The organism is Dyadobacter jiangsuensis (assembly GCF_003014695.1).
Classification (GTDB): domain Bacteria; phylum Bacteroidota; class Bacteroidia; order Cytophagales; family Spirosomataceae; genus Dyadobacter; species Dyadobacter jiangsuensis.
This window is the reverse complement of sequence record NZ_PYAS01000008.1, coordinates 1-57,671: the sequence shown is the minus strand read 5'-3', so window position 1 is coordinate 57,671 and position 57,671 is coordinate 1. Positions and strand designations below refer to the sequence as shown.

The following is a 57,671-nucleotide window of genomic DNA, read 5'->3' as shown; positions in this document are numbered from 1 at the left end:
CGCATTTGTGGCCTATGAGCAGATGAGCTACAACGACAACCTGTTTTGGGCGCAGCGCCTTGGCTACGATTCGCCGCTGATCGATCAACTTTTTGCGGGAAGCACCAACCGGGCAAACTGGAATAACGATGGTACCGCTACGGAGTCGGGTCGCCAGAACTTTTTCGGACGCCTCAGCTATGACTTTAAGGAAAAATACCTCTTCGGTTTCAGTGCGAGGTACGACGGCTCGCCGATCTTCCCGAAAGAAACCCGGTTTGGATTTTTTCCACAAGTATCGGCGGGCTGGGTAATCAGTAATGAAGCGTTCATTCCGAAGAATATCATCAGCAACCTGAAACTGAGAGCATCGTGGGGTCGCCTGGGTAACGACCGCGTTAGTCCGTTCCAGTATGTTGCCGCCTATGGTTATGACGCGGGCTGGGTAGTGAATGGGGTAGATGCGCGCGGAATCGCCGTGAAGTCGACCCCGAACCCCAATATCACCTGGGAAGTAAGTGAAAAGACTGATTTGGGTTTGGAGGCGGCATTTCTGGATAATCGCTTGACGTTCGAAGCCGACATTTTCAAAAACAAAACCTCCAATATCCTTGGCAGACGACAAGCCTCGATTCCCAGCTACACAGGGTTGATCCTGCCGGACGAGAACATCGGTAAGATGAACAGCCAGGGTATCGAATTGCAGGCGGGTTACCGTCATAACTTCTCGAACTTCACGCTGCGCATCAACGGAAATATTTCTTATAACAAAAACAAGATCATCTATTTCGACGAAACTCCTCAGGCTGAGCCCTACCAAAAGCTCGAAGGGCAGCCGTTCGGTTCTCAGCTGATGTACAAGGCCATTGGTATTTACCGCACGCAGCAGGAGCTGGACAATAGCGTGAAATATCCCGGGGCGACATTGGGCGGGCTCATTTTCGCGGATTTGAACAATGACGGTAAAATCGACAGTAACGACCGTTACATGTTCAACACCACCAGTAATACAGCCAAGGACCCCGTTACAGGATTGGATGTTACGACCATCTTCCCAAGTACACAATATGGTGTAAGCATAGGGTTGAATTACAGAGACTTCGATCTGACGATGTTGCTGCAAGGGCAAAGTGGCGCCAAATTCCGTTTGAGTACGGGATTCAACTCGGGTGCGGGTGGTAATGGTCTGGAATACGTGGCACTGAACAGCTATTCCAAAGAGAATGTAAACGCGGAGCTTCCGATGATCGCTCCTACGGGCGTCGCAGCCTCGGAGGCCGACTTCTATTACCACAAGGCAACGTGGATGCGCATGAAAAACATGCAGCTGGGCTATACGCTTCCAAAAAGCCTGCTCTCGAAAGCAAGGGTTACCGCTTTGCGGATTTATGTTTCCGGTGATAATGCATTCATGCTGTTCAATTCGCTTAAAAAGTACGGGAATGGTGACCCTGAATTCCTGAGCGGAAACGGCGGCGCATACCCTAATATGAAGACCCTGAGCTTCGGCCTCAATCTTACTTTCTAATTCAGATAACCTATGAAATATTTAGTTATAAAAAATCAGGTGATGAAGCGGGCGTTCACGATGTCGGTCATCGGCATCATTGCCGCGGCTACTTCCTGTAATGTGCTCGACAAGAAGCCGCTGGATGCGATATCGGATGAGGCGGTGTTTAATGACGCGGTTTTTCTTCAAAACTATGTGTACAACATCTATAACGGCATTAAACCGCCCTGGGCGCCCGGTACCGGCGGTTACGATGCGCTGACGGACATAGCGGTGAACCAGCCCGAAACCCACGAGAGGTCGACGGGCATCCGTAACTATATCGAAGGGAATATGACGGCCGACAATGTTTCGGATCTAGCCGCCATGCAGGATGCTACGCCGCTTTGGAATTATGAATACGGCTTTATCAGAAAGGCGAATGTGTTTTTTGAGAATATCGAGAAATCGAGTATAACGGCCGATAAACTGGATCCTATGAAGGGGGAGGTGCATTTTCTCCGTGCCTGGATGTACTTGGAATTGATGCGCACATTTGGCGGGGTGCCCATCATTACGAATAGTTTTCAGCTGAACTCGGAGGGGTTCGATGTGCCCCGGAATACGTTCGACGAATGTGCGAAGTTTGTGCTGGACGAGGCGGATAAGGCGATCGGATTTCTGGATGGCGTGCCGGTGAATACCGGGAAAATCAGCAAAGCGGCTGCATTGGCACTCAAAGCCAGAGTTCTGCTTTTCCTGGCGAGCCCGCTCAATAACCCGTCCAACGACATGGCCAAATGGAAAGCCGCTGAAACGGCTACAAAGGCTGTCCTGGACCTGGGATTTACGCTGCACCCGGAGTATGCAGCGCTGTTTAAAAAGCCTTTGAAAACTGATGAGACGATTTTTGGGAAGTCGTTCACGCCTGCTACCCGGATACCCGGCTGGGGTTACAACTACGACTACTGGCCAAGCGGTTTCGACGCGCAGCAGCGGATCGTACCGACGCAGAACTTTGTCAATATGTTCCAGATGACCAACGGTGAGTATCCCTACCTGGCAGATGGCGTGACCGTGAATGCGGCTTCGGGTTACGACCCACAGAAGCCTGAGAAAAACCGGGATCCGAGGTTTTATGACGCGGTGATTTACCCCGGAGCTGGTCCGCTGAATATCGTCGACGGCTCGAAAAGTACCGAGCGCCTGTACGAATACTGGGAGGATGCTAACCCTAACGCCGACAATGCTCCCCCCTATATCAATCCGAATAAGGTAGATCCGAAAAATGGCCAGAACCTGTTCGATTTCGGCCGCGATTCGAAAACGTACTGGGTAAAAGGCCTCACGCCCTTTCACTGGCGGGTACAAACGGGTTACACATTCAAAAAGACTGACGACTTTGCGGGACCGCGTGCGAGCTTCGATTATGACTACAACCAGGTGGTGGTGTTCATGAGATTGACGGAGTTTTACCTGAACTATGCCGAAATCCAGATGGCATTGGGCAACGAGGCTGTTGCAAAGGAATATATCAATAAGGTAAGAAAGCGGGCGTCGGTGAATATGCCCGATGTTAAAGCTGCCGGCGCAGAGTTGGTACGGGTGTATCGCAACGAAAGGGCGATCGAGCTGCATTTGGAGGATTCCCGCTTTTTCGACCTCATGCGGTGGAAGGCGGCCCCCGGAAATGTGGATATAGCGGTGCGAGGGCTCACCAAAGTGACCATGGACTGGACAGGCACCAAGCCGGGGGATGCCCTGGGGAAACTATCCTATACCTACGGCGTAATTCCCGAAGCCGAGGTGCGGAAGCCTTGGAAGGGCGATCATTACTACTTATTCCCGATCCCGAATACGGAAATCCGGAAAAGCAATGGCGCGCTTAAACAGAATCCTGGCTACTGATCCGGCATCAGTTCTCATAGAGTGAATTAGTAAATAGTTGAGGTATTTTGGACCAATGGCGGGATATACCCGCCATTGGTTTTTTATAGCTGATTGTCCTGAAACGTCTGTCCACGGCTATGGGGGCGGGGTTCGTCAGCCGGCTGGTATGAGGGGCGGGAGGTATGTATAAAATGTATTTTAATATGTATATACATATCATACATATTGGCTAGATTTCGACGAGAAATTTCTGATTTTATTCGAGTTTGTAGAACTAAAATACAAAATGGTATTTGAAATATATTTTATAATAAACTTATAATCAATATATTATATTAAATATGTGTCATTTTTGTATGTTGATTTAGTGCAACTTTTTTGACTGTTAGTGATATGTTTGTATATTTGAACATATATTACAAAGTCCCTTATGAACGCGCCAAATATAAGCCTGGGGTTGGATGTCGGAGGAAGTCATGTTACGGCCGGTGTCGTGGATATGTCCTTCGTCGGAGATCCGTCGCTGTCGTTGGTGCGTAAGGAAATGGATAGCTTTGGTACTGCTTCCGAGATTGTGGCTGCAATCGGCGATTGTATCCGGCAGGCGCTTGCGGGCCGGGGGCCGGTTGCCGGAATAGGGATTGCATTTCCCGGGCCTTTCAACTATTCCAAAGGGATTTGTACGGTCCTTCACGTAGGCGGGAAATTCGAGCGAATGTTCGGGCTTCACCTCGGGCAGGCACTCAAAGACGCTACCGGCATGCCCGATACCGCATTCCGGTTTTTTAACGATGCGCATTGCTTTGCCGTAGGCGCCTATATGCGGAATGGCCTGAAAAGTAAACGAACCGTTTTGCTCACACTCGGGTCGGGCTTTGGGTCGTCGTTCATGGAGGACGGCGAGTTGATGACACACCATGCTGCCTTACCCCGATTGGGTGCATTCTACAATGAGCCGTTCAGGGAAGCCATTGCCGATGACTATTTTTCAACGCGCTGGTTTCATACTGCCTACCAGCGGGCCACCGGGCAGGCTATTAAAGATGTCCGCGAGCTGGCGGAAATGAATTCGGAAGTTTCAAAAAGCATATTTGATGAGTTTGGTGCTAACCTGGGCGAATTTTTGCTTCCCTGGCTGAAAAATTTCGGCTGCGATGAGCTGGTGATCGGCGGGAACATCGCCAGGGCTGGTCATTTGTTTTTCAATGCATTAGAAAGTCAGTTGAAATCGCTTGATAGTAATGTGCGTGTGATTTTCTGTGATGATACCGAAGCCTGTATCCTGACCGGCGCGGCCTGTCTGGCCGAACGGGAAGCAGAGGGTTTCGATCATATTAACGAGGCTCCGACCTCCTATGATACCAGTTATTGGGTCGGACAATTGCTTCATGAAAAAACAGTGGCGATCGACGGTCTCGAAGTTCGTGCCTGGGAAGCCGTCCGACGGAAGCTGCATGCGGCGCTCACGTCAGCTGGACGCAGTGTTTTTTGGTACGACATAGATGCCTGTCTTAAAACCCCGGCCTCGGATGAAAGCCCTGCCGGAAATTCATCGAACGGATTTCAGGCATTCGATGATCACAAAATGAGGGTGTTGCGCCCCGATCCCTCTGCGGATTTGTGCATAGTTTACGGCGCCGGAGCAGCCTTGTGTGGTTGGGAGGGGAAACAGGTGAACCTCGATGCTGCCCTTGAAACGAAACCCGTTTGCTGACCGAAAGCTGGTCATAGAAGAAAGCCCTAAATCCAAGAACACCTTGCAAACACAACACGTAAAACACTTTACCTTTCTCATTACGCTCATTGCGGCGTTGGGGGGCTTTCTGTTCGGGTTTGATATGGCCGTTGTGAGCGGGATCATCGAGCCCGTCAGAACACAATATGGCTTGTCGGCGGCGGAAGAGGGATTGTTTGTTTCGTTTGCCTTGCTCGGCTGCATTATTGGGGTGGCATTCTCGGGCTACCTGGCCGATAAAATAGGCCGGAAGAAAGTCCTGTTTGTGGCGGCCCTGCTCTTTTTAGTAAGCGCGATAGGGTTTTCATTTTCAAATACTTATACTATTCTCATTATATTCCGCATCATAGCCGGGGCGGGTGTGGGCGTGGCCTCCAATGTGTCGCCGCTTTACATTTCGGAAATAGCACCGGCATCCAAGCGTGGCGGCCTTGTTACATTCTACCAACTGGCGATCACGATCGGCGTGCTGGCCGCTTACATCAGTAACTTGTTCCTGCACAGGTACTCGCTCGCTCATGCGGGCGCGGGAAGCGGCGTTTCGCACTGGCTGTTTGTAGAGGAGGTATGGCGCGGGATGTTCTTCGTGAGCGTGATCCCGGCGGCAGTGTTTTGCATGTTGCTCGTGACGGTGCCCGAAAGCCCGCGCTGGCTCGCCAAGCACGACAGAAATGAAGAAGCACTCGGGATACTGGTCAAAATAAGCGGGGAAGACCATGCCCGCACGGAGTTCGCAGCGATCAAGGAAGCGTTCACGCAAAAAGAGGGAGGCGCAAAAGAGTTGATGCAATATCCTTTGCGCGGATTGCTGGTGATGACCATGGTCCTGACCGCCCTTTCGCAGTTCAGCGGTATCAATGGCGTGGTATTTTACGGCCCGACGATCCTCCGGTCCGCAGGTATCGTGATCGGCGACGTACTGCTGTACCAGGTTATGCTCGGCCTGGCCAGCATGGTATTCACGCTGATAGCGATCTGGAAGGTGGATACGCTCGGGCGGAGATCGTTGTACCTGATCGGCTCTGCCGGCGCGGCGGTATCGCTTGCATTGACGGGCCTGTGCTTCGCTTACGGCATCAATGGCTGGGGGATGTTGGTGTGTATCATGCTGTTCCTGCTGTTTTTTGCCTTCTCGCTGGGGCCATTGAAGTTTGTCATCGCTACGGAAGTATTTCCAAATCATATACGGGGAACCGCATTATCTATCTGCATTATGACGATGTGGGTGTCGGACTGGATCGTAAACCTGCTTTTTCCGCTCATGCGCGACGGGCTGGGAGTAGCTAATACATTTTTCGTTTTCTCCTTCTTCTGCGTCTGCTCCTACGTGTACGCGAAGCGGAACCTGTTTGAAACGAAAGGAAAGCGGCTGGAAGAAATAGAGCAGTTCCTGAGTTCGGAGACTGTGAAAGGCGAAGTAAAGATTGGTTGATTGTGTAAATAATTGCAAATGAAAAAGAAGTTCTTGTATCTGGGGGTACTATCCGGCGCCGTTGCTTTTCTGGCGGTTTCTTGTTTCAAAAAGAACGGCGTGTTACAATCTCAGTCGGGTAGTGAAGCTGTGAGTTACAATTTCGACATCCGGCCTATTTTGTCTGATAAATGTTTTGCGTGCCACGGACCTGATTCTAAAAAACGGGAGGCAGGGCTCCGGCTTGACATTGCCGAAAGTGCCTATGCGAAGCTGAAAGACGGAAAGGGTGTGGCGATTTTCCCCGGCAAGCCGGAGCAGTCGGAAGTGTACCGAAGGATTACTTCGCCCGATCCGTCGTACCAAATGCCGACGCCGGAGTCGCACCTGGGCTTGCTGAATGAAGGTGAAATAGGGTTGGTGAAGAAATGGATCGAGGAAGGTGCCAAGTACGAGCGGCATTGGGCGTTCACTACTCCGGTCTTGCCCGCTGTTCCCGAAGTTTCCAAGGAAGATTGGCCTAAAAACGAAATCGACAACTTCGTCCTGCGTAAAATGGAGGGTGCCGGATTGGCACCTAATGACGAAGCAGCTAAAAGCCATTTGCTAAAAAGGGTCGCACTGGACCTTACGGGCCTGCCGCCGACCGTGGAAATGCAAAAGCAGTTTGAAGCGGATAACAGCGACAAGGCTTATGAAAAAATAGTGGACCAGTTGCTCGCACAGAAAACCTACGGCGAGAAAATGGCCGTGCACTGGCTGGACGTAGCGCGTTATGCCGATTCGTACGGTTACCAGGACGACGAAGTACGTACGCAATGGCCGTGGCGCGACTGGCTGATCAACGCATTCAACAAGAACATGAAATACGACCAGTTCCTGATGTGGCAGATCGCGGGCGACATGCTGCCCAATGCCAACAAGGAGCAGATACTGGCCACCGCGTTTTTCAGGAACCATAAATATACCGAAGAGGGCGGCGTGATCCCGGAAGAATACCGGATCGAATACAATATCGACAAAACGAAAACTTTCAGTACCGGGGTGCTGGGCCTCACCGTCGAATGCGCACAATGCCACGACCACAAGTATGACCCTATTTCGCAGGAAGATTACTACCGGATGTTCGCATTTTTCAACAATTCCAAAGAGTCCGGATTTGAAGGGGATATTTCGCAGACAAAACCGGCGAAGAATCCGATCATGACCATTTCGGATGATGAAGCGAAGACATTGCTTTCGTTCATCAACCGGCCGGACACGAGCCGCCTGATGGTGTCGGTACTGGGCGACCTGGACACGCTCCGGCCTACGCACATCCTCAACCGCGGCTCATACGACGCGCCGGGCAGGGTGGTTACCGCCTCGGCGTTACCGGCGGTAATGCGTTTTGACACGATCAAATTGCCGCAAAACCGGTTGGGATTAGCTAAATGGACGACCAGCAAGAGCAATCCGCTCACTGCCCGGGTATTCATTAATCAGATATGGCAGGAGTTTTTCGGAAGAGGTATCGTGAAAAGTACGGGTGATTTTGGTATGCAGGGCGACCTGCCCACGAACCCGGCATTGCTGGATTGGCTGGCCGTGGATTTTATGAACCATGGCTGGGATATCAAAAGGCTCGTCAAGCAGATCGTGACTTCGGCTACCTACCGCCAATCGGCCAAGGTTACCGACGAAAAGCTGAAAGCCGACCCGGAAAATATTTACCTCTCGCGCGGCCCGCGCTACCGCCTGCCAGCGGAGCTCGTACGTGATATGGTACTATCAACCAGCGGTTTGCTGAATCCCAAGATCGGAGGCCCAAGCGTGAAACCTTACCAGCCGAAAGGCTTGTGGGAGGCGGCTACGTCAGGACGCGGTACCCTTCGCACCTACCAGCAGGATAAGGGCGATGCATTGTACCGCAGGGGGATGTACACATTCATCAAACTGACAGTGCCGCCGCCGTCGATGATCATTTTCGATGCCAGCAACCGCGACCATTGCGAGGTGAAACGTTCCAAAACCAATACACCTCTGCAAGCGCTGGTGATGCTGAATGACCCTACGGTGCTTGAAGCCTCACGTGTATTGGCTGAACGCCTGGTAGCGAAATCGACAGATATTGAAAGCAATATCCGTTCGTCGTTCCAGACGATCGTCTGCCGCCAGCCGACGGATAAAGAAGTAGAGTTGCTCAAAAAGTATTACAGTGAAGAGGCTTCCATGTTCTCGAAACAAAAAGACAATGCGGCGAAAGTCCTGAATGTGGGTGAATTCCCGCATGAAGCGAAGGCCGACAAGGTGCGTGCGGCTGCATTGATGCGGGTGATCAACACGCTGTACAACATGGAAGAGACGATTACAAAAAGCTAAAACCGAGATATCATGGAAAAGCCAATATTTGATTTTGGAATGAATACCACACGCAGGCACTTTCTCTCCAAGCTGAGCCTTGGTGTGGGCAGTGCTGCGCTGGGATCTCTGCTGATCCCGGACCTTTTCAAAGGAGGCGGTGGCGAACCGGATGTGAACGAGCTGATGGCCGGCCTGCCGCATTTCGCCCCGAAAGCCAAGCGGGTAATCTATTTGTTCCAGAATGGCGCCCCCTCGCAGCTCGACCTGTTCGACTACAAGCCGATGCTCAACAAAATGCACGGGCAGGATCTGCCGGAGTCAATCCGGGGAGGGCAGCGCCTGACCGGTATGACCGCCAACCAGGCCAAATTCCCTTTGGCGGGTTCAATTTTCAATTTCAAACAGCACGGCAAGAGCGGTGCCTGGATGAGTGAGCTGCTGCCGCATATGGCCGGCATTGCGGATGATCTTTGTATTATCAAAACTCTTAATACAGAAGCCATTAACCACGACCCGGCGCTGACTTTCTTCCAGACAGGCGCGCAAGTGGGTAACCGTCCGAGCTTCGGTGCATGGCTGAGCTACGGGTTGGGCAGTGAAAACCAGAACCTGCCGGGTTTCTGCGTGTTGCTATCGCGCGGAAAAGGCAATGGGCAGGGAGTTTATTCCAAACTATGGACCAACGGCTTCCTGGATTCGGTGCACCAGGGCGTGCAGTTCAGCAGCGGTGAAAACCCGGTGTTGTATCTCAATGACCCCGATGGGATGGATCGTACCCAGCGCCGCAAAATGCTCGATAACCTGGCCGAACTGAACCAGGGCACATTCAACGACTTCGGTGACCCTGAAATCACGGCCAAAGTACAGCAGTATGAAATGGCGTTCCGGATGCAGACAGCCGTTCCGGAAATCACTGATATGAGCAAGGAACCGGAATCGATCGTGAAAATGTATGGCCCGGAATGCCTCGTGCCCGGTACTTATGCAGCCAACTGCCTGCTGGCGCGGAAACTTTCCGAGCAGGGTGTGCGGTTCGTGCAGCTTTACCACCAGGGATGGGATAGCCACGGTGGGCTGCCGACGGAAATCAAAGGGCAGTGTATGGATGTCGACCAGGCATCGGCCGCATTGGTTACCGATCTTAAACAACGCGGATTGCTGGACGAAACGCTGGTAATATGGGGAGGGGAGTTCGGGCGTACCAACTACTGCCAGGGAACACTCACCAAAGACAACTACGGCCGTGACCACCATCCGAGGGCATTCACCGTGTGGATGGCAGGCGGTGGTGTCAAACCGGGCATTGTATATGGCGAGACCGACGAGTTTGGGTACAATATTGTCAAAGACCCTGTCCACGTACACGATTTTCATGCGACCATTCTCAACCAACTGGGACTGGACCATGAAAAGCTGGTGTACAAGCATCAGGGCCGCCGCTATCGTCTCACGGACGTAGCCGGTAAGTTGGTGAAAGGAATTATTGCGTAAAGTATTAACCTCTGATACAGTGAGTAGAATATTGTCGGATTGGAAAGGGTACGTCTATAACATCGCCTTTTTCCTGAATGGATTGCTCGTATTTCTGTTGTTCTTCGAAAGCCGGTTTGCCGTTCCGCAATGGATGCAGGCTTTGGGAAGAATGCACCCGCTTGTGTTGCACTTTCCATTGGTGGTACTGATTCTGTACAGCCTGTGGGTCATGATTGTGCGGAAGCCGGATTCTCATACCTGGAATGAAGCGCTGGCCGACAGCCTGCTGGTCATTGGTACAGTCACTGCTGCGGTGGCGGCATTTTCAGGGTTTGTGCTCTCGCACGAGGAGGGCTACGAATCGGATACATTATTTTGGCATAAATGGCTGGGTATTGCCATTTCCATTGCCGCGGTTATCTGGTATGGGGCAAGAAAATCCCTGTTACCGTGGACAGCCGGTGCAAAAGTGGTTGCAGGAGCATTCCTGGTACTGCTTTTTGTGGGTGGTCATTTAGGAGGTAACCTTACCCACGGTGAGGACTTTCTGATATCCCCGCTGGGGCCGTCGGGAGAACCGGCGCAGCACGTGGCTTTCGAGGAGGCCAAGGTGTACGAGCATCTGGTGAAGCCAGTGATCGAGCAGAAATGCCTTTCCTGCCATAACGAGGAGAAATCGAAAGGGGGCTTGCAAATGCAGACCCAGGCGCTGCTCACGAAGGGCGGAAAAGGCGGTGTGCTGTGGGACACGACCAAAGTGGATCTTGGCTTGCTGATCAGCCGCCTGCATTTGCCGCTCGATGACAAAAAGCATATGCCTCCGCGTGGTAAAGTACAATTGACGGAAGAGGAAGTGGTGTTACTAGCAGCCTGGGTAAAAGCAGGCTCACGTTTTGACCAACTGGTAAGTTCACTGCCGCCTCAGAACCCCATTTACTCCTATGCTCAGAACGTGCTGGGCGGGGACCGTACCGAGGAGCAGTACACGTTCAGCGCGGCATCGGCCGACGAGGTGCAGAAGCTCAATACCAACTACCGCCTCATCAAGCCATTGTCGGCAGGATCTCCGGCATTGTTTGTCAACTTTTACAACAGGGCGAATTTCAAAAGCCAGGACATCGAAGGCCTGATGCCATTGAAGGATCAGATTGTGTCCATGGATTTGAGCAAAATGCCTGTGAAGGACGAGGATATCAAAGCGCTGGCCAAATTTCCCGAGTTACGCAGGCTAATACTGAACTTTACCGATATTACCGGCGGCAACCTGACCGAGCTGAAAAAGCTGGCCAGTCTGCGTGAGCTTTCATTGAGCGGTACCGGCATTACCATGGCGCATGTCAAATCGCTTGAAGGCTTCCCGGCGCTCAGACGGGTTTACCTGTGGAGTACGGGCATTGGTCCGCAGGAGTTGGAAACGTTGAAAAAGGGGCAGAAAATCGCATTTGAAACCGGTTTCCGAAGCGACACCCTGGTGATGGCGCTCAATCCACCTGTGATCATCAACGAAAAGCAGCTGATCGGCAAGGGAGAAACGGTCGCGATGAAGCACCAGATTGCCGGTACGGTGATCCGTTATACGCTGGATGGTTCCGAGCCCGACAGCACGAGTTCTCCTGTTTATGACAAGCCGATTGCCATCAACGGAAACTTGAAGCTCAAAGCAAGGGCATTCAGAAAAGGATGGTACGGCAGTACGCAGGTGAGCAAGCTGTTTTTCAAAGAAGGCATTCATGTTGACAGCGCGCAGCTGATTACGCCGGTCGATCAGCGGTACCATGCCAAAGGCGCTGCGTCGATCTCCGACGGGAAGGTCGGCGACACCGAACGGGTGAGCGGTACCTGGCTGGGGTATGTCGAGAACGATTTCCAGAGCTATTTGTTCTTCAAAAAACCTGTGAAAGCCAGTGTGGTGACAGTGAGTACATTGCGGAGCTTCGGAAGTTTTATTTTTGAGCCAACGAGGATCGAAGTGTGGGGCGGCGCCGATCCGAAAACCCTGAAATTATTGAAAGTGATCACTCCGGGCGTGCCGGCCAAAGACGTTCCGGGCACGGAGAATATTGTTTATGAGGCCGGTTTTGAGCCTCAGCAATTGAGCTGCATCAAGCTGGTCGCGAAGCCGCTGAACAAGATACCGGCCTGGCATTCGGGCAAAGGCAATAAAGGTTGGCTGTTTGTCGACGAAGTAATCGTAAATTAAGGCTGTTATGGCATAATCATGCTATTTAGTCCATTAGGTTAATCGGTGATGCATAAGCCCGCAGGTCTTTGACTTACGGGCTTTTATTATGAAAAAGGCCCGCAGCTTTTGCCACGGGCCTTTTCCTTAATGTGCCGATCGTTTGAGTGTGCAGAATGGCCTGCTGTTTTTACCGTCAAGGTCGGTTTTGAAGAGCTTCCAGCTATCCTTGTCGAGTTCTTCGAGGTGAAACTGGTTGGCCGGGTCGGCAAGCTGCTTTTTGACCCATCTTGGAAAAGCATTGGCAGCGCGGGCATTTTCCCAGGTTCTGATAGCTTTGAAAATCGCATATTTCTCCGTGCAGGCCTCCACATCCTTCTGGTTGATTTGAAGGCTGTACGTAGAACCAATGCCTACGGAAATGGCTTGTACATGCTCATATTGCGCCACGGTGGAACCCGCCTTAATCGGAAAGTTGCCGCCCATTCCGGACGGGAAGAAATTGGCGTAGGTTACGTCGCGCAGGTCTTTGCCCTGGCTGGTGCTGCTGCCCCATTCGCGTGTATCTATATCGTAGAGGTTTTTGCCGCCGCCCACATTCCAGATACTCTGATAATGCCAGGAGCCCTCCGAAAGTGTCGATCCGGTGAAGCGAATGTACGGCACACCCAGTGCTTTGGCTTTGTCAAACATACGGTGGAAAAAGCGTTTGACGGAGTAGTAGCCGTGCCCGTTGTTGAACAAGAACTCCTGGCCGTCGAAATCGTAGTAAGCCAGGCCGTTGACTTTGCAAACGGTTGCGTAGTACTCGGCGATCTGGTCCTGCAACTGCATATTGGGAATCAGTCCGTCGTAGCCGTAATTGATCGTCACTTGCAGCTTGTAAATGGTATCACCCGCCGCGTGATTGGCAGTTGTCGTATTCCAATAGCCGCGTTTGACGTTCAGCAAACGATAGGGGGCTTCTTTGGAAACGCCCAGGTAATGAATCAGCTCCTTGCCGATCTTGATCATATTCAGGTTCTTGCAATGGCCCTCCCAGCTGGCTATTTCATCGAGGTATTGCGGATCGTTGACGAATATCAGTGTGTCGGAGGTTCCGATACTTTTTGTCAGAATGCGCTTTTGCTGATAGCAAAGGCTGTCGCTCGGGACCGGGCTGGCATCGTGGGTACCGGGAGCGAGCGCCGTGGTAATGGGAGTACGGCCGATGATAATGCCCAGCCGCGCAGCTATTTCGGAAAGTTCCTTATGGGATTTAGCCCCGGCAGCCATTTTCAAAGGTTTCTTCTCAAAATTCTTTCCGTCGATATATCCTCCATTGCCACGGTCGGGGCGGATAAATCCCTGGTCATAAAGGCTGATAGCCTTGAAACCCAGTTGATGCGTGTAAGGCACGATGCTGTCGTACACGCCTCCGCTGGTGAGCACGTCGGGCGTAAATGCGGAAGGATCTTTGACCCATTTACCATTAAAAGTAGGGTAGGGCAAACCTTCGGACAACACGATATTTTGTACCACATCCAGTAATGCGGTACTGTCGGGGCTACCCCAGAAAGCCACCGAGGACCCTACATAGTCGATGCCTGGCAGCGGCTGCACGTCGAGGTGGTTCGGGATGTTGGCTTCCATGTTAGGGATCAGGGAAAAGAATACGGTCCGTTTGGGAGCCCTGTCCCTTGAATTGTAGGCAATGGATATCTGGCCCTGTGGGTCAATTTGCGCCGCATTGCCGTAAAGGATCCGGTAATAGGGTTCCTTATGGGCATAGAACGCTACGTCGCTGATCCCGTCACCGCCGATAGGGAACACCTGGCCTTCGTGCAGGTGGGCGGGAAGCGGGAAGCGCTTTTTGTCAGGAGTGTGGATGATATACTGGAAAGGTGCCGCATCGGCCACAGTTTCGGACAAGCCTCCAAGTGTGTTATCGCTGAGGGCCAGCATTCCGATGGCATAGTTGACGGCCTCGCTCGTATCGCGTGCTACCCCGATGATCTCCCCGAAGAGATTGGTGATGTTGGTATGATAAGCGCCCCACTGTACATTATCGACGCCGTTGCGGGGAGCGAGCGATTGCAACGTTAGTTTGAAGTATTTTTTGTGAGGGATCACCGACACGCTGGCCACCGAGCCATTGGCATAATGTAGCGTGTAGGTCTGTTTGGTTTTATTAAAAATGGCCTTGGTCGGATGGTAGTACTTGTTCTTTTTACTGTCAAACAGCGACAACAACGGCGATGGCTTGTCGGCGGGGCTGAACTCGCGCTGGTGGGTTTTGCCCGTGACGTTTTTCATGCTGGTGATCCATCCCTTGTTGTTGATATGGATTTTAAAATAGCTGGTACTGAAATCGTGCTGGGCATGGGAATAGGACGCCGGCAAAACGGCAATCAGGAGTAAAATAAGTGTTTTGGGAATCTGAAATCGCATAGCTGGTTAATTATGATTAAACACGCATTCTCGAAGGTAAACCTTTATAAAAAAGCGATGATGCCTATTCTTTCAGAGTAAGCATCATCGCCCATAGGACCTACTTTTATTTTTATTCTAATGGATTAAATGTTCCGCCCCATTCCGCATTTTGTTTCAATGCCGAGCTGGCTTCAAGGTTGGTCTGGCTGATCGGGTAAAACCAATGGTTCGTATCAAGATTGAACTTGTATTGCGGATCGCCGTCGAGATTTTCTATGAATACCGCGGTGAATTTCTTGCGCACAGAGGCATCGGAAATGTCGTCGGTCCATTCAATTTTTGCGCCGTCTTTCAACACGAAGTAAATGCCCTGGCGGAAACCGGTTTTATTCACTATATCAAATCGCTTCCACCGGCGCAAGTCACCCCATCTCTTGTTTTCAAAAGCGAACTCCACGAACCGTTCCGCCAAATAGGCTTCGCGGATGCCTGCCTGCGTGGTGGCGGTAATGCCATATTTGCCCGACGTGCCCGGCGTAATGCCTGCCCGCGCACGGATATCCTTCAATACCTGTATGGCTTCTTCCTGTTTGCCCACCTCGTTGGCAGCTTCGCCGTAATGCATCAGCACCTCCGCGAAGCGTATTTCCACCCAGTCGGTGGCGGCGTTGCCGATAACCGTACTGGTAAGCGTATTGTCGAGGCCTTTGATTTGGAAAAAGCCGGATACACCCGCGCCGATCGTGACGGATTTCTGGTCGCTGGCCAGCGATACATATTTAAAGCCGCCCGGAGAACTTGCGTCGGCCGCCTTTCTCCAAGCACTCCAGTACCGGGTACCGGTGGGGAGGTCGGGTGTGGGGTATGGCGTGCCACCGGTGAAAATGGTTGCGTAGAACCGGTCGTCGCGGTTGGTGACAAAGTCCGTTATATACTGCTCATTATAGGCCGGGTCGGCGGCGAGTTTTGCCGCATCGAATTGCATCGGCGAGCCGTCTTTTTTAGGATAGGCGTTCAACAGGGGCAATAACGGCTGGTTCTTGTTCGCGTCACCCTGGGTGAGCGGCTGGGGACGGATGCCCGCCTGGTTGAAGGGGTGATCCGGATACGAAAATTGATTGACCATAATCACCTCTTTATTACGCTCTTGCTTCCAGATCTGGCCGTAAGCTTCGAGCAAGCCTTTCCCTTGGGCTTTCAGGAAGTCGACGGCCGCTTTGTTGGCTTCGTAGGCTTTCTGCCACCGCACCTGGTCGTTCGACGGGTTGAACATCGGACTCGCGTACCAGAGCAGCACTTTCCCTTTGAAGGCCATCGCCGCTCCCTTATCGATTCGCCCGTAGTTGGCATTATCCCATTGATCGGGCAATGCGGCAATGGCTGCGTCGAGGTCGGCGAGAATCTGCGTTACGCATTCGGATGTTTTACTCCTCGGTACGAAGAGGCTCTCCTTGTCGGCAGGGTCCTGTGGTTTCAGGATCAGCGGCACACCTCCGAACGTCGCCACCTTCCCGAAATAATCCCATGCCCGCCAGAAAAGCGCCTGGCCAGCCATTTGCTTTTTCTTTTCCTCGGAAAGTATCGCAGGCGACACATCGGCGATGCGTGCGAGAAAAAAGTTGATCTTATCGATATTGGTATACACCAGGTTCTGGCCGTCGGAAGTCACGCTGATGACTCCACGGAGGTAAGTGCCCATCGAACCGGGCGCGTTCATGCCCTCGTCGCTGCTATTGCCATTGACGGGCCAGGATGGAATCATGTTGCCGTGGATGTCGGACAAAAACGCCGTAATCAGCTTTTCATCGTTCCAGACGTTGTCCGGGTTGATCGCATTCGTATTCTCGTAGTCGAGGTTGGGTTCACATGCCTGCGGTACCATCATGATGGCCGCAAAGAGCAATGAGAACGGGAGGTTTTTTAAATATCTTTTTCGCATGATTAAGCCCTTTTAAATAGATCAGAATGTGACATTGACGCCGAAGTTGAAGTTCCGCATGACCGGGTAAGCGGTGCCTTCGCCGATTTCGGGATCGTAGTACGAAAAGCCCGTGAGGTTAAACAGGTTGGTGCCTGAAAAATAGAGCTTCACGCTTTCCAGTGCCTTGCCGTATAGCGGCTTAGGAATGGTGTAGCCCACTGTGAGGTATTTCAGGCGCATAAAACCCGCGTTTTTGTACCAGAAGTTCGACTCCGCCCCGTAGGTGTTGGACTGGTTGGCTGAGACCCGTTTAGGCAAAGTCGCATTGGGGGTTTCGGGAGTCCAGGCGTCGTCGTACCAGGCAGAATACATCCGGTTCCATTCCACTCCGCCCGCCAGGTCGCGGAACGACTTCTGCTGTTTCAGGCTGCCGTTGAACATCAGGTCCACGCTGAAACCTTTCCAGGAACCACCGAGATTTAGCCCGTATACAATCGGGAAATTGCTGGCCTTGATCACCACGCGGTCGTACGTATCGATGATACCGTCAGGGCTGCCCTGCGGACCGCTCAGGTCCTTGTAGGTCATCATCCCGAGCTCGGGAGCAATGCCGTTGTATGAATATTTAGGATGCTCGCTGTTGAACTTGTCGAGGTCTGCCTGTGTACGGATAATGCGGTCGAACTGGAATCCTCTGATGACGGTCATGGATCTGCCGGTCGGGATGTCGATCGCCAGCGCATTTTGCGCATAATCCTGTGTGACAACCTTGTTCCATCCATACGACGCCGTGAGGCTGCCGTAGTAGCTCAATGCCTTGTCTTTTTTGTTTTCATAACCAATACTCAGGTCGAATCCCTGCGCTTTAATCACCCCGTAGTTTTCTGCCGGTAAGCTCAGGCTGAATGTCGGTGGAATGGAGAGCGTTCTTGGGCCCAGGATATCGTAGGACTTACGTTTCCAGTATTCGATCGTCGCTGTCCAGTTTTTCAGGAAGGATACGTCGGCTGCGGCATTGTAGGTCAGTGCTTTCTCCCAGGTGAGATTCGGGTTCACTACCGAACCATAGGTTATGCCCGTTGCAGTTTTAGGTTCCGTACCAAAGTAAGCAGAAGTACCCTGCTTGTAGGATTCCTGCCAGAGCCAGCTGGTCAGTACCGGGCTGCCGTTCAGCCAGCCTATGGCATCGTTTCCGGTGAGTCCGGCCGATACCCGGAGTTTCAGTTGATCGATGCCGGAAGAGGCCGGAAAGAAAGATTCTTTGGATACCACCCATCCCAACGAACCTGCCGGGAAAAAGCCCCACCTTCTGTCGGGCGCGAAGTTCATCGAACCGTCCTTCCGGAAAGAGAAGGTAGCCAGGTACTTTTCGTCGTAATCGTAATTGAACTGACCGATATAGGAAGCGCGCCCATTCACATAGTCGCTGCTTCCGCCTGCGTAATCGTCCGCACGCGCGCTGCTAGCCGCCCACCATTGGTCGGTCGTGTATACCGGGAAGGTTTCACGGCCGGCATAAATACCACTTCCGCTGGTTTCCGCTTTTTCATATACAAGGATTCCCTGTACGTGGTGAATGTTGTTGAAAGTGTTTTCGTAATTCAGTTGGAGGTCAAGCTGGTAATCCTGGCCCCACGACACGTCGGTCCGGAGGTAGTCCTTTGAAATGTTGGTAGAAGCCTTGGTGCCGATAATGCTTGCGTCGTCGGTATGGACAATATGCTTGTTGGCGCCGTCCCGCTTCATGATGTTCATCTGATAGCTCTTCTGGAAAACCTTTCGGCGGTAGCTGCTGAAATTCTTGCTGAATATGGCTTTGGCGCTGAGTCCCTTGATCACCGGGATGTTGTACGTCGCATTCAGGACGACCTGCGGTCTCAGGAAATTACTCTTGTCGTAGCCGCCGTGCCCGTTGACGGTCCCACCCACGTTGGCGATCCAGCCGTAATCCAGCAGTTTGCCGCTGTCGGTATACACCGGCTGGTCGGGCTGCCATACGAGCAATTTCCTGTAAAGCGACTGAGGCCCTTCCCAGGTAACATTTCCCTGAAGGTTATTGCTGAGGCCCAATCCGACGAAGAATTGCAAGTCCTTGGTAGCGTCGACGGTCGTGTTGAGGCGGATGTTGTATTTGTCGTACGTCAGCGGTTTCAAGAAGCCATTCTGTTTCACGTAAGAAGCGCCAGCGAAGTATTTCACTTTCTCGGTGCCGCCGGAGACATTCAGGTTGTGCTGGGAAGTGGAAGGGTTACGCCATACCGATTCCAGTTGATCGTAGCCCCAGCCATTGTTGATGGTTTTGTAATGGTCAATTTCCTCCTGCGACCAAGCCCAGCCTGCGGGATCGGAATTGCCGTTGATGCGGTTGTACAGTTCGCCCGCCTGCACGGCGCTGGTTAAAGGCACATTTTTGGTGCGGGTGTCGAATCCGGTGTTGAACGAATAGTTGAAAGTCGGAATTCCTGTTTTACCTCTTTTGGTAGTGACAAGGATTACACCACCGGCAGAACGCGATCCGTAGACAGCCGCGGAAGCAGCGTCCTTCAACACGGATATGGTTTCAATTTCGTTCGGGCTCAGGTTATTGAAATCCTCCCAGGTCCTGATAATGCCGTCGATTACGTAAGTTACCGGCTGTGCATTGAGTGAAGAGCCCGTCCGGATACTGATTTGCGGGTTCGTACCGGGTATACCGTTAGGCGTGCCGATGTAAACGCCCGCGAGCTTGCCGGAGAGCAAATTACCCGTAGAGGTGGTAGGGATATTCTGCATTTCTTCGGTCACATTCATCGAAGCCACAGAACCGGTCATCAGCGATCGTTTCTGAGAGCTGTAACCAACGACTACGAGCTCTTCGAGCGCTTTGGTATCGGTTGCCAGGGTTACATCGATGCGTGTTTTATTCCCGACAGTCACTTCCTGCGATAGAAACCCAACGAACGAAAAAACGATCACGGCGTCTTTGTCGTCCGCCTCTACTTTGAACTCGCCGTTCTCGTCGGTGATCGTGCCGCGCTGGGTACCCTTCACCACCACGCTTACGCCCGGCAATCCTGCCCCTTTTTCATCAGATACCTTGCCTTTGAGTACGATTTCGGCTGTCGCGCCCGAGGGTTGCCCGCCCGTGGATGCAAAGAAAGAAAGTTGCCGCAGCGGGCTGTCGGCTGGTTGGTCGGTTGCATTCGATACCGGGGCCTGCTGGGCTTTCCTGTCACCTTTCAATGGTTTGATCACGATGTACCCGCCGGTTTTGGACTTCCGGTATTGCAAGCCGAGCGGTTTCAGGATCCGTGAGAGGGATTTTTCTGGATTGGACTGAAAATCCAACGCGCTTAGCGGCACTTCGTAGCCCTGAACAACGCTGTCGAAATAAAGGATGTCGACCTTGTAATGGGTTTTGAAATCCTGCAACACTGATTTCAGGCTTCTGGTAGATTGCTGGGCCACGAACGCGTGTTGCCGCTGCCCGAGGGCCGCCAGCAACTGCGCATGGCCGGGGGAACCGGCACCCGCGGCCGCCAGCACGAATAGAAGGGATCGTAACGGTCTTTTCATAGAAAATGGGTTTTTAAGCAGAGTAAGAAAAGATTAAGGGGTTGGTTTATGAGTCAGTGGTTTAGTAATCGAGCGTAATGACTTTCCCATCCTCCGAGCGCGAATAGGATAGCCCGGAGTCGTCGGCCAGTATTTCGAAGAGTTCTTCGGCATTCAGCGCTGTGAAAGAGCCGGAGACAGTCTGGGCAGCCAGGGTGGAATCGGGTATTTGGATTTTGAGTCCGAAATTGTCTTCAAACAGATCGCATATCTCGCGCAGGCTTTCATTTTCAAAAACGAAGCGATGCGCTTTCCAGGCTGAGTAGTTGGCCGGGTTGGTTGTTTTCCTGACCGAAGCGTGGCCGGGGGCGTCGAAGGTTACAAGGTCGCCGGGTCTCATCACGATCTGATCGCTTTCCGAGCCTTTCAGGTAATGCAGTTTTACCTTACCCTTGTTCAGCACCACGCGCGAGCGCCGCGGTCGCGCATATACGTTGAACTCCGTACCCAGCACCTCCACTTCAAAATTCTTTTCCGTGTGCACGATGAATTTCTGGTGATTCGCGGTGTGGGTAATGGCGAAATCCGCTTCGCCGGTCATGTACACATCCCGGGTGGTTTTGCCGAAACCGAATCGCGGAACGCGGAGCGTGGAGTTGGCGTTGAGCACGACCTTGCTGCCGTCAGGCAATGTCAGCCGCTCGATCTGACCGAAACCGGTTGTGTAAATCTCATAGCGTAAGTGGTCACGCGTGAGCCAGCCGCCCGCGAGTACCAGCAATGTAACTGCTGCCGCGATGAGCCATGATTTTCCCTGAACGTGTAGTCTTCGCATGGGTTGTGCTGCGGCTGGCTCGTCCCATGTTTTCGCAGGCTGCTCGTCCATGCGTGTGAAATGGCGGTTAATTGCCAGGTCCACGTTGGCATTGTACTGGATGTTCTGATTTTCCCATTCCACCAGCCAGATAAACAGTTGCTCCCTGGCCTGCGAGTCGGTGGTCCAGCGATCGATCAGGTCTTTTTCAAGTGCCGTCGCATTGCCCGAAAAATAGTTGAAAATCAGTTCTTTACTTATTGGATCTTTCATGGTTAATCTTGGCGGATAATGTGTTCCATGCCGTCGGGGGCACGGCTTAGTTAAATAGGGCTAGCAGCGCGAATAGCCATTTGGCTTTGATAATCCTCCGAAGCTCCTGCATCGCCGTGTACATCTGCGACTCCACGGTCCGGTACGACACGCCCAGTTCCGTCGCGATCTCACTGTATTTTTTACCCTCATAGCGGTGCATGAGGTACACCCGGCGCTGCTTTTGCGGCAGGGCGTTGATGGCGTTCTGCACATCGTTGTACAGATCTTCGTATTGGGTGATATGATCGGGTTGCTGTTCCGGCTGAAGTGTTACGTATTCGGCATGTTCGAGAGAGGTATTCCGTTTCATTTCGAGCCGGGCGTAATCGAATGCGCTGTAACGCACCGCCGAAAACAGGTAATTCCGGAACGACGTCTCCACGTTGGCGAAGACCTTGTCCCTGTGGAATTTGTAGAAAACTTCGGATACGATATCCTCAGCAATTTCTTTCGACGAGACATAGCGTACCACGTGGCTGCACAAGGGCCGGTAGTACCATCGGAAAAGCAGCTCGATCCCCGTATTGGTGTCCGATTCAAATGCCTTTTTCAGCAGCATCTCCGATTCGGCAGGAAATTCAGGCCGGCGCGAAAGCCTGTCCGGGCCCTGGCCGGGAGGTGCGGGCTGGCCGGGACCATCCTCGTGATGATCAGACAATTCCAAACTATCCATGGTTAGCGGGTTAAAAAGTACCGACAGCAGGCCGGTTCAGGCGGCCTGTTATAGTAATGTCGTTCTCACCGCCAGAAACACTTAGAAGAAAAATAGATTTTTTATTAAATAATCTACAAATGTACGAATGTCCGAACAAACTTTCATCTCCAAGACGTGCACGGAAGTACGTTTGGAAGTGGGTATTCGTTATTAATAGGCAAGTATTATTTATCCAGTAGTTTAAACTATTGATTATTAATGTGTAGGTGATATTTGGTTACAAGGACATTAGTTCCTAAATTTCGTGACTAGCACCCCAATTAGTTTGTATGGCAACAGAGCTACGATGAGAGCTCAGCGGCAGTTTCTTCAAACTAATACCACATTGACTACCCTCGAGAATCCGGAACGGAAACGGGCCGCGATCACTATTTCCATCTCTATTGATCAAAATATAAATCAAAAGGATCTCAGGATCCCGGTGAAATATGACCAGTATAGACCAACGTTAGTTATGAACAAAAAGGTAGATGTCAGCATCGCATTTTATGGTAAACCCTACCAGGCAATAGTTACCATAAAAACACTGATGAAACACAGTGGTGCCCACATTGATAAAATCTATTTCTCAAGGGAAAGAAAGCAGCCTCACAACGATTACGTCGGAATTTTCAAAGTCATCGACTATTTCAGAAATGACCCCGATGTGCGGTTGGTCGTTCAATACCCTTATCATCATTTGGGGCTGGGCGTGATGGATATCGAGCGGGCCAAAACCGACACGCGATGGCGGCAGAGCATTATGTATCAATATGCCTTGGAAACCACGGATAAGCCGTATCTGTGCATTATGCATAATGATATGCTGTATTCCAAAGATATGATCGGCGATATGCTCAGGGAATTTGACGCCGGTGGCCCCAACTTAGCGGGTGTGGGGTCAATCGGGCAGTGCTGGTCTTGCCCTGCCGGTCCTGCCTGGGCGAATAAATGCAACTCGAATACCTATCAGGAGTATGTTCCGTCCATCGACGAAGCCCTGGAAATAACGGCTGCCTACGCCACTCCCAGGCAAAAACTTCAGAAGGACGTCATTCAGCACGGCAGGGTTCATATGCTGCCGGAATGTCGGTTAAATGAGTATTGCGCGCTGATCGACGTGAACAAGTACCGGCTCGAAACAGTCCCGAACGGGAAAATCGGCTGTTATGGCGGAAACTGGGGTGGCGTCGATACGGCGACGGTCTGGTCTCACGACATGTATAAAAAAGGATATGTGTTCAAGCATTTGTGCCTGGAAGATTATGCGCTCCATGCCCCATTCGACAGGACCGGAAGCGGTACACAGGCTAATACGAGCCGGGATATTTATGAGAACGCCGAAAGAAATGCCAAAGCGTATATCGAACAACATTTCGGAGAGATCAGGCAGACACCTTATGTCGGTATAGCGAATTTCTTCGATTCAGTTAAGAGGAATGTGTGGTTGGCCATCATCCACACGTATGGTTTTTTGAAACGTGTGTTTGGTAAATAGGGTGAGTCGCCTCGGGCAACGTCATGTATCGGGCCAGTGATAGTTCCATACCGTCAAATTTATTAGTTTCAATGCGGAAACAACCCTAACCTAAATACGACCTCCCGTGAATGTACGTCAAATCAAAGCTGGCTTTCATGCCACCAAACTATTTTGCTGTTCTTTACTTTTCATTTTTCTGATTTTATCCTGCAAAAAGAAGGAGGTTGACAAACTGGATAATGTTGAGCAGGTCGAGAAAGACAGCACCTCACTCATTGGAAAGGGAGGGGTTTATTATAACAACGATATTGTGAGTACACCGCCGAAGGAAGTGGTCTATAAATTCATCACGTACAAAGGAAGGGTTGGAGAGCGGATGGATCCCGGACAATACGTATACACGATTGGTGTTTTGGGCTACCGTCCGTGGCTGAGTTTTAGCCTGCGACCAGACAACTACACTACTATGAGAATGGGCCTACCGTCGGAGGAAATGCATCCTGTCAAACAAGTGCGTGAGTATGTTAACGCGTTTGAGTTTTATAGGCCGGTAAATGAAGAGTTTACATTAACATCCACTCTTAAAATAAACGCGCTTAATTTATCAGTATCCCGCTCTACGAAAATTAAAATTGAGGTAGTTGAAAGGAACGTAGATGTGATTCATACGAATTTTGGAATGTCTCGCGAGGAGGTGAAAAAAGTAGAAAAGGATGAATTAAATGTTCCCGATTCGGAGTTCCTGCAAGTCAATCCCGACCTAATCTTAAAAAGCCTTCTGTTTGATCCCCAATTAGGGGCTACAAACTTCCTGGCATTCGCTTTCAAGGATAACAAACTAGTTTCCGTGACGGGGATTAACAAGTATTCGAGCGATCTTTCTGTTTTTGACGACTTAGCGAAATATTTCGGATATGAGTCGACTGTATCCGGTTTGACCCCGGTAAAATGGCAAAAAAATGGATTGCAGTTTACCGTTCAGATGAAAGAGGTTAATATAGGGATGGCAGAGAAAAAGACGGCACCCTGTTATGTGATAGAAAAGGTTCCATGAGGGTATCGTGGATGTAATTCTGCCCATCAATGTAATTCTTCAGATTTGGACAGGTGTGTATAATCTTTCATCAGCTCGGAAAATAAATTTGTCCCGCCAATTGTCCCGTAAACGAAAAACGCCCCTGCTGTTACCAGCAGAGGCATTTTGCAGAGAGGAAGAGATTTGAACTGTCTCTCAACTTGCTTATAATGAGTTATTTGGAAAGCTGATTTTTGCCTGCTCCCGAATTGCTCACCTGATTTGTGATTGGCAATTGATTCCCCGAAGTTACAATTTTTCGTGCAAATTATAAATCGTTGTAAAGGTTATAAGTTCCGAAAGTGATCCAATAATAAGCTCCCCCCATGGTTCTGAGAATTCAAGATGGCACCCGATCTATTCATCCGGATACTTATTTCTAGGAGAGCTTTTATTTCGTCCCGGAGATAGCTCACGACCGGCTCTCCGCTCTCTCGCACTTCAAGCCAAATGGGTGACTGGTTGTTTAACAGAAAAATGATGTCTTCAAATTCGGTACTCCAACGTTCATCATTTCTTCCGCGGCTTTCAAAAGCTTCGATCTTTGAGGCCAAAAGTAGACAGGCCGAAAGTATGGGTTGCAGTACTTTCGTGAAGATTCACACTCATCCCGTTTTGAACTCCTGCCCTTTACATCGGTTGGTAAAGCCCAGGATTGTCTCTGACGCTCGCATTACATCGACGGTCACGCCTTTATTTTATATCCGTAAATCACTCCAGATTCTAGGTCATTTAAAAGCCCTTGCTGCGCAGCTGCTATTCTAGTGCGGCATAGTCGACGTGTCCTGTTAACTCGATCAAAATATCGACATCATCTGTCGGACGAACCTCGTCAGCATCCGGTCAGTGCAAAGCGATACCGTCGCACCGCCTACAAAAGAGCCGTTGGCAAGTTCTCCTAGCGTATTATGGACTATTTTGATTCGGGTCATATTGTCCTTGTGACTCATAGCAGATATTTCCTAACATCTTCAATGCAAGTTGTATTTCCCTGCGTTTTCCAACGCGTAAGATGTCCATGCTGGCAAGATACTTGCAGAGTTCTTCATCTTTAGTTGCCGCTATTGCTGCTCTCTTATATCGTGGCGAGATGCATTGACCCATTGCCTCTTTTTGTTTTGTACCGACTTCCTATTCCACTCTGAACCAATGAAAAGTGCTTCGAACCGGGCGGCTGAAAAATAGTATTACAAAAGCAAACAAAAGTAGAGGATCGAGGTAATGGCAAAATCTAATTTTGGATTTGTTAGTTCATGCCAAACCTTCTAAGCTCAATGCTATGCAAAAGAAAATATTACTACATCTCTTTCACCGGAAGCCCTGTTTATTATTTTTATTGATTTGCTTTTGTGTACCTGCTGCTCTCTCTCAAACGGCAGTTCGGGTTTCGGGGAAAATTGTTGACGAAAATAACGAAGCACTGCCGGGCGTGAATATTCAGGTGAAAGGAACCACTACCGGCGCCAGCACAGATGTGGATGGAAATTATACCGTAAGCGCCGCCCCCGGATCTTCCCTGATATTCTCCTTTATAGGTTACCAGAGTCAGGAGATCCCGATAGGTAATAGCTCGGAGGTTAATGTGACATTGAAGGCAGACGTGGCGGTGTTGCAGGAAGTGCTGGTGACGGGATACGGGGTGCAGTCGCGCGAAACGTTGACAACGTCTATCTCGAAACTCGACACGAAGGTGCTTGAAAATGTTCCTTTTGCCAATGCGGCCTCGGCTTTACAGGGTACCGTGTCCGGCGTGCGGGTCCAAAGTACATCCGGACAGCCCGGCGCGGCTCCGCGCGTGATCGTACGGGGAGGAACCTCTATCAACAACCCCAATGGGGCCAGTCCGCTATACATCATCGACGGGGTGATCCGGACCGATATGAATGATATCAATTCGGATGATATCGCTTCCATGCAGGTATTAAAAGATGCGGCTTCCACCGCAATTTATGGGGCCAGGGGATCGAACGGGGTGGTAATCATCACCACCAAAACGGGCAGGTCAGGGCAGACGAGGGTCAGTTATTCCTATGACCTGACTACCTCCAAGCCCGGTAAAATGTTCGAGCTTGCCAATGCACGGGATTATCTGACGATCAACAGGCTAGGTGTTTTTGGGGCTGCGAAGTTCGGAGATTATACTTCGAGGCTGACCTTGCCTATGGGTTACGGAACAGGGAATGACCTGACCAATAACACCGCATTTACAACCCAATACCTGACACCTGCGAACGAACATAAGTTGAAGGAAGGCTGGCAGAGCATGCCGGATCCAGCAGATCCCACCAAGACACTGATCTTCCAGGACACCGATTTCCAGGCATTGAATTACCAGACGGGCATTTCCCATAACCACAACCTGTCCGTTTCCGGTGGTACCGAAAAAGGATCCTTTAATGCAGGGGTGGGGTATATGACTGCCGATGGGACCGTAATCACGACGAAATACGACCGCCTCAGCTTTAATCTGAACGGGGATATCCAGGTGAAGAAAAACCTCACTGTATTTTCAAAAGTGATTTTTTCAAGGTCTTCAACGAACACACCCTACGGTTCCACCGCGGTTACGTTCTATCGAAACGCCGGTCTGGCGCCGACGGCTAAATACAGGTTTGAGGACGGTACTTTGGCTCCCGGTACCAACAACGGTATCGGAAACCCGGAATACCAGATGAATACCAGGAAGGCCGAGAATTCAAATGAAAAGCTGACGGTGACGCTGGGTTCGCGCTGGAATATCCTGCCCGGTTTATCGTTTGAACCGCAAGTGTCACTTTATAATGTCAATGGAGATGGATATACGTTTCAGCCGGGATTCTGGAACGGGCCGCTTGCGTTTGTGGATGCACGTGCAGCCTCCGCAACCAGTTCCAGGTGGCGCCAAACCCAGGCGGATGGTGTTTTTGCATACACCAAGTCATTCAAGGACCATAACCTCGACGCAAGGGCAGGGATATCCTATTTCGGACGTACCAATTCCAGTCTGAGCGCCAGCGGAAGAGGGGCCTCGACCGACCTGATCCCGACCCTGAATGCTTCTGCGGAAGCAACGGCAGTCAGCAGTTCCATCAGCGACCAGCGTATCCTGGGGTATTTCGCGAGTGCCAATTACAATTATCAGACGAAATACCTGTTGACGTTGAATATGCGCTACGATGGTGCGTCCAATTTGGGGGAGTCGCATAAGTGGGGCTTTTTCCCCGGAGTTTCCTTAGGCTGGAACATGCACAAGGAAGATTTTTGGGCCGGAATCTCCCGCGGCGTTTCTCAAATGAAACTGAGAGGTAGTTATGGTGAAAATGGAAATATCAGCGGATTGGGGGATTTTACCGCCCAAGGTGCCTACGGCGTGGGATCCAGATATGGAGGCGCTGCCGCAATCCAGAATACAGTCATTCCGAACAAGGATTTGAAATGGGAACAGTCTAAGACTTTCGATATAGGTGCAGACCTCGGTTTCCTGGACAACCGGCTTACCCTGATCGTGGACTATTACCGGCGCGTAACAAGCAACCTACTGACAAGCCTTCCTTTGCCGCAGTCTACGGGATTTGCCAGTGTGCTTACCAACCTGGGCACACTTGAAAACAAGGGTTTTGAGATTGAGCTCGGCGCACGCGTACTTCCCGCCAATTCTCCCTTTCAGTGGAGTGTGGCTTTCAATGCTTCCAAAACGAAGAATAAAGTATTGAAATTGCCCTATAACGGGGTGGAGAATAACCGTGTCGGCGGTGTGCTGATATGGGACGATGCGCGCCAGGATTATGCCTGGAAAGGGGGAATTCAGGAAGGCCAGAAGCTGGGGGAAATGTATGATAGAAAACAAGTGCGCATTTATCCCACCGATGAAGATGCGAAAAACGGTCCGATCGCTTCCTACATCGTAGGTGCGGATAAAACCCAGTACGGGGGGGACGTTGAATATTACGATGCGGACAAGAACGGCATAATCGATTCGCGGGACAAAAGGTATATGGGGAATGCCTATCCCCTGTGGACGGGAGGGTTGTCGAATACATTGAGCTATAAGAATTTCAATTTTTATGTGCGGCTTGACTATACCACCGGCCACACGATCTTCAACTGGGGCAGGATGTTCCTGGACGGAAATATGTATTCGGACGGCAACCTGACTCAGCGAATGGTAGAGCGCTCCTGGAAAAAGCAGGGTGATATTACTGATATGCCCAGATCGTATTGGGGCGGCGAGAGGGTTCAGCGTAACCTGTTCGACGGGGTCACCACCTCAGGCAACTCGATGTACAATGAATCCGGCGACTTTCTGGCCATTCGCGAGGTAACGCTGAGCTACTCCGTACCGTCGAAGATATTGAACAAGCTGAAACTGGCCAGTTTGAGATTCAACGTAACCGCCAACAATATTCACTACTTCACCAAATACCTCGGCCTGAACCCGGAAGAGGGCGGCGTCGACGATGGGCGTTATGCAATGCCTAAAAACATCATTTTCGGGGCCAATATTTCATTTTGATAATCAGGAAATTATGAAAAAACTGAGACTTATACTCTTTACCCTGCTTGTGTGTTTTTGCGGAGCTTCCTGTGATGTTCTGGACGTGGCACCTGTCAGCGTTATCACCACCAATTCTTTCTGGAAAACGCAGGAGGATGCGGAAGGGGCATTGAATGGTATGTATGTAAACCTCCGGAACGTTTCCGGCGCGATTTACACTCTAGGCGAACAGCGGAGCGAGGTTTTTGAAGGCGGCATATACGGTAGCGGACGGAACGATCTTTTTCTGAACGAGCTCAGCGGCGACCAGCCTCACCATCCCGATTGGAGCGGCTTTTATGCCACTATCAACTCTGCAAACCTGATCATTAAATATGTTCCAGGCATTACATTCAAGTCGGAGGCGGTGAAGAACAGCATACTGGCGCAGGCGTACAGTATGCGGGCATACACCTATTTCGTGATGACGCGGACCTGGGGGGACCTGATCATCCGGACGGAGCCAACCGAAACGTCCGGCGCGGAAGTAACGATCAAGGAGCGCGCACCCCAGGCAGAAGTGTTTGCGCTGATCAAAAGCGATATTGAGATGGCGCTCACTCTTTTTCCCGACAATAATTTTGCAGCCGGCCGCTCTAAATGGTCCCGCGCAGCGGTAAATACCCTGAAAGCGGATGTGCACTTATGGACAGGCAAAAGAATGAACGGCGGCGCGGCCGATTTCACGAAGGCACTGGCCGCAATCGCAGAAGTAGAAAAGGCGGATGTTTCGCTCCTGCCGAATTACGCAGACCTGTTCGAATATGCCAACAAGGGTAATAAGGAAACCATCATGACGATCCGATATCAGGATCTGGACGGTGCCTCGAATAACCAGTTTTGGCTCCACTGGATTATTGATAGCGCGATACCCGCAAATATCGATGCTGCTACCAAGGCATTAATCCAGCCGGTGGGCGGCGGCCAGGGGCTGCTTGTGGTCACTTCGCTTGTTCGTAACCAGTTTACCGAAGACGACACACGGAAAAAAGCCTCCTTCCACGAAATTTTCACCTATGATGCGGAGGGTAAACCAACCTTTTACACGACTCTGTCTATGAAAGGCCGAGGGTTGCTGACGGGCGGCACGAGACTCTTTCTGAGCGATATTGTGCTTTACCGCTACGCGGACGTCATATTGCTCAAAGCAGAGGCTAAAAATGCGCTGGACCAGGATCCTACCGAAGAAATTAACAAAGTGCGCCAGCGGGCTTATGGAGCAAATTACAGCAAACACGTTTTTGTAAAAGGGGCGAAACAGGCGAACGATGATGCGATTTTGAAAGAAAGGCTTTACGAATTGCTATACGAAGGAAAAAGATGGTGGGACCTGGTACGCTTCGGCCAAGTGTTCGATTTGGTGCCGAATCTGAAGGCTCGAAAAGGACAGGACCATTTGCTATTGTTCCCGATCGCGAATACGGTATTGAGCCTTGAACCGAAAGTGAAGCAAAATCCGGGCTATAATTAGCCTTTGAGCATTGATTGCATTCATTTTAAATATAGTGAAAAATGGATTTTAGATTGATCAAAAGAAAATTTGAAGAAGACGGCTATGTCTTTCTGCCTGGATTCCTTTCAGAGGAGGAAGTGGCGGAAGTGAACCGCAGACTGGAAGATTTTATCGAAAATACGGTTCCCGGACTTCCTGTGAGCGATGTCTTTTACGAAGACAAAAACGATCCCGCCACGTTAAAGCAGATTATGCACGTGTCTGACCATGCGCCCTATTTCGCGCCAATGCTGAATGACAGTAAGTTCAGCCGGATCGCGGGGGAGCTGCTGGAAGACACCGTAGTGCCGAAGATTCTGGAGTATTTTAACAAACCTCCGAAAATCGGAAAGCCTACCCCTCCGCACCAGGACGGCTACTACTTCATGCTCAAACCCGCCAAGGCGGTGACGATGTGGATGGCCCTGGAAGACGTGGACGAGGCCAACGGTTGTGTGCGTTACGTACGGGGATCACATAAATTGGGAATGCGCCGGCACGGGAGAACACAGACCCTCGGCTTCTCGCAGGGAATCACGGATTTCGGCTTGCCGGAGGATCTTGAAAATGAGATCGCATTCCCCGCCAGACCGGGCGACCTGCTGATCCATGACTCGCTGACCATCCACCGCGCCGACGGTAATCAAACGACCGACCGTACTCGGAAGGCGCTGGGGTTTATCTACTTCGGCGCGTCGGCGCAGGAAGACGTAGAGGCCAAGGCGGCCTATCAGGCACAATTGCGGCAGGAAATGCGCGAAAGAGGCGAGTTGGTGTCAGAGTGAATTGATCTCTATTCAGTTTTAAATTTATCAGGAATGATTAGAATAAAATGGTATTTACTGGTCTTGATTTTGACAGCCACTAGCTTCGCATTTGCGGGTACAGGACTTCCGGCCGATTCGATCCGGGTCACCCGGGTTTGGGACAAAGAGCCGCACAACGCTTTTCCTGATCTGGTTCAGTTCAAGGATTATTTCTATATCACTTTCAGGGAAGGTGCGAACCACGTCGGGAATGAGAACAATGGAAAAGTAAGGATCGTGAGGTCGAAAAACAGAAAGGATTGGGAATCGGTGGCCTTGTTTGACATGGACGCCGAGGATGTGCGCGAAGCCAGGCTGTCTGTGCGGCCGGATGGCACCCTAATGGCCATCGTCGCCGCGGGTATCTTCAAAGACGGAAGGTATCTCACGCTGGCACCCTACGTTTCTATCTCAGATAAATCGGGAACCCATTTTTCAGAGCCCGAAAAAACGACTTTCAGCAAAGAAATTACGCCCGCGCTGGACTGGATCTGGCGGATTACCTGGCACAGCGGGGTAGGGTACGGGATCATGTACACGGCCGATTACAAGACCGTCGACGGAAAGGGGGTCCGCACGATGTCGGCCCGGCTGCTCAAAACCAAAGACGGTAAGTACTACGAAAATGTACCCGGGTTTGACCTGGACGGAAGTCCCAACGAATCGACGATCCGTTTTGATAAAAATGACAAAATGTATGTGCTGGTAAGGCGCGAAACCGGTGACCAGATGGGCGTACTGGCAGTAAGTGACTTTCCCTATAACCAATGGAAGTACAACAAGCTGACCGTCCGGCTCGGCGGCCCGAATTTCCAGTTCCTGGGCAGCGACAGACTGATCATAGGCTCCCGATTGCATGAAGGGAAAGAAGCTTCTACCGCATTGCACGTGACAGACCTGGAAGGTAAAGTGTTAAAAACCATGAAGTTGCTGAGCAACGGCGATAGCAGCTATCCGGGGCTGATTGTAGAAAAAAAACAGTTGTACGTGGCCTATTATTCCAGCCACGAAGGCAAAGCGATTATCTATCAGACCCAAATCCCTTTGAAAGACCTGTAAACCGGGCGTTAAGCGGTGCATGCATTCAATCGGTATTTGCTTCTTTCTCAACAAACCCACTTCCCTATGTCCACAGTCGAGGCCGCACCATTAAAAGCTGAGTATACATTGCCTTCAGGGGCGTGGCGGATTGTTATTTTATTATGTTTTGTAGGCTGTCTCAACTACCTCGACCGCACGATGATCACCACTATGAGAACTTCGATCATCGAGGCAATGCCAATGTCCGATGCACAGTTCGGGTTGCTGACTTCCGTGTTTTTGTGGGTGTATGGTATTCTAAGCCCCTTTGCAGGCTACCTGGCCGACCATTTCAACCGGAGCCGGGTGATCATAGGCAGCTTGTTTGTTTGGTCCGCGGTGACCTGGCTCACCTCTTATGTAACAACCTTTGAGCAACTGGTGGCGACGCGCATTTTAATGGGTGTAAGTGAAGCCTGCTATCTTCCCGCAGCAGTAGCACTGATCGTCGATTATCACAAAACCACCACGCGCTCCCTCGCATCAGGCATTCATATTGCCGGGGTAATGGTGGGACAAAGCCTGGGATTTGTCGGCGGTTGGATAGCGGAAGACCATGACTGGACAGCACCTTTCAGCGTATTCGGGCTGGTAGGGATCGGGTATTCCTTTGTATTACTCTGGCTACTGCGCGACGCGCCGGAAAGCAATCAAGCGGAGGAAAAAGCGGACGAGCCGAAAATCGAATTTTTTCAGGCACTCCGCAGTCTTTTTGGTCAGTGGTCGTTTATACTGCTCGTTGTTTTCTGGTCTTTGCTGGGGATTATCGGCTGGATGGTGATGGGATGGATGCCAACTTACTACAAAGAGCATTTCAACTTGTCGCAGGGCATGGCCGGGCTTTATGCCACGGGTTATCTTTATCCCGCTTCCATCGCCGGAGTAATCCTAGGCGGCTTTTTATCCGATCGGTTTGCAAAAGGGAGTGCCAATTCGAAATTCCTCATACCCGTGATCGGACTATGCATTGCGGCGCCGAGCATATTTATCGCGAGCAATACCTCGGTACTGCCGCTGGCGATCGTCATGTTTATGGTGTATGGGCTCACCCGTATGTTCAGCGACGCGAACCTGATGCCCATTCTATGCCTGACCGCCGACCCGCGCTATCGTGCAACCGGTTACGGCGTGCTCAATTTTTTTGCCTGCGTGATCGGCGGGATTGGTTTGTATGCAGGCGGGGTTTTGCGTGACATGCAGGTTGACCTCGGCCAGATTTTCCAGTTTGCCGGTGTTTTGATGTTTGTTTGTGTAATGATCCTTTTGCTGATCAGAAAGCGGACAAATGCAGGCGCGGCCTCATAAGTAATTGTTTCAAAAGCATCTATTCCTAAATCCTTTTTAATATGAATACCAACAAATTCTCCCGTTTACTGCTCTTCGGATTTATGCTTGCTTCCGGTAGCCTGTCTGCACAGGAAGCCGCTAAACCCGCGTCCGGGCATACTCAGAAACCGATGCTCATTTCAAAAGGCGGGGATGCGGGTGATTACCAAGCCTTCCCCGATGCTTGCCGGCTCAAAAACGGGGATATTGTAGCGGTATTCTATGCAGGCGACGAACACGTGACAAAGCAAAGTGAAAGGTATCCGAAGGCTGGCCGCATTTGCCTGGTACGCTCCAAAGACGAGGGGAAAACTTGGTCGAAACCCGTTACGATTTACGATGACAACGACGATAACCGTGATCCGCATATTGCCCAACTGAGCAACGGTTCGCTGGTGGTGAGCTTCTTTTCCTTGCGTTATCCCAGTTTTGGGGCAAAGGAATATAAAACACTGGGAAGTCCGCAGCTGCTGTGGTCGCGGGATAACGGCAGGACCTGGGACAAGGAAGCAACCTTGCTGGAAACCGGTGACATAGACTGGCTTTCGTCAGCCCAGGTGCGCGAAATGCCCGATGGTACCACCATCCTGCCGGTATACCACCAGGAAGGCAGAGGCGGTTTGAAAGCCTGGGGCGGGGTAATGCTTTCACGCGATAAAGGCAAAACCTGGGGACCGGTGATTACAATCGGCGAAAAGGCTAACCTTCCCCTGGCGGCGGAAACCGATGTCATACTACTCAAAGACGGGACGCTCTATGCCGCATTGCGCGCACAGCAGGAAGTACCTATGCATTTTGCAAAAAGTAAGGATATGGGTAAAACTTGGTCGGATGTGGAAGACATTGGTTTTCGCGGACACTCGCCGTCGTTTACCCGCCTGAAAACGGGCGAAATACTGCTCACTACCCGGGCATTCACCGATGCACCTTCCAAAAAAGGTTATACCGGCCTGCGGATCAGCCGAGATGAAGCTAAAACCTGGGAAGGGCCTTATATGGTCGATGAAACGCTGGGGGCTTATCCTTCCACGGTTGAGCTGAAAGACGGCTCGGTGCTGGTGGTTTATTATGAAGAAGGGCAAGGAAGCGGTATACGTGCCTACCGGTTCAGGGTTCCTGCAAAAGCGGCGCCATTTGCAGAACCCAGGCGGCTGGAAATGCTGACCGGCAAATGACACCTCTCCTTTTGCTTTTAACCTAACCCGCATTTATATGAAATTGAAAGAAATATCAGCGCTGTTACTGCTCTTTTCAGCAATAGAATATCAAGTCCCGGCCCGCGCGAACGCTTACCCCGGTCCCGGCGCCCAACTTACTTTTACCGACAGCATTCCAGGCGTACGTAAGGTAGAGGATGTGGTGATTTACCGGAATGAAAAATTTCACGCCGCATTTCCTTCCGTGATTAAAAAGAAGAACGGGGAGATTGTGCTCGCATTCCGCAGGGCACCCGACAGAAAGGTATTTGGCGAGAAAGGTACCAACCACGTGGACCCGAACAGCTACCTCGTGTCCGTGAAATCAAAGGATGGTAAGACCTGGACGTCCGAGCCTGAACTGATCTATTCCCATCCGTTCGGCGGTTCACAAGATCCTTGCTTGTTGCAGTTAAAGGACGGGACTATCCTTTGTGCAAGCTACGGCTGGGCATTCCTCCGGCCCGACGGTATGGAGAATCTGAAAAAACCTTATTTTCTGGCAGGTGGGGCCGTATTCCTGGGAGGATATGTGCTCCGCTCCACAGACGGCGGCAAATCCTGGCTGGGGCCATTGTACCCGCCGCATATTGAGCAGGAGATCAACTACACCGCCATGGGTGAAAAACTCCCGGCTTACAATAGGGGCGCAATGTATGAGGGGAAAAACGGACGGATCTTCTGGGTAGTGGCAGCAACCGATCGCCAGTCGCCGAATAAGACTTCCAATCATTTACTGATCTCGGACGATAAGGGGCTAACCTGGAAATACTCGGCGCCTGTTGCAGTGGACGAAGAGGTTTCGTTCAACGAAGCTTCCGTTTACGAAACGCCGAAAGGGGATGTTGTGGCCTTTTTACGAACGGCCGGTTTAGACGATCAGGCTTGCATTGCCCGGTCTGTCGATGGGGGAAAAACTTTTACCGCCTGGGAAAAAATGGGTTTTCAAGGTCATCCGCTGCACGCACTGCGGCTACCGGATAACCGCGTATTGCTCTCTTATGGTTACCGCCACAAACCATTGGGCATACGGGCGCGTATATTGAATGCCGAATGCACAGACTTTGCCACCGCCCCCGAAATCGTGTTGCGCACCGACGGCGGTACTACCGACCTGGGGTATCCCTGGGCTGTCCAACTGGACAAAAACCGCGTATTAGTCAGCTACTATTTCAACGTGCCCGGCGGGCCGCAGCATATTGCAGGGAGTATTCTGGAAATCAGGTGAACGCTTTTTTGAACCGACTTTGCGTATGATTTGCAAATGCCTTCACCTACGGATAGCTGCCGCTCAACTGCTGCTGGTAGCCGGGCAGACTTTCGGGCAGACCGTGGCATGGGACCGTACCGTCCGGCCGGATGTCTACGCGCCGCGTGTTGCGCTGATGAGGTCCTTCACGCACTCTCCTAAGGACATTGTTTTTCTTGGAAACAGCATCACGTTCTGGGCAGAATGGCAGGAGTTGCTGGGCAACAAGCATATCCGCAACAGGGGCATTCCGGGGGATACGAGCTATGGGATTCTCGACCGCCTGGACGAAGTGACGGGAGGGAAACCTGCGAAGGTGTTTCTTATGATCGGCATCAATGATCTGGCCCGCAACACACCAGCAGCAGTGGTGGTGAATAATTGCAAACGCATTGTCAAAAGGATTAAAACCGAATCCCCACGGACAAGGGTATATCTGCAAAGCCTGCTTCCCACCAACCACTCTTTCAACAAGCTCCCTAACCACTGCAACAAAGACACGCTGATTTTGCAAGTAAATAGCGCCCTGGCAGTGTTGGCAAAAGAAGAAAATGTCGGCTTTATAGATCTGTATACCCATTTTTCAGACTCCGCAGGGAAGCTGAAAAAAGAGCTGACCTGGGACGGCGTGCATTTGACTGCCGCAGGGTATGTACTGTGGGCAGATTTGCTGCGGAAGGGTAAGTATATAAATTCAAAACGATAAACCGCCTGTGCGATGGCAAATACTGAAATTCCTATTCTAAATCTGAAAGACAAGCATATATGGGTTTTTGGAGGGGCCGGCTATCTCGGACAGGCTGTCGTTTCGGCCCTGGATAGATGGGGTGCTAAAGTGCTGTGTGCGGATCTGGACGATAGAGCGGCGGTTTTTGCGGAAAAGGAAAAACTCGTGAATACCACCTGCGCCACGCTGGATGTAACCCATACCGAAGCGGCTGAGCAGTTTGTCGAGAGGCAGATTGCTGCGCTTGGCGTGCCCGATGGGTATGTGAACCTTATCACCGCGAGCACCGCTAAGAAAATGGAGGAACTGTCGGCGGAAGATTTTGATATAGTAAATCACGGTGGGCTCACTGCCGCTTTTATTCTTACCCGCGCTTTGGGTATGGAAATGGCTGCCCGGCAACGTGGCAGTATCGTGTTGTTCTCGAGTATGTACGGTTCGGTGTCGCCCTACCCGGATGTATACCAGGAGCCCATGAACAAAAACCCGCTCGAATATGGCGTGGGAAAGGCGGGTATCAAGCAAATGACGCGCTATTTTGCTGTTCACTGGGGCAAATACAACGTGCGCTGCAATTGCATTTCCCCCGGGCCGTTCCCTAATCCCGAAGTACAGAAAACGCATGCGGCTTTCGTTGCCAGGCTTGCCGGTAAATCACCGATGGGGCGCATCGGACAGGCGTCGGAAATTGTCGGCTCGGTGGCCTTTTTATTATCCGATGCCGCTTCCTATATCACCGGGCAAGACCTGGCAGTGGACGGCGGGTGGACCAGTTGGTAACATCAATGCAATATTTATGAAGCTTCTTTCAATCGTTTTTAACCTAATTTTTATGACCGTGTTGCTGGGCGCTTGCAATAGTAAAAAGCAGGATTTTCAAAGTTCTGTCGAACTTGAAAAGCAATGCATTGCGGCTTTGAGGGATGTGTTGGCAGCGCAGCAGGAATGGGTAAAAGTCCATGCAGCTGAATACCTGATCTGGGCGGGGCATCCCGAGGGTATCCGGGAGGCTTATATAGAGGAAGAGCGAATGTGGGCTGCAAAGCCGCAGTACCGCATCGGGATCTGGCGTGTGCTGGCGCAGGTGGCCACAGCGGACGTTGATAAGCAAATCTGGACAGACAAGATTTTAGGGGTTTTCCTGGACTCTACGGCCACCGACCGCATTCATGCTGCCGAAACGTTGGCAAAACTGGGGATCTCGCCTTTAAAAAAGGACTGGAAACTGACCGAAAACACACTTCAGAGCGAGATAAAACCACTGGCACTATACACCTTATGGAGTACTGCATTTACCTCCCCGGATTCACGTGCGACGGTCAAAGCCCGATTCCTGAAAGCAGCGCTGAATGCGGATACTGAAGCCGCGGACAAGGTGATTCCCGCCTATGCCCTGCGTCAATTGAAGGGGATTTCGCAGGAAGAATCAACGATGCTGGCCGTGGCAGCATTGGCGGAGCCTGCGGATTCACCGGCAAGGATATATTTGCTGAGCGCGGCTTTTACCAACAACGATCATAATCTGGGCCAGTTAGAAAAGTTGCATGCCGCGCTGGTAAGCTACAAAAGCGCGATATCGAAGGGTGCTATTTTGGAGATGGCCGCCGCTTTGGCTGAAAGGGGCAAAGCGGAAGATATTTCCATATTAACGCCGCTGCTTACGGGTGCCAGTCAGCTGGAAAATGAGTCGGACCGTGCGGATGTAGCCGCGGCCGCTGCACATGCCATTTTACAAATCGGAAGCCGCACAGAGTAGGTATAAATGTCTTTGAAAGATAGTATCAGAAATAGGGATGAAAGTAAAAGACCGGCCCTGAGCCGGCAGTTAATTTTGTAAAAAGATAAAACCATGAAAATGCGCGAAAGCAGGGTCCTTAAAAAGCTGAGAGCAGGGGAGATTGTAAGTTGTCTCAAAATCAATCTGTCAGACGCCCGCGTCGCTGAAATTGCCGCTATTTCCGGTTTTGACTGCGTTTGGACAGACCAGGAGCATATCGGTCAGGACTGGTCGATACTGGCATCCAATATCTGGGCTACCAAGGCACACGATACGGATATCCTGGTCAGGGTTCCAAAGGGAAGTTACAGCGATTTTATACGCCCTCTTGAACTGGACGCTACGGGTATCATGGTTCCGCACATTATGAATCTGGCCGAAGCCGAGCTGATCGTCGGTATGACACGCTTTCACCCTACCGGGCGCCGGCCAATCGACGGCGGCAACTCCGACGGGGCTTACACGGCGCTGGATTTCAACGAATACCTGGTGCAGGCGAACCAGCAGCGGTTTGTGATTTTTCAGATCGAAGATCCGGAACCACTGAACGAACTGGAAGAAATAGCGGCCCTGGACGGTTATGATATGCTGTTTTTTGGCCCCGGGGATTTCAGTCAGGGAATAGGTGCCCCCGGTGAATGGAACCACCCCGAGCTGATCGCCGCCCGAAAGCGGGTGGCGGAAGTGGCACGAAGGCACGGAAAGTTTGCCGGAACGGTAGGCGGGCCCGGGAACGCCAACGAGCTGATTGCAATGGGGTACCAGTTTATCAGTATGGGCGCTGATGTGGTCGGTATTAAAAATTATTGCCAGGACCTGGTGAGCGCTTTTACAAAATCCTCGGCTGCGGGATCGAAAAATTCCTATATGAACACCTGACGAAATTATCACTTTAATATTTACAAGAATTGAAGAAAAGACTGCTGGGAAATACCGGGATAGCGGTTTCTGAAATTGCTTTCGGCGGTGTAGAAATTGGCATGCCATACGGCATCGGTGTGGCGGGTAAAGAAGATATGCTTTCTGAAAAGGAAGCTATATTACTGTTGCATGAAGCGCAAGACAGGGGGATCAATTTCTTCGATACTGCCCGGCTTTACGGTGAAAGCGAGTCAATCATGGGGAAAGCTTTCGAAGGCAGGAGGAATGACATTGTCCTCGCTACCAAATGCAGCCATTTTCGAAAAGACGGGAAACTGCCGCCCGACTGGGAGCTCAGGCCGTTTATCGAGCATTCGTTACAGCAGAGCCTGGAAATGCTCAAGACAGACTACCTGGATGTTTTCATGTTGCACCAGGCCGATGTGGAAATTTTGCAAAATGAAACCATTGCGGAAGTTTTTTCGGAACTGAAAGAAAAAGGCATAATCCGGGCCACCGGGGCGTCGACCTATGCTACCGAAGAAACTTCCCTGGCGATCGGCAGTGGGAGATGGGATGTGATCCAGCTGCCTTTCAATCTCATGGACCAGCGGCACGGGTCGTTTTTTCAGAAAGCATCCGAAAATGGGGTCGGCCTGGTCATTCGCTCCGTTTTGATGAAGGGATTGCTGAGCGACAGGGGCAAAAACCTGCATCCCGCCCTGGCCGATGTGGAGCGGCATATCCAAAGCTATCATACCTGGACAGGCGACCGTTTCCCTGATCTGCCTACGCTCGCTACCCGGTTTGCATTGTCATTTGAAGAGGTATCCTCGGTATTGGTAGGGATCGACAAAACAGCTTATCTGGAAAAAGCCCTCGCTACGGCAAATGGCAGCTATATGCACGCAGCAATGCGAAAAGAGGCCGAAAATCTCGTATATCCCGATCCGGAATTCCTAAACCTCCCGCATTGGGACCGGATGGGGTGGTTAAAGTAAATCGAATATGTTGAAACTTGGAATCATTGGCATGAGCCCCGGCAATGCCCATCCCTACTCCTGGTCGGCGATCATCAACGGGCAGTTCGACGGGGAGGAGATCACACGGATCGGCTACCCCGCAGTGGCCGCTTATCTGGAAGCTAACCGCGATACGCTGGGCTTGCCGGCGGCAAAGGTTACGCATGTATGGGCGCAGGAGCGCGAAATCGCTGAAAGCATTTGTAAAGCGGTCGGGGTGACAGTTATTGTAGACGAATTGGCCGAAATGATCGGTGAGGTAGATGCAGTGATCCTGGCGCGCGATGATCCTGAAAACCACAAGGAAATGGCGCGGTCCTTCATTGAGGCAGGCATCCCGATTTTCATTGACAAGCCGCTTGCATACTCTGCCGAAGATCTGGATTGGTTCTCGGCCCAAAGCGCGGCCGGCAGTTTCATTATGTCCTGTTCGTCGATGCGTTACGCAAATGAAGTGCGGGTGGCCAGGCAGGAGCTGAAATCGCTCGGCAAGCTGGAACTGGTCACCGCTGTGGGCAAGAAAGACTGGAAGAAATACGGGATACATTTACTCGAAGCCATTTTTGCTATCCTGGACGATCCCGAAGTGCGCTCGGTCAAAAGCATCGGCGAAGCGGACCGCGAAATCGTACACCTCCGACTTGAAAACGGGCCGGACGTGACGCTTCACCTCTTCAACGAGATATCGGGCACCTTCCAGGTTTCGCTCTTTGGCAGGAATGCCTGGAAACTGATCGATATACGCAACTCATATTCGATGTTCCGCGACAACCTCATTGAATTTATCCGGTCGGTGGAAGAAGGAAAGCCTAGGCTGGACTTCGGCAAAACCGAAAGGATTGTGAGGGTGATTGTGGAGGGTAAGGGAGGAATTGGCTGACAGCCGTTAGTCAAAAGCCGTTAGCCGCCCGCCAATAACTGACAACCAAAAAAATGCATATCAAAGACCTATTTAGCTTAAAGAACAAAGTAATCCTTGTGACCGGAGGGTCGGGGAATTACGGGAAATGTATTGTGGAAGGTTTGGCCGAAGCGGATGCTACGGTAATCACTACTTCCCGTGACATTGTCTCTGCCCGGACTACCGCGGCGATTTTTACGGAACGCGGCCTGGATGTACATCCGATGCAGGCAGACCAGAGCGATCATGAATCGGTATTGACTTTGAAGCAATACGTCCGCGATACCTTCGGCAGGCTGGACGGGTTTGTAAATAATGCGGTTTCCAGGCCAATGAAAGGATATAATGCACCTTTGAGCCAGTTTGAGGAGTCTATGCATACAAACGCGACGGGGATGGTGGATTTATTAAGGGAAATGACAGATCTGATTATTCAGAGCGGTGGCGGAAGCGTGATCAACATTGCTTCGATGATGGGTATGTTCGGCCCGGACCTCTCCAATTATGACGGTACCGAGAATATGGGCGACCTACCACCCGATTATTTCTTCCACAATGCCGGACTTATCAACCTCAACCGGTATATGGCGCAGATGCATGCGGGGAAGAATATCCGTTTCAATTGCATTAGTCCTGGCGGGCTCTTTAACAACCAGCCTGCTGCATTTCTTCATAATTACATCAAAAAGGTGCCGCTGCGCCGCATGGCCAATCAGGATGATATCAAAGGCCTGGTTGTGCTGCTTGCTTCGGATGCAGGTGCTTACATCAATGGCGAGAATATTCTCATGGACGGCGGGTTGAACGCCTAAAACAGCGGATAAAAGATAGTATCAGTAATCCACACAAAAGTAGGAGAACGCAAAAGTGGGTGATATGTACTTTTGTGATGTAGTTGTTTTTTGAAATAATATTTCGTTTTTATGACAAATATAATTCATCCCGATCGTGATCCTGCTTTTGCTACCGGTGCTTATTCTGATGGTATTGTGGTAGATGGATTTCTCTTTGTGAGTGGTCAGGCTGCCGTGGATTTTAAAACCTCTCAATTTGTACTCGGTACGATTGAGGAGGAAACCGCGCGCACGCTGGATAATATCGCAGCGATTATTAGTGCCGCCGGCGCCTCTATGGAAAACGTGGTCAAATGCACGGCTCACCTGGCCGACATACAGGATTTCGACAGGTATAATGCCGTTTATGCCACCTACTTCCCCGGCATTAAGCCTGCGCGTACAACCGTGCAGTCTGTTCTGGCAGAAAACATCAAAGTGGAAATCGATTGCATTGTAAAACTGCCAGCCTGAGCGCCGCAAGTATGGATGAACAATCGAATGTTGCGGCAATACCGGTGGGAGTGGTGGGCCTGGGATTGATGGGTAGCAGCATAGTCGCTGCGCTGCTGATTTCCGGACACCCGGTAAAGGCGATCGCTCCGATTGCTTCCGACGCAGAAAATGTACATGAAAGGATCTATACCCAACTTCATTATTGCCAGGAAGCAGGGCTGACAGATTCGGATGAAGATCTGAAAGCGAGACTCGAAATATCTCAGGATTATGCAGTACTGGCAGACTGCCAGGTTGTAATCGAATGTGTAGTCGAAAAGCTGGCCGTCAAATCGGAGGTTTACAGGAAAATCACCGACGTAGTCAGCGCCGAGTGCATCATCGGCAGTAACACTTCTGCGCTGCCCATTAGCGAGCTGCAACCTTATGTGTCCAATCCGGGCCGCTTTCTGGGTATTCACTGGGCCGAACCAGCGTTTATGACGCGTTTTCTGGAAATCACCTGTGGTAAGCTGACCATGCCAGTTTTCGCCGAGCGCATATTTACATTGGCTCACCAATGGGGCAAGGAACCCACCCTTTTGAAAAAAGATATACGCGGCTTTATTACGAACCGGCTGATGTATGCGGTGTATCGTGAAATATTCTATCAGATGGAAAGCGGGAATGCAACCCGGGAGGATCTTGACAAGGTATTTCGCTACGATGCAGGCTCATGGATGACTTTAATGGGCGTTTTCAGGAGAATGGATTATCTGGGGCTGAAAGATTACGCTGCTGCCCTGGATAATATTTTCCCGCAGCTGAGTAACGCGGCCGGCGTGCCGGAAATGATGCAGGTAATGGTGGCTGAAACAGCCCGGGGCATACACAATGACAGGGGACTGTACCCCTATGGGCCCGGTGAGGGCAAGCAGTGGGACGAGGCATTTACTCGGTTTAATCTTGAAATACATAGCCTGGCTGCCAAGTATTCGGAAGAGCAGGTGAAAGGGCATTTATACAAATTATGAAAACTTACTCAAAATCCGCCGCCTTGCTGGAAAGGGCCAGGAAAGTACTTGCCAGCGGAGTTTCTTCTGAATTCAGAAAATACAACCATCCGCATGCGCTGTTTTATACGCACGGGAAAGGAAGCAGGATCTACGATGTCGACGGGAATGAATACCTTGATTTTACTCTTAGCCAGGGACCGCTGATCCTCGGGCATTCTCACCCGGAGGTTTTGAAGGCGGTCGGAGAATATTCCGAAACGGGGCAATTGTTTGCGGGCCAGCATTTGAAAGAAATAGAATTGGCCGAAAAACTCAATGAACTCATTCCTTCTGCCGAGCTGATGCGTTTTTGTCTGGACGGTTCTGAGGCAGTGCAGACAGCTTTCCGCGTCGCGCGGGCAAAAACCGGGAAAAATAAATTCCTTCGCTTCGAAGGGCATTACCATGGCTGGATGGATAATGTATGCTGGGGTATTTCCGCACCTTCGCCGGAAGCACTGGGCAGCCGTGAAAAGCCGCATGTATTCCCCTGGACGCAGGGCCTGCCCGAGGGGGTAGAAAATGACTTTATCATTTTACCCTGGAACGACCTCGAGCTGGTACGTAAAATCGTGGCTGAGCGGGCTGCCGAAATCGCGGCGATCATCACAGAGCCGATTATGTGTAATAATGGATGTATTGAGCCTATCCCGGGTTTCCTGCAGGGGTTGAGGGATATTTGCACAGAAAACAATATTGCGCTCATATTCGACGAAGTGATCACTGGCTTCCGGATATCCCTGGGAGGCGCACAAACGTACTTCGGTGTGACTCCCGATCTGTCGATTTTCGCCAAGGCCATCGCCAGTGGTTATGCGATCAGCGCAATTGTTGGTAAATACGAATGGATGCAACTGATTGAGCAGGCGAAAGTGATACATGCCGGCACGATGAATGCCAATAACCCGACCGTAGCCGCGGCGCTGGCTACCATAGAGGTTTTGGAAAATGAACAGCCGCACGAGAATATGATCCGGCTGGGCCGCAAACTCATGGAAGGGCTGAGGTCCGCCGCCGCCGCAACTGGTCACGCCATGCTGGTGGAAGGCCCTGGGCCGATGTTTGCGATCAGTTTCACAAGCCTGAAAAAAACTGCCGATTATCGCGACACGCTCATGGCAGATAAGGCCAAACTGGGCAGATTCATCGCAGGTATGCACGACGAGGGCATCCGGGTGATCGGTCGGGGCTTGTGGTACATCAGTGCGGTGCACAAGGATGAAGATATTGATCGGGCTGTCGCTACCGCGGAGAAAGTTCTCAAAAATATTTGACAAGAAGTATTAAGCTGGAAAAATGACAAAAGGGGGACAACAATTGGAACCTGTATTGCTGGTAGGTGATCATATGCTCGCGAGCGGCATCGCAACTTGCCTGCAACAATCGGGGCTTGTTTTTACAGCGGAGAGAGACATTTCTGAGCTGACCTGGCATCAGGCAGGAGAACCGTTTGCACTTGCAATATTAGTCACGGAAGAAGACCTGGCTGTTAAAAAGCAGCAACTGAGGGTATTGGAAGACAAGCTGGGCGGAAATACGATCATTGCAATCAATACGGAAACTATCGGGCTGGACCTGTTGCAGGAAAACGCGGCATTTCCCAGGCGGATCATCGGGCTGAACTGGGTGGAGCCGGCGGATACTACCTTTTTTCTTGAAATTATCACGAATCAGGTAACCGATGAAGGTATAGCCGGGCAAATTAGCCAGACCGCTGAGAAGTGGTGGAATAAGGATCCGTATATTATCAAAGGGAACGCCGGTGTTCGTATGCGACTGATGGGCGCGCTGATCCGGGAGGCTTTTTATCTGGTTGAAAATGGTTTCGCCACAGTAGAAGATATCGACCGCGCATGCCGGAATGATGCCGGATATTATCTGCCGTTTGCGGGGAATTTGCGTTACATGGACCTGATGGGGACTTATGCTTATGGAATGGTTATGAAAGACCTCAATCCGGAGCTTTCCAACTGCACGCGAATCCCCGACTTTTTCAGGCAAATGTTGTCGGAACGGAAATCCGGAATGAGCAGTGGAGCAGGTTTTTACGCGTATGCGGCCGGAGAAATGGAAAAATGGCAGGAATTGCATCGGAAATTCAGCGTTCAGGTAAGGGAACTGATTGAGAAATATCCTTTTAATTACAGCACGGAAGAGGTAGCGGAAGTTCGTAACGGATTTAATTTTCGGTAAAAAACGATGAGCAGACTGATTTTCGACGGCCACCTGGATTTGTCTATGAATGCCATTGAATGGAACCGGGACTTGACCCGGCCACTGGCTGAAATACGGCAGCGCGAGATGCACATGTCGGACAAAAATGACCGCGGCAAAGGGACCGTTTGTTTACCGGAGCTTAGAAAGGGCAATATTGGTCTGGTAGTAGCAACCCAGTTGGCGCGTTACACCCCGCAGGGAAGTGCGCTGGCAGGCTGGAATTCGCCTCAGCAAGCCTGGGCGATGACGCAGGCGCAGCTGGCCTGGTACCGGGAAATGGAGGCGCTTGGCGAAATGGTCCAGATCAGGAACCTGACGGGATTAAATGCACACCTGGCGCTTTGGAATGATCAGTCAACGGCGGCGGAATTGAAGCCTGTCGGCTATATTTTAAGTCTCGAAGGGGCCGATTCCCTGGTAGATATTTCTTATTTGCAGAGAGCTTATGACGACGGCCTGCGGGCAGTTGGCCTGTCGCATTTCGGCCCCGGGAGGTATGCTCCGGGGACAAAGATGCAGGGGCCGGTGACGCCGGCGGGGTTTGAGTTAATGCGTGAAATGTCCCGGCTGAATATGATCCTGGATACCACGCATCTGACAGACGAAGGCTTCGAGCAGGCACTGGATTGTTACGACGGACCTATCTGGTCGAGCCACCATAACGTCCGCAAAATTGTGCCCAACCAGCGGCAACTTGCCGACCATCAGATTAAAAGGTTGATCGAGCGGGGCGCTGTGATTGGCGGTATGCTCGATTGCTGGGCCATGGACATCCGTTTTATCGATATGGTTTCCGACCCCTGGCAACTGGATATCCGGCTGGAACATCTGGTTGATCACTGGGATCACATCTGCCAGCTGGCGGGAAATAGTCATCATATTGCCATAGGGAGCGATCTCGACGGCATTTTCGGCACAGAGCAATCACCCTGGGACCTTAATTCGATTGCAGACTTACAGAAGTACGAATCCATTCTCGAAAGAAGAGGCTACTCGGAGACAGATATCGACAACATCTTCAGCGGAAACTGGCTCAGATTCTTGAGGGAGGCGTGGAAGGATGATCGAATGATTGAATGAGAGAATGAGTGAATGAACGAGACGCCCAATCCAATCAAACCCATGCTACAATCCGGAGCTGCACAAGTTAAAACTACCCCTCCGCTGGGGACCCGCATTAATGGGGATTTTATCACGCATTATGCGACTTACATTCATGATGATCTGTATTCCAAAGCGCTCGTCCTGAAATGTGACGATACCGTCGTTGCTTTGGTGGTGGTGGATATTTGCGTAATGCCGAGAGAGTTTCTCAATCCTGTTAAAGCGGATATAGCCCGGATAACAGGCATTCCGGCTTCCCACATCCTGATTTCGAGTACGCACACGCACGCGGCGGGTTCGGTAGCGGATGTGCATCTCGGCAGCGTTGACCCAGCTTATGCGCAGAAATTGCCGGGGCTGATTGTCGAATCCGTCCGGTTGGCTATCCAAAATCTCCGCCCTGCACAGCTGGCATTCGGAAGTGTACAGGCTCCGGAGCATTTGCTTTGCCGCAGATACGAAATGCAGACAGATTACCGCCCGTTCAACCCGGTTTCGGGCGGGGATGATCTGATTAAGACCAATCCATTTGGCGCAGAGAGCAGCATTTTCAGAAGTATTGCACCTACCGATCCGGAGCTGGGTTACCTGGCAGTGCGGGGTACGGACGGTCGTTGGATTGGCTTACTGGCAAATTATTCGCTGCATTATGTGGGCGATTGGGAAAATGGGACGATTTCAGCAGACTATTTTGGGGTATTTGCCAGGACACTCGGCGACAAACTCCGGGCAGGGCCGGAGTTTGTCGGAATGATGAGCAACGGTACCAGCGGAGATGTTAATATCTGGGATTTTATGTACCCCGAGCGGTATCCCAAGGCGCATTTTGCAAAAAGCGAATTGATAGGTTCTGATCTGGCGAGCCGGGTTTTTCAGAGTGTGGATACATTGGAATGGAAATCGGATGTATTGCTGGATGCGACTTTGGAGAATGTGTCTATTCCCGTTGCCAAACCCAGTTCCCGCGAACTTGAAACAGCAGCCGGGCTCCTGGCCGGCGCGCGTTTTGAAACCATTGAACCGGATCAGGAAGGGTTGAAGCAGATATATGCGAGAGAGCAGATATTGCTCAATGAAATGCCCGACCGGCGCGAATGTCCTGTGCAGGTGATCAGGATAGGCGATGGAATGATAGGTGGACTGGCAGGAGAGTTTTTTTCGGAAACGGGACTGTACCTCAAAGAAAATTCCGTGGCAGCGCATTATTTCACGATCAGCATGGCCAATGGGAACGTAGGTTATGTGCCTCCGGCGGAGGAAATCGTCAAGGGAGGATACGAAACCTGGCGCTGCCGTTACAGCTGCCTTATGCCGGGAGCGGAAGATACGATTCGTGAAAAGCTGCTGGTATTGGCGAAAAGCCTCGCCGATGCCCGCCGCTAATACTATATTTCAGTAGTACTACCAGCGAAACCACACGACTTTATCGGATTGCCAGCGTTTTGCGGTAATCGCTCGGCGTCATGCATTTCAGTTTTTTGAATTGCCGGTTGAAATTCGCCAGGTTATTAAAGCCGCATTCATAAGCTACTTCCACCACGTTCCGGTCATTTTGTGACAGTAATTTGCAGGCGTGACCAATCCGGACCGTAGTAAGGTATTCTACAAACGTAACCCGGAACTGTTCCTTAAAAAAATTACAAAATGCAGTGACGCCCATGCTACTTACGGCGGCGATTTCACTGAGACTAATATCCTTGTCAAAGTTTTGCATGATATAGCCGGTGATTTTTTTGAAGCGGTCGGAGGAATCGTAATGGAAGTTTTGAACGAAGCGCGGGCTAGCCAAAAGATCATATTCCGACGTGGTCGACATGATATCGAATATCAGGAAAAGGTTGGACAGTCGCTGTAACCCACTCATTGGGGGCATTTCACGGATCAGTTTGTTGATCCGGGTACGCGTATCACCGCGTAATGCAAGGCCGCGGTCGGCCAGGGCGAGGACTTTTCTCAAATTATCGATTTCCGGAATATTCATAAAATCTTCCCCCAGAAAATCGTCGGTAAAGTGGATCACCAGCGCATCGGCTTGCTCTTTCGCTTTTCGTTCCAGGTAAACAGGATCATTCACCCATACGTGTGGCAGCAGCGAACCCATGAAAACGAGGTCATCCTCTTCAAAATAGCCGATATGGTCACCAACCATCCTTTTACCTGTACTCTTATTGACCAATACAAATTCAAAATGCGCGTGGTAGTGCCAGGGCGCAGGAAAGAAATCGCCTTTTTCGCGGAACACGATGAAGGATTTATCGACATCCTGAGGCAGGTGGAATTCAACAGCTTTCATAGTCCAGGGTTTTAGTGCCTATGTAAACTAATACAAAATTTCAATCAGCGCCAGTTTGTGAAAGATAGTATCAGAAATAACGATAAAAATAGCAGGTGAGCTGGTTCTGGCGGTGGTTTGGAATCTACGGGGCGGATTCTTCCAGGTAATTAGTGTGATTATTTAAGCTGTGCGCAGCAAACACCCGCTGATGATCTCGGGACTACTCAGCGGGGATATATTCTCAACACTCATGCGGATTCAATCGGTATCCCGATATTGCGAAGATCTGTTTTCCCACAAAACAATCTGTCAGAGGACGATCACGCCCTTGGGGCTCATGCCATTATGTGATGTCATACTTCAAAGCTGGTTTTTTGTTCGCGATTTGCAAACAGAAAACAACTAATTGCCCATTTACCGTAATGTAAGTCTAATAATCGATGGAATAACAGTCAGTGACGGTTATTCCATCGAAAAAACTATTAGTAGTCTACGAAAACATGACCTTCATATTCACTGTACCCTTCTAAAAACAGGTCTTTCGCGAAAGCTTCGTAGTCAAAATATTTTTCGAGCGCGGATGGTACGCCTGAGAGTAGTCCCGTCTCTTCGATGTATTGGTAGGTGTATTCAAGTGTAGCATCTTTCCCTGAACCGCCGAAGAATCCTCGGTAGCTTTCCCGGAATCCATCAAGTTGGTCATCTAATTCGTACCCGTTGGATGGCCAATAGTTAATCTGTTTGCAGTAAATCTCGAATGCTTCGGCAGTCTCATGATCCATTTCACCGATGGCCTCGAAATATGTAAATGCCTCTTTATGTAGGCTGCATTCTGATATCAAAAAATCCGGGATGTTCTCCCAGTCCTGGAGCATCAGCTCCGGGTCCAGTTCATTTCGATGAAATTCGTAGCAGTCTTGCAGGAATTCTTTGAAGTCAGCGAAGTCCGTCAGGTCAAACCACTTACCAAACAGTGACCCATTGTTGTACTGGCTGTAGGTTCCCACATAGATTTTAGGAGTACTTTCAAGATTTCTCATGATTGAAAGGCATTTAAGTTGCTTTGGCCCCGGCTCTGTGCTCAGGGCAATCGCTGCCTATCGATCAAAGAAAAAATGACGGGGCTTGTCCCTTGGTTGCAAGCCTATCCAGCGGTTTAGGGTGCGGCTGGCTGCCGAGCGATCAGCTAAAAAGCCGGATAGCGGAGTGCAGGCTTGCAACCGTTATTTTTTGCTTTGTAACTTTCGTTTGCACTGATCATGATCTGGCTGATGTCCTTCGAGTGGACAGCGACTTAGCCCCGTCTCCAGCTTTGACCATATGTAAGCTATATGTTTGTAGCAGTCCCAATCCCAATATGGATTTGTATAAGAGCGACTGAAAGTGCCAAGTCGATTTGCAATTTATGACCCGAACACAATCCGATTATTGTAACGTCTTTTCAGGTAAGAAGTCCCTGGGAGAGAGATTGAAATGCTGGGCCAACTTATCAATGTGTTTGAGATTGTATTTAGCCCGATGATTGGTGCTTTCCGCATTACTGATGAATGCTTTTGTGGTTCCAAGGATGGTGGCGATGTCCTCTTGAAGTAAATTGTTACTCACACGTAGTTCCCTTACGTAATCGATTACATACTGTTCGATTCTGCCGATGTTTTCTTGGTCCTTCATGCTTGGGACGAAGTACGGGAAGCCTAAAAATTTTCAGTACACACATGTGTGTCTTTTGGTAACTTTCGATATATTTGTTTTAACAATCGTTCGCATAACGTGTGCAGACGAATGATTGTCGGCACTCATAGAGTTGCTATTTTCTTTTGTCAAGTTATCGTAAATGCTATGCCACTTCATGATCTCTCCAGGACCTCCGCACGCAACGAACAGTACCTGCTGCTTTTCCGCAGCGGCGATGAGCGTGCGCTCAGTTATTTTTATAAGCGGACTTACGATAGCCTACTTTATCTTGGTAGGGGGCTGGTCAACGACGAGTTCCTGGTGAGCTGCATCCTGCACGAATGTTACCTGAAAGTCTGGGCACATCGAGATAAGATTGAAAGCCTGCCTCACGCATACCGGTTTATCCGTCTCAACCTCCGTTGGCAACTCTTGAAACAGGTCCAAAAGCCGTCCTACCAGGTATACCGGAAAATGACTGAAATAGACCATCTCGAACCTTCCCTGGGCGAAAAGCCAGATCTGGATAGTTACTTCGAGGACGGCACCGAAGGGAAAAGGTGGAATGAAATCTCGAAAGCAATCTCATTTCTACCCAAACAGCGCCAGTTAATAGCCAGCCTTCATTTCAGGGACGGACACAGCGCGCGCGAGGTTGCGAAAAGAATAGGAGCCAGTACGCTGCATGTGACCAGCGAAATCCAAAAAGCCGTGGAGGAGCTAAAAAAAATGGTAGCGCCCCGTGCGACTGTGCCGATAAGGCAAGCAAAGCAGCCGTTCCCTTACGATCATATTCTGAGTAGTGAGCAGGCTGAGGTGTTCGAGCTCAGGCAAGATCAGAAGAAGTCTTTTGCTGACATCGCCTCCATGCTAGGCTACCCGCAAACCCAGGTTCAGCAGCATTACATCAAAGCATATCAGCTTATCAAAAATCATTGGAAGCAAAATGGGCATTAGGTTATGGAAAAGCTTTTCACCACGCGGAAGATCCGGCTTTTGATCGATTCGGACGACATCGATCAGAAGAACAAGATTATCGATACCCTCTACCAATGGCGCTACATCTGCTTCAAAGCCGCTAACCAAATCTTTACTCATCATTACGTACAGAAGCAGCTCAGAGAAATGCTCTACCTGACCGAAGGTGTAAGAGCCAGGCTTTCTGACATCAAGAAGGACGAGCATGGGATACTGTCGACATCGAGAATGAACACCAGCTATCAGGTGCTCGCTCAAAATTATAAGGGCAGTATCCCAATGCACGTCATGAGCGCCTTGAATGGAAATTTGGTTGCCAGTTTCAACAAGATGAGCAAAGCGTTAGCTAGCGGCGAAAGCGCAATGCCCAATTTCCGAAAGGAAATCCCGATCCCGTTTAAAGGAACCGATGTCAAGAAGCTAAGAAGCAGCAAGGAAGGGGCAGTGTTTCACTTTTCGTTATTCGATTTTCCGTTCAGGACATACCTGGGAAAAACAGGCCATGACAAGCGGGAAATGCTTCAAAGGTTACTGGCCAGTCAGGTCAAGCTTTGCACCAGCTCGCTGGTGCTTGACAAAGGAAAGATTTTTATGCTCGCTGTTTTTCACACAGAACGGCAAGGGCAACAGCTTGATCAGGATATCATTGCAGAGGCGAGTTTATCGCTGGATTACCCGATCATCGTTTCGGTAGGCAACAAACGTTATACAATCGGAAGCAAAGACGAGTATCTCTATAAAAGACTTGCGATCCAAGCTGCCATCCGGCGGAAGAGAAAGGCAATGGCCTTTATGAATCAAACCAGCCGAAGGCAGCTCAGGAAAACGAGCATCGATCAGTTGATACAATCCGAGAAGCGGTATGTGTCGCACAAGCAGCACGTATACAGTAAGAGGTTAATTGATATATGCCTTAAAAATAAAGCAGCGACTCTGCTGCTCGTAGATCAGACAGAGAAGGAGCAGCTAGCAAAAGACGACCCGTTCCTTTTCCGGAACTGGGGATATTACGGTCTCAAACAAAAGATCGAGCGAAAAGCCGAGAAGGTTGGGATTGCTGTACTGGTAGAATGAATTTTCACAGAGGCTGCTTGTGCAGCCGCAGGATGAAACCATCGGTGGTTTCATCAAGTGCCCAGGGGCACATACAACTGGGTTAGCTTAATTATCAGTAAGCAAACGTGGCCCGAATCAAGCAGGTAACCGGGACCGGTTACCTGCATTTTACAATTATATTTATTCTGCTTCAACCGCAGCCTTAGGCTTTCTGCCACGGGGCTTTCCGGTATACTTAGGCTTTGGCGCTTCGGTTTCGATGGCCAGCTCGAAGCCTTTGGTATTTTGATCAAAATCAAAGGTAGAAATCTTAAAGATCAGCTTTTCGCTTTCGAAGTTGACGTTACCTTTTTTCAGAATAATCGCCAATGGAATTACGTGGCCTCTGCCACTTTTCTCAAAGGAAAAAGTTTGATCCGAACCCACTGCCGGAACAAGATATACGGATTTTATTTTTCGCTTGCCTTGCTGGGTTCCAATTTTGAAATGGGTAGATTCAGGATCAATTCCCAGGTCGCGTAACGCGGACGCAGGGAAAACGAGCTTGCCGGAATTAGAAATGTAACCTGTCGGAAGTGGTGCGGCCTTTTCGACCACTTTGGATTTGGGGACGTTTTCCTCTGGGGAAAAGAATTTAATTGCTTTCAGTTTCATGAGTGAACGGGGTTGTTTTGGGCTAAAATAGATTATTCTTTGCGAAAACTTGCCATTACAAGCTCAAACCACGTTTTTTCTGTTTTTGAAGGTCCTGCCTTAGCTCTTTTTTGAGGCCGATTTCCAAATTTTGAGCCAATCGCTTTTCAAGAGAAGAAAGCGAATAATCACGGCCCAAATCAGAACCCTTGATCTTAATTTTCTTCTGCATATTAAAGAATGCAATGCCGCGTCCGATGTAAGATTTATATCCCGCATTTACGAGTTCCTTTTCAAGCTCATCGATAGATTTTACGCTATCTAACAGCTTGTCAATCGTCTGTCTAAGCTTCAAATGTGCGTGGTCGGTTACCGATAGTTCCTGTGTCCTTCGCTGGTTAATGCGCATATCAGGTGCTTGGACTAATCCTAGTTTATGCTCCATTTTGCGAGAGAAAGTTCCGATCCGTGCGTAGTTCTTAAAGTGATCGGCTGTATTTTTTCCATTGTGGTTAAGCCGGTTTGCGACGATGTGAAAGTGCAGATTACGGGTGTCCTCATGCTTGAAGACGAGCATTTGGTTCTGTTCAAACCCAAACTCCCTGGCAAACTCAGTAGTGATGCTGGTGATGGTCTCGTTACCGGGTCTTTCGCCCGGCGCGAAGCTAAACGATTGATGCCAGATGTATTTAGACAGCTGCTTATTCCGCGAGTGGTTACCCTCAAATTGTTTGATCAGATATTCCAGGTCCAGCTTTCCATCTGGCTGTATTTTAATTCCCAGGTTCTGTATGTAGACCAGTTCTCCACGGACTTCTTTGATATCCAGCTTTCTTTGCATTTTCGCTGAAACCTTTTTGTCATAGTAGCAGTACTCGATAAGCCTTTTGGCGCTACTGCCCAAACTTGCTTTCCCAATCATACCTTGATCTTTTTAAGTAACGTGGTAAGTGAACTTTCAATCTCGTGATGGACAGCGCTGGCGTCAGCCTTCACTACTTTCCAGGCCGGATCCAGTTCTGATAGTGGGGCCTGATAGTAGGCTTCATATTTATCGAGCAGGTCACTTGCAAGCCGGGTGTTCAACCGGCACTCTTCAATAAGCTGCTGCTTGCTTTCAAGCTCATCAGGAAACAGCGACAAAAAGCCTGTCAACCCATTTAACCATGAGCACAGGCTATCAAGCGTCTGCTTTATGCGACGGATCTCAAAGGATTCAAATACCCATAAGGTGATAAGGTCAGCAAGTAAGCGGACACGCTGACTACTCTGTTGCCATTGAGCGGAAAGCATCTGTTGATCTTTGGTCTTGAGAACCGCCAGCGACAGGATACCTGAGAGCTGTTCCAGTATTCGGACTGTGTCTGCAGTCGCCTTTGGGAGCGATCTTTTCTGTGGTTTTTTAAAAGGGACGTCCAGCGCCAATGTCAAGAAATACTGACTGGCGGAAAGCCCGCTTTTTTCGATCATTTGAATGATCTGGGTTTTCTGATCAGCGCTCACCCAGACTGAAAAGTGTTCCCTTTTAGCAGTGCCTTTGTCTTTGGGCGGTCTGCCTTTCGTTTTCTGATTTTGCATATGTCTTTTGGGATTAACTATGAGCCGGAGGCGAATAGCAGGGGTCCAGGGGTTTCTCCTGGCCAGCTCCGCCGGGGAGTCGCATTTTGCGACGTACCGGCGATAGCTGGCTAGGGAGAAAACTACAGCCCATGTTCGAAACTGTTCGAAAGCGTTCGCTTCCGTTCTAAAAAATTCGGATTTGTTTGAAAGTGTTTGAATTCGTTCGAAAGCGTTTGAAGTTGTTCGCTTTTGTTCGAAATCGTTTGAAAAACAAGCTGTCCTATTCGGCCCCGAGCGGCACCAGCACCCGTTTGCCCTGGGAGTCATAGATGTAGTGTTTGCCGATCTGAGGCTGACCTTTTTTAGGTAAAGGCGTCAGTTGCAGGTACTGCATCCTATTGTACTCAACAATCTTTCCCTGCTCCATGATCTGCCTGTAAGCGGGAGCATTTTCGTACTCATCCAAAATCCGTTGCCGCTCTACATACTGCTGCCCATTGCGTATCAGTACATAGAATAAAACAGATATGACAATCCCTGCAATGGAGTAAGGAGCACTTACTCCTAAGCCGTAAAATAGCGCCTGGTTACGGTCTTGAAACTGCAAGAACCGTTTCCTGCCTTTCAGCTCCAATGCAGCCCGGTCGATGGCTGCAATGGATTTGCCGACCCTGATTTCCAGGTTTTGAAAATGCTCCTGGGTTTCAGTCAGAAACAGGGCTGACCAGTCATCGATATCGTGGCCGTACTTGGCCGCATACTTACCCCTGGTCTGGGTAAGACGGTTGGGCTCCGGGCTATTCATCGCTGAAATTTTCTTTGAGCTCCTTTTTCAGCCTGAGCCTTGCGCCTGGTGGGTAGTCTTTCAGCGCATAGCCGTTACGGATGCCGTCAAGGATCTGTCCGCCCAAAAGTGAAGCTGGCTCGAAATCTCCGAAGCGTCTGAGGTCAAGTCCGAGTGCGGTGCAGTTGTCCTCGAGCTCTTTGGACAAGCCTGGAAACTGGTTAAAACCAAACAGGTTTTGCCAGATCACGATCTCAAATTTTGATCTTAATGCTGCCCGCATCTTTTCCAAAAACTGTATACTGGCCAGATACGCTCCACCACCGCCGATGATGATATGGAATATGGCTTCAATGCCAAGCTCGTCACACCATTCCTTCAAATCGATATCCCGAGTGATCAGAGCAGGCAGTTGCTCACTTTCCGGAGCCCCGAAATCCATATACACTTTCTCGAAGGGGCTATCTACCAGGCTTTCCACGTAGCCTATGAAGAGGTCCCGCATTAGCCTTTCGCGGTTGTCCAGCAGAGAGAAAGCTTCAAACCGGTCTTGTCCTAGAAAGGCGAGTTGCCTGGACGAGGTTTTTGTAGAGCTGTCAAGGTCAACAAAGAGAGAAGAGCTGCCCGCTTCGGAAAGCGCCCTCAGATAGGTGTGCAGGCTTTTGCCCACGCCGCCTTTGGCCTGCACGATGAAGTGAAATTGCTTTTTCATTGTTTGGCTGAATGTTTTGATTTGAACTTAAATTGGTCTTCTAGCTTGATTTCACCCGGATCGGTTACCTTGAATGCGCTCGATTGAAAATTCTCAGCATCTTGGGATTGATCCGGCTTACGTATTGTCTTTTCCACAGTTCTGGGAATTCGCCTAGTTTTTTTGTCCTTGAAGTAGAACCGGCAGTAGCGCACATCTTCTGCTGTGATAAGCCCTGGTCTGCCTAATTTGATATTAATCATATCTGCAATCCTGGCACGTGTCAGGCTGGCAAAAAGATCCTCTCGGAAAAGCTCAAACAGGGCCTCTCTACGTTTTCGGTCTCTCTGTTCGAAGAGCTCGATTAACAGCTTCTCATCGATCATCATCCGAAGAAACCGTAGTTGCGGTCAACACTATACGACTCCCTTGTTGCGGGTGAAAAGAAGGATGATAGTCCAGGTAGCCGTAGCTGACCAGCTCCCGTAAACATTTGTGATAAGTCGCCCCGGATTTAATCCTGGAAAAACCCATCAACTTCCGGCGACTGGCATAAAACGGAAGTTGTCTGATCCCTTTGCCGTAGTTGGAAAATTCGGTGAAATTGACCACCCCGTTTCAGTTTAAACTGACCACCTGTTCCGGGCGAAATTGACCACCCCGTTTCGGAGCAAATTGACCA

General features: G+C 50.4%; 45 protein-coding genes (1 of these 45 running past the window's edge). 31 read left to right on the top strand and 14 right to left on the bottom strand.

Annotated features, from left to right (window positions below):
- The 7 genes from CLV60_RS17160 to CLV60_RS17130 form a co-directional block, all read left to right on the top strand.
- Window positions 1-1,507 carry the 3' end of a SusC/RagA family TonB-linked outer membrane protein gene (locus CLV60_RS17160; RefSeq protein WP_106596612.1) on the top strand. The gene continues 1,691 nt to the left of window position 1, outside the view, so 1,507 of the gene's 3,198 nt are visible here — the last part of the coding sequence; its start codon lies beyond the left edge, outside the window; its stop codon occupies window positions 1,505-1,507.
- Between the two features lie 12 nt (window positions 1,508-1,519).
- The gene (locus tag CLV60_RS17155; protein WP_106596611.1) at window positions 1,520-3,376 is read left to right on the top strand and encodes a RagB/SusD family nutrient uptake outer membrane protein; all 1,857 of its coding nucleotides are present in this window, start codon (window positions 1,520-1,522) and stop codon (window positions 3,374-3,376) included.
- 412 nt (window positions 3,377-3,788) lie between these two features.
- Entirely contained in the window at window positions 3,789-5,072 is a 1,284-nt protein-coding gene (locus CLV60_RS17150; RefSeq protein ID WP_106596610.1) for an ROK family protein, read from the top strand.
- Window positions 5,041-6,525, top strand: coding sequence for a sugar porter family MFS transporter (locus CLV60_RS17145; protein WP_106596609.1), 1,485 nt, complete (start codon window positions 5,041-5,043; stop codon window positions 6,523-6,525). Before CLV60_RS17150 ends, CLV60_RS17145 begins: the two co-directional genes overlap by 32 nt.
- An 18-nt stretch (window positions 6,526-6,543) precedes the next feature.
- Window positions 6,544-8,865, top strand: a complete 2,322-nt coding sequence (locus CLV60_RS17140; protein WP_106596608.1) for a PSD1 and planctomycete cytochrome C domain-containing protein — start codon at window positions 6,544-6,546, stop codon at window positions 8,863-8,865.
- A 12-nt stretch (window positions 8,866-8,877) separates the two neighbouring features.
- Window positions 8,878-10,338: a DUF1501 domain-containing protein gene (locus CLV60_RS17135; RefSeq protein WP_106596607.1), complete on the top strand. Its 1,461-nt coding sequence runs from the start codon at window positions 8,878-8,880 to the stop codon at window positions 10,336-10,338.
- Between the two features lie 19 nt (window positions 10,339-10,357).
- On the top strand, window positions 10,358-12,520 hold the full coding sequence (locus tag CLV60_RS17130) for an FN3 associated domain-containing protein (protein WP_146151565.1): 2,163 nt from the start codon (window positions 10,358-10,360) through the stop codon (window positions 12,518-12,520).
- Window positions 12,521-12,646: 126 nt separating this feature from the next.
- On the opposite strand, the gene CLV60_RS17125 is transcribed toward CLV60_RS17130, so the two are convergent.
- The 5 genes from CLV60_RS17125 to CLV60_RS17105 all read right to left on the bottom strand — a co-directional run bounded on the left by CLV60_RS17125 (window position 12,647) and on the right by CLV60_RS17105 (window position 22,168).
- Window positions 12,647-14,929 carry a hypothetical protein gene (locus tag CLV60_RS17125; protein WP_211302248.1) on the bottom strand — a complete coding sequence of 761 codons (2,283 nt, stop codon included), beginning with the start codon at window positions 14,927-14,929 and terminating at the stop codon, window positions 12,647-12,649.
- A 112-nt stretch (window positions 14,930-15,041) separates the two neighbouring features.
- The gene (locus CLV60_RS17120) at window positions 15,042-16,850 is read right to left on the bottom strand and encodes a RagB/SusD family nutrient uptake outer membrane protein (protein ID WP_106596605.1); all 1,809 of its coding nucleotides are present in this window, start codon (window positions 16,848-16,850) and stop codon (window positions 15,042-15,044) included.
- A gap of 21 nt (window positions 16,851-16,871) precedes the next feature.
- Window positions 16,872-20,387 (bottom strand): SusC/RagA family TonB-linked outer membrane protein, encoded by a 3,516-nt coding sequence (locus CLV60_RS17115; protein ID WP_106596604.1) that lies wholly within the window; start codon window positions 20,385-20,387, stop codon window positions 16,872-16,874.
- A gap of 61 nt (window positions 20,388-20,448) precedes the next feature.
- A complete protein-coding gene (locus CLV60_RS17110) occupies window positions 20,449-21,453 on the bottom strand; it encodes a FecR family protein (protein WP_106596603.1) in 1,005 nt (334 codons plus the stop codon).
- Window positions 21,454-21,499: 46 nt separating this feature from the next.
- The gene (locus CLV60_RS17105; RefSeq protein WP_106596602.1) at window positions 21,500-22,168 is read right to left on the bottom strand and encodes an RNA polymerase sigma-70 factor; all 669 of its coding nucleotides are present in this window, start codon (window positions 22,166-22,168) and stop codon (window positions 21,500-21,502) included.
- Between the two features lie 496 nt (window positions 22,169-22,664).
- Between CLV60_RS17105 and CLV60_RS17100 the strand changes: the two genes are divergently transcribed.
- The 22 genes from CLV60_RS17100 (at window position 22,665) to CLV60_RS16985 (ending at window position 48,721) form a co-directional block, all read left to right on the top strand.
- Complete coding sequence (locus tag CLV60_RS17100) at window positions 22,665-23,687, top strand: hypothetical protein (protein WP_106596601.1); 1,023 nt, start codon at window positions 22,665-22,667, stop codon at window positions 23,685-23,687.
- Window positions 23,688-23,793: 106 nt separating this feature from the next.
- Window positions 23,794-24,723 (top strand): hypothetical protein, encoded by a 930-nt coding sequence (locus CLV60_RS17095; protein ID WP_106596600.1) that lies wholly within the window; start codon window positions 23,794-23,796, stop codon window positions 24,721-24,723.
- A 1,300-nt stretch (window positions 24,724-26,023) separates the two neighbouring features.
- Window positions 26,024-29,236: a SusC/RagA family TonB-linked outer membrane protein gene (locus CLV60_RS17080; RefSeq protein WP_106596597.1), complete on the top strand. Its 3,213-nt coding sequence runs from the start codon at window positions 26,024-26,026 to the stop codon at window positions 29,234-29,236.
- A 13-nt stretch (window positions 29,237-29,249) separates the two neighbouring features.
- Entirely contained in the window at window positions 29,250-30,728 is a 1,479-nt protein-coding gene (locus CLV60_RS17075) for a RagB/SusD family nutrient uptake outer membrane protein (protein ID WP_106596596.1), read from the top strand.
- Window positions 30,729-30,769: 41 nt separating this feature from the next.
- Window positions 30,770-31,534 carry a phytanoyl-CoA dioxygenase family protein gene (locus CLV60_RS17070; RefSeq protein WP_106596595.1) on the top strand — a complete coding sequence of 255 codons (765 nt, stop codon included), beginning with the start codon at window positions 30,770-30,772 and terminating at the stop codon, window positions 31,532-31,534.
- A 33-nt stretch (window positions 31,535-31,567) separates the two neighbouring features.
- On the top strand, window positions 31,568-32,614 hold the full coding sequence (locus tag CLV60_RS17065) for a hypothetical protein (protein ID WP_106596594.1): 1,047 nt from the start codon (window positions 31,568-31,570) through the stop codon (window positions 32,612-32,614).
- A 66-nt stretch (window positions 32,615-32,680) separates the two neighbouring features.
- Entirely contained in the window at window positions 32,681-33,940 is a 1,260-nt protein-coding gene (locus CLV60_RS17060) for an MFS transporter (protein ID WP_170118800.1), read from the top strand.
- Between the two features lie 41 nt (window positions 33,941-33,981).
- On the top strand, window positions 33,982-35,136 hold the full coding sequence (locus tag CLV60_RS17055) for a sialidase family protein (RefSeq protein ID WP_106596593.1): 1,155 nt from the start codon (window positions 33,982-33,984) through the stop codon (window positions 35,134-35,136).
- A 37-nt stretch (window positions 35,137-35,173) separates the two neighbouring features.
- Window positions 35,174-36,385, top strand: coding sequence for a sialidase family protein (locus CLV60_RS17050; RefSeq protein WP_106596592.1), 1,212 nt, complete (start codon window positions 35,174-35,176; stop codon window positions 36,383-36,385).
- A 25-nt stretch (window positions 36,386-36,410) separates the two neighbouring features.
- Window positions 36,411-37,112, top strand: a complete 702-nt coding sequence (locus tag CLV60_RS17045; RefSeq protein WP_106596591.1) for a GDSL-type esterase/lipase family protein — start codon at window positions 36,411-36,413, stop codon at window positions 37,110-37,112.
- 12 nt (window positions 37,113-37,124) lie between these two features.
- Window positions 37,125-37,913: an SDR family oxidoreductase gene (locus tag CLV60_RS17040; protein ID WP_106596590.1), complete on the top strand. Its 789-nt coding sequence runs from the start codon at window positions 37,125-37,127 to the stop codon at window positions 37,911-37,913.
- A gap of 16 nt (window positions 37,914-37,929) precedes the next feature.
- Window positions 37,930-38,889 carry a hypothetical protein gene (locus tag CLV60_RS17035; RefSeq protein WP_106596589.1) on the top strand — a complete coding sequence of 320 codons (960 nt, stop codon included), beginning with the start codon at window positions 37,930-37,932 and terminating at the stop codon, window positions 38,887-38,889.
- A gap of 93 nt (window positions 38,890-38,982) precedes the next feature.
- Window positions 38,983-39,789: an HpcH/HpaI aldolase family protein gene (locus tag CLV60_RS17030; RefSeq protein WP_106596588.1), complete on the top strand. Its 807-nt coding sequence runs from the start codon at window positions 38,983-38,985 to the stop codon at window positions 39,787-39,789.
- Between the two features lie 29 nt (window positions 39,790-39,818).
- Window positions 39,819-40,772 carry an aldo/keto reductase gene (locus tag CLV60_RS17025; RefSeq protein ID WP_229211010.1) on the top strand — a complete coding sequence of 318 codons (954 nt, stop codon included), beginning with the start codon at window positions 39,819-39,821 and terminating at the stop codon, window positions 40,770-40,772.
- Between the two features lie 7 nt (window positions 40,773-40,779).
- Window positions 40,780-41,673: a Gfo/Idh/MocA family oxidoreductase gene (locus CLV60_RS17020; RefSeq protein WP_106596587.1), complete on the top strand. Its 894-nt coding sequence runs from the start codon at window positions 40,780-40,782 to the stop codon at window positions 41,671-41,673.
- Window positions 41,674-41,726: 53 nt separating this feature from the next.
- Window positions 41,727-42,506, top strand: a complete 780-nt coding sequence (locus CLV60_RS17015) for an SDR family oxidoreductase (RefSeq protein ID WP_106596586.1) — start codon at window positions 41,727-41,729, stop codon at window positions 42,504-42,506.
- Window positions 42,507-42,617: 111 nt separating this feature from the next.
- Window positions 42,618-43,001: a Rid family detoxifying hydrolase gene (locus tag CLV60_RS17010; RefSeq protein ID WP_106596585.1), complete on the top strand. Its 384-nt coding sequence runs from the start codon at window positions 42,618-42,620 to the stop codon at window positions 42,999-43,001.
- 11 nt (window positions 43,002-43,012) lie between these two features.
- Window positions 43,013-43,996, top strand: a complete 984-nt coding sequence (locus CLV60_RS17005; RefSeq protein WP_106596584.1) for a 3-hydroxyacyl-CoA dehydrogenase family protein — start codon at window positions 43,013-43,015, stop codon at window positions 43,994-43,996.
- A complete protein-coding gene (locus CLV60_RS17000) occupies window positions 43,993-45,291 on the top strand; it encodes an aspartate aminotransferase family protein (protein WP_106596583.1) in 1,299 nt (432 codons plus the stop codon). The genes CLV60_RS17005 and CLV60_RS17000 overlap by 4 nt, the downstream gene beginning before the upstream one ends.
- Before the next feature lie 43 nt (window positions 45,292-45,334).
- Entirely contained in the window at window positions 45,335-46,210 is an 876-nt protein-coding gene (locus CLV60_RS16995) for a 3-hydroxyacyl-CoA dehydrogenase family protein (RefSeq protein ID WP_229211009.1), read from the top strand.
- A 6-nt stretch (window positions 46,211-46,216) separates the two neighbouring features.
- The gene (locus tag CLV60_RS16990; RefSeq protein WP_106596582.1) at window positions 46,217-47,314 is read left to right on the top strand and encodes a dipeptidase; all 1,098 of its coding nucleotides are present in this window, start codon (window positions 46,217-46,219) and stop codon (window positions 47,312-47,314) included.
- A 42-nt stretch (window positions 47,315-47,356) separates the two neighbouring features.
- Window positions 47,357-48,721: a hypothetical protein gene (locus CLV60_RS16985; protein ID WP_229211008.1), complete on the top strand. Its 1,365-nt coding sequence runs from the start codon at window positions 47,357-47,359 to the stop codon at window positions 48,719-48,721.
- 40 nt (window positions 48,722-48,761) lie between these two features.
- Here CLV60_RS16985 and CLV60_RS16980 read toward each other — a convergent pair whose 3' ends face one another.
- From CLV60_RS16980 to CLV60_RS16970, 3 genes are all read right to left on the bottom strand, one after another.
- Entirely contained in the window at window positions 48,762-49,631 is an 870-nt protein-coding gene (locus CLV60_RS16980) for an AraC family transcriptional regulator (protein ID WP_106596580.1), read from the bottom strand.
- Window positions 49,632-50,095: 464 nt separating this feature from the next.
- Window positions 50,096-50,653, bottom strand: a complete 558-nt coding sequence (locus tag CLV60_RS16975) for an antirestriction protein ArdA (protein ID WP_106596579.1) — start codon at window positions 50,651-50,653, stop codon at window positions 50,096-50,098.
- 385 nt (window positions 50,654-51,038) lie between these two features.
- Window positions 51,039-51,284, bottom strand: coding sequence for a helix-turn-helix domain-containing protein (locus CLV60_RS16970; RefSeq protein WP_106596578.1), 246 nt, complete (start codon window positions 51,282-51,284; stop codon window positions 51,039-51,041).
- 168 nt (window positions 51,285-51,452) lie between these two features.
- Here CLV60_RS16970 and CLV60_RS16965 point away from each other — a divergent pair, with 168 nt between their 5' ends.
- Together CLV60_RS16965 and CLV60_RS16960 are read left to right on the top strand one after the other, a co-directional pair.
- Complete coding sequence (locus CLV60_RS16965) at window positions 51,453-52,244, top strand: RNA polymerase sigma factor (protein WP_170118799.1); 792 nt, start codon at window positions 51,453-51,455, stop codon at window positions 52,242-52,244.
- A 3-nt stretch (window positions 52,245-52,247) separates the two neighbouring features.
- On the top strand, window positions 52,248-53,339 hold the full coding sequence (locus CLV60_RS16960; protein ID WP_106596576.1) for a hypothetical protein: 1,092 nt from the start codon (window positions 52,248-52,250) through the stop codon (window positions 53,337-53,339).
- Window positions 53,340-53,501: 162 nt separating this feature from the next.
- On the opposite strand, the gene CLV60_RS16955 is transcribed toward CLV60_RS16960, so the two are convergent.
- The 6 genes from CLV60_RS16955 to CLV60_RS16930 all read right to left on the bottom strand — a co-directional run bounded on the left by CLV60_RS16955 (window position 53,502) and on the right by CLV60_RS16930 (window position 57,378).
- Window positions 53,502-53,975, bottom strand: coding sequence for a hypothetical protein (locus tag CLV60_RS16955; RefSeq protein WP_106596575.1), 474 nt, complete (start codon window positions 53,973-53,975; stop codon window positions 53,502-53,504).
- A gap of 55 nt (window positions 53,976-54,030) precedes the next feature.
- Window positions 54,031-54,876, bottom strand: a complete 846-nt coding sequence (locus CLV60_RS16950; RefSeq protein WP_106596574.1) for a relaxase/mobilization nuclease domain-containing protein — start codon at window positions 54,874-54,876, stop codon at window positions 54,031-54,033.
- On the bottom strand, window positions 54,873-55,532 hold the full coding sequence (locus CLV60_RS16945) for a plasmid mobilization protein (protein ID WP_106596573.1): 660 nt from the start codon (window positions 55,530-55,532) through the stop codon (window positions 54,873-54,875). The genes CLV60_RS16950 and CLV60_RS16945 overlap by 4 nt, the downstream gene beginning before the upstream one ends.
- 262 nt (window positions 55,533-55,794) lie before the next feature.
- Complete coding sequence (locus tag CLV60_RS16940; RefSeq protein ID WP_106596572.1) at window positions 55,795-56,319, bottom strand: hypothetical protein; 525 nt, start codon at window positions 56,317-56,319, stop codon at window positions 55,795-55,797.
- Window positions 56,312-57,010 carry a P-loop NTPase family protein gene (locus tag CLV60_RS16935; protein WP_106596571.1) on the bottom strand — a complete coding sequence of 233 codons (699 nt, stop codon included), beginning with the start codon at window positions 57,008-57,010 and terminating at the stop codon, window positions 56,312-56,314. Before CLV60_RS16935 ends, CLV60_RS16940 begins: the two co-directional genes overlap by 8 nt.
- Complete coding sequence (locus tag CLV60_RS16930; protein ID WP_106596570.1) at window positions 57,007-57,378, bottom strand: hypothetical protein; 372 nt, start codon at window positions 57,376-57,378, stop codon at window positions 57,007-57,009. The genes CLV60_RS16935 and CLV60_RS16930 overlap by 4 nt, the downstream gene beginning before the upstream one ends.
- Between the last annotated feature and the right edge of the window lie 293 nt (window positions 57,379-57,671).

Coding starts and splice junctions, on each gene's coding strand:
- CLV60_RS16980 (WP_106596580.1), bottom strand. CDS start 49,631: ATGAAAGCTGTTGAATTCCACCTGCCTCAGGATGTCGATAAATCCTTC.
- CLV60_RS16945 (WP_106596573.1), bottom strand. CDS start 55,532: ATGCAAAATCAGAAAACGAAAGGCAGACCGCCCAAAGACAAAGGCACT.
- CLV60_RS16960 (WP_106596576.1), top strand. CDS start 52,248: ATGGAAAAGCTTTTCACCACGCGGAAGATCCGGCTTTTGATCGATTCG.
- CLV60_RS17080 (WP_106596597.1), top strand. CDS start 26,024: ATGCAAAAGAAAATATTACTACATCTCTTTCACCGGAAGCCCTGTTTA.
- CLV60_RS17115 (WP_106596604.1), bottom strand. CDS start 20,387: ATGAAAAGACCGTTACGATCCCTTCTATTCGTGCTGGCGGCCGCGGGT.
- CLV60_RS17005 (WP_106596584.1), top strand. CDS start 43,013: ATGGATGAACAATCGAATGTTGCGGCAATACCGGTGGGAGTGGTGGGC.
- CLV60_RS17065 (WP_106596594.1), top strand. CDS start 31,568: ATGATTAGAATAAAATGGTATTTACTGGTCTTGATTTTGACAGCCACT.
- CLV60_RS17015 (WP_106596586.1), top strand. CDS start 41,727: ATGCATATCAAAGACCTATTTAGCTTAAAGAACAAAGTAATCCTTGTG.
- CLV60_RS17070 (WP_106596595.1), top strand. CDS start 30,770: ATGGATTTTAGATTGATCAAAAGAAAATTTGAAGAAGACGGCTATGTC.
- CLV60_RS17050 (WP_106596592.1), top strand. CDS start 35,174: ATGAAATTGAAAGAAATATCAGCGCTGTTACTGCTCTTTTCAGCAATA.
- CLV60_RS16975 (WP_106596579.1), bottom strand. CDS start 50,653: ATGAGAAATCTTGAAAGTACTCCTAAAATCTATGTGGGAACCTACAGC.
- CLV60_RS17040 (WP_106596590.1), top strand. CDS start 37,125: ATGGCAAATACTGAAATTCCTATTCTAAATCTGAAAGACAAGCATATA.
- CLV60_RS16930 (WP_106596570.1), bottom strand. CDS start 57,378: ATGATGATCGATGAGAAGCTGTTAATCGAGCTCTTCGAACAGAGAGAC.
- CLV60_RS17105 (WP_106596602.1), bottom strand. CDS start 22,168: ATGGATAGTTTGGAATTGTCTGATCATCACGAGGATGGTCCCGGCCAG.
- CLV60_RS17140 (WP_106596608.1), top strand. CDS start 6,544: ATGAAAAAGAAGTTCTTGTATCTGGGGGTACTATCCGGCGCCGTTGCT.
- CLV60_RS17030 (WP_106596588.1), top strand. CDS start 38,983: ATGAAAATGCGCGAAAGCAGGGTCCTTAAAAAGCTGAGAGCAGGGGAG.
- CLV60_RS16935 (WP_106596571.1), bottom strand. CDS start 57,010: ATGAAAAAGCAATTTCACTTCATCGTGCAGGCCAAAGGCGGCGTGGGC.
- CLV60_RS17110 (WP_106596603.1), bottom strand. CDS start 21,453: ATGAAAGATCCAATAAGTAAAGAACTGATTTTCAACTATTTTTCGGGC.
- CLV60_RS17010 (WP_106596585.1), top strand. CDS start 42,618: ATGACAAATATAATTCATCCCGATCGTGATCCTGCTTTTGCTACCGGT.
- CLV60_RS17045 (WP_106596591.1), top strand. CDS start 36,411: ATGATTTGCAAATGCCTTCACCTACGGATAGCTGCCGCTCAACTGCTG.
- CLV60_RS16940 (WP_106596572.1), bottom strand. CDS start 56,319: ATGAATAGCCCGGAGCCCAACCGTCTTACCCAGACCAGGGGTAAGTAT.
- CLV60_RS16950 (WP_106596574.1), bottom strand. CDS start 54,876: ATGATTGGGAAAGCAAGTTTGGGCAGTAGCGCCAAAAGGCTTATCGAG.
- CLV60_RS17120 (WP_106596605.1), bottom strand. CDS start 16,850: ATGCGAAAAAGATATTTAAAAAACCTCCCGTTCTCATTGCTCTTTGCG.
- CLV60_RS17150 (WP_106596610.1), top strand. CDS start 3,789: ATGAACGCGCCAAATATAAGCCTGGGGTTGGATGTCGGAGGAAGTCAT.
- CLV60_RS16965 (WP_170118799.1), top strand. CDS start 51,453: ATGCCACTTCATGATCTCTCCAGGACCTCCGCACGCAACGAACAGTAC.
- CLV60_RS17145 (WP_106596609.1), top strand. CDS start 5,041: ATGCTGCCCTTGAAACGAAACCCGTTTGCTGACCGAAAGCTGGTCATA.
- CLV60_RS17100 (WP_106596601.1), top strand. CDS start 22,665: ATGAACAAAAAGGTAGATGTCAGCATCGCATTTTATGGTAAACCCTAC.
- CLV60_RS17075 (WP_106596596.1), top strand. CDS start 29,250: ATGAAAAAACTGAGACTTATACTCTTTACCCTGCTTGTGTGTTTTTGC.
- CLV60_RS17000 (WP_106596583.1), top strand. CDS start 43,993: ATGAAAACTTACTCAAAATCCGCCGCCTTGCTGGAAAGGGCCAGGAAA.
- CLV60_RS17060 (WP_170118800.1), top strand. CDS start 32,681: ATGTCCACAGTCGAGGCCGCACCATTAAAAGCTGAGTATACATTGCCT.
- CLV60_RS17020 (WP_106596587.1), top strand. CDS start 40,780: ATGTTGAAACTTGGAATCATTGGCATGAGCCCCGGCAATGCCCATCCC.
- CLV60_RS17135 (WP_106596607.1), top strand. CDS start 8,878: ATGGAAAAGCCAATATTTGATTTTGGAATGAATACCACACGCAGGCAC.
- CLV60_RS16990 (WP_106596582.1), top strand. CDS start 46,217: ATGAGCAGACTGATTTTCGACGGCCACCTGGATTTGTCTATGAATGCC.
- CLV60_RS17035 (WP_106596589.1), top strand. CDS start 37,930: ATGAAGCTTCTTTCAATCGTTTTTAACCTAATTTTTATGACCGTGTTG.
- CLV60_RS16985 (WP_229211008.1), top strand. CDS start 47,357: ATGCTACAATCCGGAGCTGCACAAGTTAAAACTACCCCTCCGCTGGGG.
- CLV60_RS16970 (WP_106596578.1), bottom strand. CDS start 51,284: ATGAAGGACCAAGAAAACATCGGCAGAATCGAACAGTATGTAATCGAT.
- CLV60_RS16955 (WP_106596575.1), bottom strand. CDS start 53,975: ATGAAACTGAAAGCAATTAAATTCTTTTCCCCAGAGGAAAACGTCCCC.
- CLV60_RS17055 (WP_106596593.1), top strand. CDS start 33,982: ATGAATACCAACAAATTCTCCCGTTTACTGCTCTTCGGATTTATGCTT.
- CLV60_RS17155 (WP_106596611.1), top strand. CDS start 1,520: ATGAAATATTTAGTTATAAAAAATCAGGTGATGAAGCGGGCGTTCACG.
- CLV60_RS17125 (WP_211302248.1), bottom strand. CDS start 14,929: ATGCGATTTCAGATTCCCAAAACACTTATTTTACTCCTGATTGCCGTT.